The following is a 57,671-nucleotide window of genomic DNA, read 5'->3' as shown; positions in this document are numbered from 1 at the left end:
CGCGGCTGTTACCTTGACCGCGTTGGGTTCTCGGGTCAGTCGGACAGTATCGATCTCCGTGCTACTGATACTCGGGGCAATTCTGAAGCTGTCTGCCGGCCTCACCACCGATCCCACGATCTACCTGGTAGTGGTCATCGCTTGGAACACGATCTACGCGGCCACGTTCATCGTCCTGGTTGCCATCTCGGCCGCGCTCGACGCGGCCGGCCGATGGTCGGCGCCACTACTGGGCACCTACCTCATCGGCTCCGCGTTCGCGCCGCTGTTCGGAACTTCGGTGACGGCCGGCCTCGGGTATCCGACCTTCGGAGTCATCATCTCGGGGATCAGCTTCGTTCTACTGGTCCCGTTCGCCTTGGTTTCCCGACTCTCTGCACATACCGAAGGTGCGTATCGTCACCACAGCGCCGCCATCACTACTACCGTCATCGCGTAAGGATCACGTAGAAGTCATGAATGACAGCATCACTCACTACCGCAACGGAAAGATCTTCACGGCTGCCGACGACGGATGGGCCGAGTCCATAGTCGTCGAGGACCACAAGCTCAGATTCGTGGGCGAAACCGTCTATGCCGATATCCTGGCACCCGACGCCGAGGTGATCGATCTCCAAGGCGCCGTCGTGCTACCCGGTTTCGTCGACGCACATACACATTTGGTCATGATGGGATTCGCGCTGCAGAAGTTGGATCTGCGTGATGCCACCGATCTCGCCGACATTCAGTCCAGCATCAAGCAATTCGCGGAATCGAACCCGGATGCACCACGTCTGCTGGGTCGCAGTTGGTTGTTCTCCGCGCTGGATGGAGGGCACCCGACGCGAGAGATGATCGACGCCGTCGTGCCCGATCGCCCGGTGTACCTCGACGCCAACGACGTACATTCGGTCTGGGTGAACACTGCAGCACTGCGAGAACTCGGCATCGACGCGGACACTCCCGATCCGATCGGCGGTCGTATCGGCCGGGATCCGGACACCGGAGAAGCCACCGGAATGCTGTACGAGACCGCCATGATGCTCTACGTCTGGCCGAAACTGGCGGAGCTCGCATCCGACGAAGACCGGGACGCCGCCCTCGCTCTCGCCTTCCGCCACTATCTCGAGGACGGCGTGACCGGTGCGGTCGACATGGCACTCGGCGCGGACGAATTAGCCTCGCTGGAAAGAGCATTGGACGCAGGAGACGGAACACTGCCGCTGCGTGTCGCGGCTCACTGGCTGATGACCCGCGAGGACAACGAGGCCGACAACGTCGGACAAGTTCACGACGTGATCGAACTCCACGAGCGCGTCCAAGGTCCGTGGCTCCGTATCGCCGGAATCAAGATCATCATCGACGGTGTGATCGACAGCTGCACTGCCGCAATGAAAGAGCCGTACTCGGACGGCACCAACGCCGAGCCCATCTGGGATCTCGAGTCCTTGATCCCCGTCGTGACAGCCGCTGACGCCGCAGGCCTGCAGATCGCGATGCACGCGATCGGCGACGAGGCGTCGGAGATCGGATTGACGGCACTCGAGTACGCGATCGCCGCCAACGGAGACATTCCCCGCAGGCACCGAATGGAACACTTGGAGTCCATCACCCGGGACAACGTCGAAAGGCTTGCCCGCCTGGGAATCATCGCCTCGATGCAACCGGTTCACGCTGACCCTGCAATCCAGGAGAACTGGCAGGCGATGCTCGGCGACTACCGGGTCCATCGCGCGTACCCCTGGCCCGAATTCACCGAGGCCGGAGCGGTTCTGGCGTTGGGTTCGGACGCTCCGACCGCTCCCCACCCGCCGCTGCCGAACATGTTCATCGCCACCACCCGTCGATCCGCAATCGATCCGTCACTGGCACCCAACCTGCCGAAGTACGCACTCCCCCTCGCGGACGCGCTGGCTCACGCAACTCGCGACGCTGCCTACTCGTGCCGGTGGGAAGATGTGACCGGCCAGCTGGTTCGAGGTAAAGCAGCCGATTTTGTCGTACTGAAACAAGATCCGTTCACCGAAGGGGTCGATTCTCTCCTGACCACAGAGATTGCGATGACCGTCGTTGCTGGATCCGTGCGATACGACGCGGCCGGGGCCAAGAGCACCGAAGCACGGAACACCGAGTCCGATAGCTGATCGTTACCGGTTGTTCGATAACGCACGCATGCGGCCCGGCGACAGAACGAAGGAGGGACTTGAACACGTGAACCCATACACTCTGGAGGACGCATGCGCAGGAAAGCTCCGATTTCGGCCGCCGTCGCAGCCGCTGCACTGGTGACGGCCACTGCCCTGACGGTCGCCGGTTGTGGGTCGACCGAAGGAACACCTGAAGCGGCGGCGAGTTCCACGGCAGCCAGTTCAACGGCGTCGGCGACATCGACGGCAAACGAAACCGAGACGACGGTAGCGAGCTCTCCCCCGCCACAATCGAACACCCGCACAAATGCATCCACGACGGCGACTACGACAGCAATCCCCGCTTCGGGTCCCTGTCTCGACGTCGGCTCCTCGCTCGTCACCGACGCCATCGGCACGCTGGGCACCGACATCAACGGGGGCAATTGGATACCGAGATCCGCGAGCGAAGAACAGATCGGGAATTGTCCTGACCTGCTCTGGGTTTCGGTGGACGGCGACGGCGTCGGCGATGCGACTTACCAGTCACACGTCCTGTTCTTCCACGACGGAACATACCTGGGCACGGCTACCAGTGAGCCGTACTCGTACACACACGTCATCGACAGCAACAAGGATTCGGTATCCGTCCAATACCGTTGGCTGCTGGACGACGATGCATTCTGCTGTCCCCAAGGCGGACCGAACATAGTGAACTTCACGTGGAACGGCAGCGCCGTGGTTGCCGACGGCCAGTTCCCGCCCTCCTGAACCTGCCTGGGTCCGAGAAGGCCCTGAATGCAACTGTGCCCCAGCGACGACGGTCGCTGGGGCACAGTCTTGTTCGATCTACTCGCCGGCGCTCCTACTCACCGACACCGAGTTCGCGCAGGCGAGTCTTGTACAGCTCGATGTTGCCGAGCTTGATGTCTTCGTAACCGCGAACCACGTCCGGCAGTGCCGCGATCTCGACGGCGCGATCGTATCCGTCGGTTGCGAGCGTACGAGAGAGGTCAGCGATCATGGCCTCGTACTCGGCGAGCAGTTCACGCTCGACCTTGCGGACGTGCATGTAGCCGAAGGGGTCGAGCTTGGTACCGCGAAGCTTCTTACCCTTGGCCAGAACCTTCAGTGCAACATGCGACTTGGGTCCGAGACCGATCTTCTTCTTGCGGCCCATCACTCGAAGGATCGGCGGGTGGAGCTTGTAGGTCAGGTTCTCCCCGGCCGGCACCTGAGACTTGACGTCCTCGATGAATGCGGGGTCGACCAGCATACGAGCAACTTCGTACTCGTCCTTGTACGCGGTGAACTTGAACAGGCCGCGGGCAACAGCCTCGCTGAAATCGGTCCGCTCGGTTGCGGCACGTTCGGCGGTCCAGACTGCCTGAACCTGATCGATGTAACGCTGGGCGATCTTGACGGACTGGAACTCGATGAGCTGCGCCGCACGCAGTTCCACCAGTCGCAGGGTTTCACCGGTGAAGGTGGTTCCGGCGAACATGTGAGCCGGTGCGACAACGGGTTCGCGGACGGACTTGGCCGGCGTGGTGACGGCCGAGAACGCTGCGGTGTCGGCAATTGCTGCACGACCCCAACGGAATGCCGCGATGTTCGCGTCCACGGCAACGCCGTTGATGCCGATCGCTTCTTCGATGGCCTCGGCCGGCAGACGAAGTCCACCGCTCTGGTAGGCAGCACCGATCAGCAGGAAGTTGGCCGCTGCGGTGTTACCGAACAACTCCTGCGCCGCGGCGAGTGCGTCGAACGAACGCAGGGTGCGCGACACCTTGTCGAGACGGGCGAGGAGTGACGTCTCCTCGGGGTAGCGAACAGCCTTGTCGTAGACCATGTCTCCGGTCGGCGTCTGAGACGTCGAGGCGATGGAGACCGTCTTCTCGGCGTTGCCGTAGTCGAGGTTCTTGTTGTCCGTCGCGGTCAGCAGGTCGAAGGCGACGATGCAATCCGCGCTGCCCGGAGTGAGGCGGTTGGACGGCTCGAGCGCGCTGGAGCTGAAACGCAGGTGCGAGACAACCGGTCCGGCCTTCTGGCTCAGTCCGATCTGGTCAAGGCTCTCCACCTCGAGGCCGGCGCGCAGTGCAGCCGTTGCGAGCACCTGGTTGACGGTCACGATGCCGGTGCCGCCGATGCCCGCGAGGAAAACGTTCTGCGTGCTGGTGAGCGGTCCGAAATCGGGGTCTGCGACGACGGGCGGGACGGGACGTGCGGCCTTGGGAGCCTTCTTGCCCGGTACCAGTTCGACGGTCACGAACGACGGGCAATCGCCGTCCATGCAGGTGTAATCGGTGTTGCAGGACGTCTGGTCGATCTTCGTCTTGCGGCCGTACTCGGTGTCCACGGGCTGGACCGAGAGGCAGTTCGACTTCACACCGCAGTCACCGCAGCCTTCGCACACTGCCTCGTTGATGACGACGCGAGTGTTGCGAGTGGGCAGCGTGCCACGCTTGCGCTGGCGACGAGCGTCGGCCGCACAGTGCTGGTCGTAGATCAACACTGTGACGCCCTTGATCTCGCGAAGCTCCTTCTGGGCCTCGTCGAGGCGATCGCGGTGCCAGAGCTTGGTGCCCTTGGCCAGAGCGCGCTTGTTGTGACGCGAAGGCTCGTCGGCGCAGATGATGATCTGCTTGACGCCCTCGGTGGTCAGCTTGTGGCTGAGCTGAGCAACGGAGAGGGCACCTTCCGCGTCCTGTGCACCGGTCATCGCTACTACTTCGTTGTAGAGCAACTTGTAGGTGATGTTCACGCCTGCGGCGATGCATGCCTGGACAGCCAACTGACCGGAGTGGAAGAAGGTGCCGTCGCCGATGTTCTGGAACAGGTGAGGCACGTCGGTGAACGGTGCCTGCCCGATCCACTGGCTGCCCTCGCCGCCCATCTGCGTCAGGCCGGTGACAGCGCTGTCCTCACGGCCGGACATGGTGACGAGTGTGTGGCAACCGATTCCGCCGCCGCCGATGGAACCCTCGGGGATAGCGGTGGAACGGTTGTGGGGGCACCCGCTGCAGAAGTACGCGGTTCGCTTGGCGGAGAGCACGTTCAGCGACAGCGGGGCCGGGAGGGTGCGCTTGAGTTCGACGTGCGGCTTCAGTACGCGGCGCAACGGGGCGAGCAGCCGGCCTGCGGTCAGTTCACCACTGGCAGGCATGAGCAGACGGCCCTGGCCGTCACGCTTGCCGATGATGCGAGGGGCATCGTCGGTGCCGTACAGGACTTCCCGGATCTGAGCTTCGATGAACGCGGTCTTGTCCTCGACCACGACGATCTGCTCGAGACCTTCGGCGAACTCCTTGATCTTCTCGCCCACGACGGGGTAGCACATTCCGATGCGAAGGAGACGGATCCCGGCGCGGTGCAGCGCGGCATCATCGACGCCGAGGTCTGCCAGAGCTTGTCGGACGGAGTCGAAAGTTGTACCGGTGGCGGCGATACCGATCTTCGCACCGGAGGGGTTGACCTCGATCACATCGAGGTTGTTGGCAGTTCCGTACGCGTGCACAAGATCCCATCGCGGGCCGTACAGATCGGCCTCGGCGATGACACTGTCCGGTGGCGCGGCCATCTGACGCTGCTTGTAGACGAAGGGCTTGCCCTCGAACTGCACTTCCGGAACCACGATGTCGAAGTCCGCGATGCTGCCGTCGATCGTCCAGGCACCGTCTGCGACGTCGGCGACGATCTTCAGCGCTACGACGCAACCGGAGACACGCGAGAGTGCAACGGCGTGCATACCCATCGTGATGATCTCTTCGGCATTGCGTGGGAAGAGAACCGGCACGCCCATCGCGGCAAGCGAGCGCTCGCTGACGGCCGGAACCGTGGAGGACTTCGACGCGGGGTCGTCGCCCACCAGGAGGACGACGCCGCCCTTGGGGTTCACGCCGTACATGTTGGCGTGGCGAATGGTGTCGGTAGCGCGGTCGACGCCGGGGCCCTTGCCGTACCAGACGCCGGTCACGCCGTCGTGGGTCGCGGTTCCGGCGGGGAGATCCGTCTGGCTTCCCCATACCGCCGTGGCGGCGAGCTCCTCGTTGAAGCCAGGGATGAAGGTGATGTCGTGCTCGGCGAGAACCTTGGGCATGCCGTGAAGCATCTTGTCGACGCCGCCGAGGGGGCTGCCCTGGTAACCGGAGACGAAGGTGGCAATACGCTTACCTGCCCGAATGTCGCGAACGTGCTGCTCGACGAAGCCGCGTGCAATTGCCTGAACACCGGTCAGCAACACCGGTCCCGATCCCGACCGGTACCGATCATCGAGGTCATAGGGCTTGGCCTGGGCTACGCCCGACACCAGTTCAGTCATCGTGGACCACCGTTCCGTCTGCAGTGCATTTCAACTACCGTGCATTTTCAACAACCGCGTAACTCGATCTGTTCAGATGATCGTGGTCGAGGTATGTGAAAGCGTCAACAGAGGCTTGTTCAACTATTCAAATTGACAATTTGTGAGCCAAATCACGTGACCTAGGTCATCGAATCAATCAGTTGGAGACCCGTTCGTGGCGATACGGCGAAACGGACATAAAACGTTCCCGACAATGCACACCGAGAACTTTCTTGACATTGACGCAACGTCAACTTGCATGCTGAATGAGCACAACCGATCCGAGAGTAGGAACTCCACGTGAGCGAATGGTCCATCCAAGAACTCGCCAAATCCGCAGGTACCACCAGCAGAACGCTGCGTCACTACGGCGATTTGGGACTCCTGGAACCGAGTCGCATCGGCGCCAACGGCTACCGCTTCTACGACGAAGACGCCCTGGTGCGACTGCAACGCATCCTTCTACTTCGGGAACTCGGACTCGGATTGCCGGCCATCGCCGAAGTCCTCACCGGCGAACGCGATACGGCCGCCGCACTGCGTACGCACCTCGAACTCCTCGAGCAAGAGCGCACGCGGATCTCGAGACAGATCGAATCGGTCAACAGGACCTTGAACAAGACGAAGAATGGTGAATCACTCATGCCGGAAGATGTTTTCGACGGGTTCGACCACACCCGATACAAGGACGAGGTCATCGAGCGTTGGGGCAAGGACGCCTACACCAGCGGCGACAACTGGTGGCGGTCGATGTCGGAGCAGGACCGTAAAGCTCATCTGCAATCTCAAGCCGACATCGCAGCGGCATTCGGAAAAGCACTGACAGCGGGGCTGTCCGCGGAAAGCGACGACGTCCAGACGATTACCCGAAGACAGTTCGAGTGGATAAAGATCGGTTGGCAGGGAAGGACTCCCAGCGCCGACGCCTTCACCGGACTCGGCCAGATGTACGTCGACGATCCCCGCTTCACTGCAAACTACGACAAGTACGGAGAAGGCACCGCTTCGCTGGTCCGTGACGCGATGAAGGTCTACGCCGAGCGCAATCTGCACTGACGCCGATCAGTCCTGCCCACTGCCGAGGAGGTTGTGTCGGTGCGCTGCCGCGACAGCCTCTTCCCGGGAATGCGCACCGAGTTTGCGATACAAGGCTCGGAGGTGACTCTTCAGCGTGTTGTTGGATACGAACAACCGCCGCGCGATCTCACCGATCGGAATGCCGAGACCCAGTTCCACGAGAACGTCCATCTCCCGTTTCGTCAATTGGACCCGAACGATGGCCGCCGGATATATCTGCGCCGCTTCGGATTCGAGAAAGGTCGCGACGGCACTGCTCGAGCCCTCGGCCCGATCTTCGAGTTGCCTGATCAGATCACGCGGTATCGTCGCCAGGGCCGACAGGACACCGGAGGTTTCGAGCAGTCCGCGAGCTTCCTCCCATGTACTCGCGGCAGCGGGGATCCTGCCCAGTTCACACAGAGCAGCGCATTCGATCAGCAGGGATTCGAGCCGAAACCTCGTGAGATACTGCCCGCTCCAATCGATTTCGCGGCACAATTCCAATGCCTGGGACGGCGACCCGGTCAGGAGATGCGTCCGCGCCACGGAGACCGTGACAACTGCAAACGTATGTGGCGCAGCGACTGATTCTTCCAGCGCCTTGGTACCCTCCCCGGACGCCAACAGAAGATCGATACGTGCCGCGGTGAGAAGCGCGTCACCGAGCGATCGTTCACACGGATTCACGTGGCCGTGCGTTGCCACTGCGCGCTGGAGGGAAATCAGCCCCGAGAACGGATCCGATTGCAGCAGTGAAAATCTGGTGTAAGTGTAGGCCGCGAACGCCCACAGGTCGCCCGGCGGTGTGACCTCGGCGAGTGCGTCCATCGCGGCAGCTCCGGCGTGCAGGTCCACGCTGTCGCACGCCACCAGTGCCCGCGCGATCGCTCCCCCCATGTGCGAGGGCGGTCCCAACCATCCCGAAACGTCCGGGTGTGTGCTTTCCAAGTGCAGCCAGTCCGTCGCGTGCGCGACGTCCCCGATCAGCGCGGAGTTGAGCGCGGCATTGCCTGCGGCGTGACGCAGGACGAACTCCGGACCATGTTGCACCGCACCTTGATAGGCGAGTCGCAATTCCACCGCGGCATCACCGAGGTCACCGGTCAATTGATGCGAGACCCCCCAGATCAGCCGCAGGGCGGGCAGTTGAGACCCCAACGCGCCCAACGACTCGTCGCCGAGTCCGTACACGACGTGCGCCAATTTGCGCGTGATCTCGGTAGAGCGTTGGTACTTACCGGATGTTCTCAGCACCACCGATTGGACAGTTCCGACGTTCAACAAGCTGTGCGCATGCGGACTACCACCTATCGCACGCAATTCCGCCGGTTCCGTCGGTAATGAATCGCCGTTGATCAACTGCGGCCGCAGACGTGATTCGAGCAGGTCACGACCCACCAGAATCGAAGGGTTCGAACTGAGTACGTCACCGGGTATGGATTGCAACGCAGTCCGGACCAATCCGGTGTGATCGACCAGAAGATCAGCCCAGTGGCGCTCGAGTATGTCGAGCACCCTGGTCCACTTGCGTCCGTCCAAGGCGTAGTGAACGGCACCGGCTATATCCGAAGTCCCGAGAGCGTGATCGACGAGTACCTGGAAGGGATCTTCGAATCCATCCCCTTGTTCGGCCCGTATCTGTATGAATGCCAGTCGAACTGACGGCGCGAAGTACCAGGACGGTTCTCCCTCGAAACCATTCCGGAAGATCAGACCGAAAGACTCGAGCAAGTCCAGTTTGCCCTCCACGTCAAGATCGTCGGACAAGACACGAGCGATCTCTGGTGTCACCGTGCGGGCAGCGGCGATCGTAGTCGCGAAGTCGAACAACTCGAGCGACTTGCCCGACCGAGGAGCGGTCCGACTGACGTACGCGTGGATCGCCTGGTCCACTCGCTGCTGAACGCGTTCGCGTCCACGGCTCGGTTCACTCAGCCCCGCAACCGCACTCAGAGCAACCTTCATCAGCACGGGAACGCCGGCGACGCGTTCACAGATCGAATGGACGATGCCCGAGGGAAGGTGAATCCCTGCCTCCGCGAACAGAACGGTGGACTCGTCGAGCGTGTATCTGAGGTCGTTCGCGCACAGGTACTCGTCCACGCGGACGTCTTCGAGCAAGTCCGTCGCAGACCGATCCTGCAGCGTGACGATTACTTTCAATCCGGGAAGCCGCACGATCAGATCCACGATTCGGCGTCCCACCTCGTCACCCTCAACCAGGTCGATGCGGTTGAACACCAACACGAATGGTGCGGGCGACGAGTCGAGGAGTGATTCGATCGCGCCCACTGGATCCTCGCGCATTCGTGGCGGGGCCTCGAGTGATTCCAGGGAATCCTGAATTACTGCGAGCGCGGTGTTCCAGTACTCGAGGGGGGTCATCCGATGCGATGGCGCCGGCACCCAGACTACCGGTCTGCTCGGCACCTGCCCGAGAGTCGTGAGCCACAACGCGGCGAGTTCCGTCTTGCCGAACCCAAGCGGCGAATCGATGACAGTCAATCCCGCCGAGCGTTCCATCAATCCGAGGAGGCGGGGACGAATCGCCGTGGCTCCACGCCCGGCAAGCCGCCTTTGCAGCGTGCCCCTTCCTCGAGGATTTCGCTTTGCTCGAGATAGCTGCGATCGATTCGAAGTGGACGTCATGATGGCCGACAAACGAGCAGTCGATCCCCGCCGAACTCGAGATTTCGTTCGAGCATCGAACTCCCAACCTGTCCACCCATAACGAACAACATAGACAGCTTCGCCGCGACACGCGAGCACTGGCCGTCTCACAAATACGCCCGATTTGTCTCATTATGTGGGCTCGGTCACTATTGACGTCTATTTGCGGGAGAGTGACTGCGACCTGCGGGATCTGACATATCATGCCCGCGTGTCGATGAATTCCGCCCGCATCCGCGTGTCGACCCGATCGGTCGATCCTGCGGACGCCGACGACTTCTGGCGCAGTGCCACACGTCCGTTCTTCGTCACCGACCGAATTGACCCTGACACATCTCTCGAAGGCTCGATCACAGCGCTTTCCATCGGAACCTCGTTGATCGGTCAAACTACCTTCAATGCACAGAAGTACACCCGAAACAATCGGCTGATCGCCGAGAGCGGACTCGACGATGAATACATGGTCCAGGTCGTCCTCGACGGGCAGTTGAGCGGCAACGCCGACGGAGTCGATTTCGTCGCACGTCCAGGCGATGTCACATTCTTCGACCTCGGGCGTACCTGGACCGCCGACGCGGAGGCGGAATCGACAGGGCGCACCATCACGCTCCTCGCACCGCGTTCCCTCGTCGAGGCCGAGTCGAAGGGTCGTTCTCTACACGGGACGGTACTGCGCGGAGTTCCTGCCGTCGTGCTCGCTCAGTGCATGCAATCGGTCGTACTCGCGCTACCGCATCTCGATCCCGATGCTGCGGCCGGCTACGAGGACGTCGTCGCTTCCCTCCTTCGTGTCAGTTTGGGTATCGCCGAACCTGATCTGTCGCCGCGGCCCGATCACTCTCTCCGCGATCGTGCGTACGCCTACATCGCCGAGCATCTCTCGGAGACCTGGCTCGGCCCGACGAGCATGTGCGCAGCATTGTCCGTCTCCCGGGCACAGCTCTATCGCGCATTCGCATCCGACGGCGGAATAGCTCTTGTCATTCGGCGGAAGCGTCTCGAACTCGTCTACCGCGAATTGACCAGAACCGAGATGCCGAACGAAACGATCGAAGCGTTGGCCCTGCGATGCGGCTTCACCTCGAAATCCCAGTTGGCGCGAGCGTTCAAGGACTTCTACGGGATGACCCCGAGCCAAGCCCGAACCGACGGCAGACGCACGATCGGGGACCCGTCGATCGCACGCCTACACCGCCGACTCGAATTCTTCAGCCCCTGAATCCGAGATACTCCACAGCCTCGGGAGCGTGCCTGTGTTCTAGTTGATCCATGAGCTGGGTCGACAAGGAACTGAGTCTGGCTGCGCTCACAGGTGCGGTCACAGGTGTCGCCGTGACGATCCCGATAGTCGGCGATGGAGCCTGGTCCTGGGTAGGACTGTTCATACCCGCCTTCATCGGAGCGCTGGCAGGGCTGATTGTCGGCTCGAGCGCTGTTGCAGGTGGGCGCTGCGCCCTGAGAACAAGCCACACATGGCCGGCGCGCACAGTCTGCTGCTGGAAGCATCGGTTCGCTGCGTGCTCTGCCTTGGCGGTGACATTGCTGGTAATCGGAGTGTTCATGTCGGCTGTCGTCGCTACTGGTGACCCGGTGCGAGATGCCGCAGGGTTCCCGATGTCCTTGATCGTACTGGCGGTCATCGCCGCAGTTACGTACGTGTTCTCCTACCTGCTCGCCCCCGCCCAGGCCTCCCGAACGCCGTAAGAACCTCTATTTCATCGCAATTCATCACTCGAACCGCGGAAGCGACGACTGAACTATCCGCACCCGGCAACGAGCTCAGATCACTTCAGCTGGAAATGAACCGGAGAACAAACTGCTCGATGCCTTCCGATATGACCTTGGTCAGCGCGGTGAAGTCGTTCGACCAGCGTTGAATATCCAAGCTGCTCATCACTTTCCTCCGTTCTTCGTCCCGCTGCCCGTGACGCACAACGTAAGCGGGACATTGGGGCGCACTGGAACTATCTGCGAGAACGCGGTTTCCGTTACCAATTGACCGATCGAACAGCGACGCAGGTTCATTCGAACCTGATACTGCAACTTCGCCGAACGGTTGCAACAACGCCGAGCAGAGTTCGAGCGAAAAGCACTATCCACCAGAAGTATTAGCTCGAAAGAACTACGATTAACTCGATTCCTGGACGCACCACACCAGACGCGCCGACTTGCGATAAGGGCGAGCTGACAGGCAACAACCGGGACAAAGCCATCCGACGATCATGCACGAAATACGGCCACGCCGCTCGAGGAATAATTCGAAGTCTTCCAAGGGATCGGCTCTGCTCACTCACTTCGCTGATTTCGCCTGGCGACGATGGCGAAGTTCAACGGTATCCGCGGAGAGTGGCTCGGCAGAGTCCATCCGTTGGCGCATGGAACGAGTTCGGGAAAGGCCGGCCAGTCCATATAGGGAAGTTCCGAAACTGATTCGATATGAAGACCCGCATCCAGCAATGAACCAATGACCTCGCCTAGGTCGTGGCGCCATTCGTGGTTGGCAGTGTGCGCTATCTGCCCATCGGAGGTCCCGGTGTAAGTCGCCGAGTCTTCGTACGATCGCATGCCGCCTCCGGAGAGGTAGTCGTCGGTGATCATCCACGGCTCGAACGCCATTGCGCCGAGGATCGGATGATCGTCCCGGATCTGAAACACCCCACCAGGCTCGAGGAGGTCGTGGATCGACTGAGCCCAAGCGGTGAGTTCCGGCAACCAGACGATTGTTCCGGCACTGGTGACGATCGCGTCGAAACGTCGGTCGATCAGCGTCGAGGCGAATCGCGCATCACCTTCCACCCAGGTGATCTCGCGGTTGTCTGCCTTTGCGATACGAGCAGCGTGGTGCAGAGAGTTGGGTGACAGATCAAGCCCGTGCACGTCGATCGCACCAAGACGCGCCCAGGAGATCGTGTCGATCCCGATGTGGCACTGCAAATGCAGGAGCGAGTGACCTTGCACTCCTGACTGTGGCAGATGCGGGGCCAGAATCGACAAGTCGTTCTGCACAACTGTGGAAATGGTCGCTCTGTTGGCGAGAAACCCGCCGACGTCATACATTTCGGAGCGCACATGCACATCGGCGCGATCGTCCCAATTTGCCTTGTTTCCGGCGATGGCTTCGGCCTCGTGCTTCGCTGCTGCCCCTTGCATGACTACCCCTCCGAGATCGGCCTGAACTGCCTTTCTAACACGTCTGTAGTCGTGTTCGCCGTCGTGTCTTCGAGGACACTTTCGTCTACCGGATCAGACGGTCACTTCTTCGACCGGTTTCTCCTCGTGGCTCGCCGCGCCGAAGACGGCCACGGCGACGGCACCCGCGATTGCCCCGACGAAGCCGACGACGGCAAGCCATTCCAGGCCCGGTCTCGACGCGTCGCCGAGCACCACGACGCCAACGATTCCCGGAACCACCGTCTCGCCGACAACCAGAGCCGCTGTCGCTCCGTTGACGGATCCCAGTTGCAGCGCCACCGTGTGCAGATAGAAACCGCCCAGGCCCGAAACGAGGATCGCCCAGCCGGCCGGATCGCGGAGCATCGTACCGATTTCGAACGGATCGATTCCGTAGACCACGCGTACGGCAATGGCCAGACAGCCGAACAGCACACCCGAGATCAACCCGGCGACAACTGCTGCGCGTGAGCCCAACCATCGGATCAAACCGATGCCGATCAGCAAGATCAACGCCGAGCCCACGAGGACACCCCAGTGGACGACGTCGTTGGAACTCCCCCCGCCCGCGTGACCTGACGACAATCCGAGCAGCAGGAGCGATCCGATCACCGCAGCGATCGCGAACCAGTCGCGACGATGCAACTGGATGCCGAGGACCACGGTCCCCAGCACTGCCGTGATGACGAGATTGGCACTGACCACTGTCTGCGACAAGAACAGTGGAATGAGCCGCGCGGAGATGGCACTACCGGCGAATCCGACCGCATCGAGCACGGTGCCCAGGATGAACGACGCCGTCAGCGCGGCCGCGAACGTCGAACGCAAGGTCGGGCCACCCGACGCCGTCACGTGTCCGGCCTCGCCACGCTGCTCGGCGGCAGCTGCCGACTTGCGCGCGCCGTAGGCTTGCAGCACGGATGCAACGCCGTACCCGACGCATGCCACGATCGCGGCAATCAGTCCGATCAGCATCGAAATTCCACACGAAGTTCCCGGGCAATGGTCATGGAGATAGACCCTGCCCTATTTCCCCAGGCCTGACATCACCCTCAGGTATTCGAACAAGTGCTACCCGAGAAGTACACCGACCGCCCCTGACCGGTACCTGGGGACACCCCGACCCCTAGTGGAATTGCTTGAGAGCCCTGATCTTGTTCATGACGTCGAGCGCCGCCACCTTGTACGCCTCGGACAGTGTCGGATAGTTGAAGACGGCGTCGACAAGGTATTCGACGGTCCCGCCGCACCCCATCACCGCTTGGCCGATATGCACGAGATCCGTTGCACCCGAGCCGAAGATATGAACACCGAGCAGTTTCAGGTCATCCGTCGACACCAAGATCTTGAGCATCCCGTAGGTGTCGCCTGCGATCTGCCCGCGCGCGAGTTCGCGGTATCGGGAAACGCCAACCTCGTACGGCACCGATTCCTTGGTCAAATCGACCTCGGTGGCGCCCACGTACGACACCTCGGGAATCGAGTAGATGCCGATCGGCTGCAGATCCATCAGCTTCGCGCCTGGTTCGTCGAAGGCATGATAGGCCGCGAGTCGACCTTGATCCATCGACGTCGCCGCCAACGCCGGGAATCCGATGACGTCACCGACGGCGTAGATGTGTTCGACCTTGGTGCGGAAATTGTCGTCGACGTAGATACGGCCACGTTCGTCGGCTTCGAGCCCGGCGTTCTCCAGCGCGAGTGGCGCCGTGAGGCCTTGCCGTCCAGCCGAGTACATCACGGTCTCGGCGGGAATCTGCTTGCCGCTTCGCAGCGTCGTAAGCGTTCCGTTCGCTCCGACGTCGACGGCCGTCACTTCTTCACCGAATCGGAAAGTGACCGCCAGATCGCGTAGATGGAATCGAAGCGATTCGATGACCTCGGGGTCGCAGAAGTCCAGCATCGACGTCCTCTTCTCGACGACGGTGACCTTGGTGCCGAGTGCCGCGAACATCGATGCGTACTCGATACCGATCACTCCCGCGCCCACGACGACCATGGTGGTCGGGATGGAGGTCAGATCGAGGATCCCGTCGGAGTCGAGCACCCGGTGACTGTCGAAGGACACCCCCGCCGGGCGAGCAGGCAACGTTCCGGTCGCGATCACGACGAACTTCGCCGTGATCGTCATCTTGTCTCCGCGCGAGGCGTCCTCGACGAGGATGGTGTGCTCGTCGACGAACGAGCCGACCCCTATCAACAATTCGACGCGGTTGCGCAGGAGCTGAGATCGAACGACTTCGATTTCTTTGGTGATGACATGCTGGGTTCGCGCCAGCAGGTCGGCCGGAGTGATGTTCTCCTTGACGCGGTAACTCGCGCCGTACAGTTCGCGTTGGTTCATCCCGGTGAGGTAGAGAACCGCCTCACGCAACGTCTTCGACGGAATGGTGCCGGTGTTGACGCACACTCCCCCGAGCATGTTGCCTTTCTCGACCATCGCTACCCGTTTACCCAGCTTGGCCGCCGCGATGGCAGCCTTCTGCCCACCCGGGCCGGAGCCGATCACAACCAGGTCGTATTCCATCGGATCAGTCATCGCTTAGAAATACCGTCTGCATACGACCGGCAGATGCCGAGCATGTCAATACTCGGTGAACAATCCGCGCGCCGAAACGACACGACGGCAGTACACGAACCCTGTTGCAATTAAAAGAGATACAGCCGAATCCATACGAAACTTGCTACACATAAACATATTCCGACGTTCGCATGCGCACATGCTTCGTCGCCGACGGAATTCACAACGGTCTGTTGAAATTTGTTTCACCACAGAGTGATTGATCGATCAACTGACAGGTGACCAGAGCCGTAAACCGGATGTCCAGTATTCGAATTGTCCGAAATAACGAGCGGAATGTTCCTCGTCACATCCCGCACCGAAGCAGTTGCGCGGAGCCTCGGGCCGCGTTCTACTTGCCTTGACTAATCATCTGTCACTCTCGGTTACAAACATCCGCCCCGTTCACGATCCCCACCTTTCGCCATCTCGAGAGATCAGGTTTCCCAATGGAATTCACGGAACTTGCCGACTATCCCCTACCTCCAGGGACCGTCACCGAGTGGACTCCCGCCGCGGTGAATCCGCCCGAACTGTGGCCTGTCGACCAGCGTCCCGCCAGCTACATACACGAGGCACACTTGAAACATGCCCAGCAGGCGAAACGGCAGGTGCACCATCAGACCGACGTGTGCACTCCGTCGTGGCTGGGTACCTCGTTTCGCATCCACGACCGACTCGACCGAAGGATCTGGGCGGCCGCTCTCGATCACTGGATCGATCGCCACGAAGTGCTCCGAACACACGTCGCCGTGGAGGGCGAAACGATAGTCCGACGCACCGCGGCGTCTGGAGACGTCCGGATTCTGGGCACCGAGGTCGGACACCTTGCGTCCTCGATGTCTGTCTTCACGCATCTGCAGCAACTGCTCGACCGATCGACCGATCCACTTGTCTGGCCTGCGTATCAGTTCGCGACGATCGAAGGCCCCAACCACTTCACCGTGGTTTTTGCCGCTGATCATGCTCTGCTGGACGGATATTCGGTGGCGTTGACCGCGCACGAACTGCAGACGATCTACCGATCGTTGAGCGAGGGAAGCCCTCCCTCGCCGCCGGAGACCGGAAGCTACATCGACTTCGGCACCAAGGAACGAGATCTCGTGGGACACGCGGACCGCTCTCACCCGGCAGTGCAGACGTGGCGCGAGTTCTACGCGCAGGGCGAGGCTCCGTACTTTCCAGCGCTACCCGAACCGGTCACCGGACGCCGAGTCCCTCAGCAGAGCCTGTCCGCCTGGCTTCTGAGCGCCCGGGGAGCCGAACGCCTGGCAGAAGCGAGCAAGCGCAGCAACCAAGGATTCCTGGCCGCGATACTCGCGTGCGCGGCCAAGGTGACCGGCGATCTCACCGGTGCAGACGAATTCCGCGTCGTCGTGCCGCAACACACCCGTTCGGAGCTTCGATGGGCCGCGTCGCTGGGATGGTTCATCGGTGTTGTGCCGGTGAGGATTCCGATTGCCCCCGCCGCAACCCTGAGCGATCTGGCCAAGGTTGCCGGCACGGAGATACGGCGCGTCCGCCCCGCCGCGGCACTGCCGTATTCGAAAGTGTGCGAGCTGATCGACTCCCCGCAGCACCTGCCGTTCGTGCTCTCGTACATGGACGTTCGTCACGTTCCTGGTGCCGAGCAATGGACGAGCTGGCAGACCAGGGGCCTTCGTAGTCGAGATCATTCGGGAACCGACGTCTACATCTGGCTCACGCGGACTCCCGAAGGGCTCAATCTGGCCATACGCCACCCGGGCAACGCGCGCACGAGCCGCCACATCCATCAGTTCGCGGGACTCCTACGCCGCGAAATGGAGGACTTTGCCTTCTCGACCGACACTTTCGCACCTCCGACCAAAACCGCTGCACCGATCGAGGAGAACTCTCATGGAAATGACACCCATCGATCTCTGGGCACCGAAAGCCGGGACGCTCACCGAGTTCAGGCCTACTGAACAATCCCTGGCGGCGGCATCCGGGGCACCGCGGAGCGACCAACCGCTCTCGTTCCTACAGGAAGGACACATTCGTACCGCCGATCACAAGCGCGCACAAGGCGTCGACTGGTCACCGTGGATCGGATTCACGTTCACTCTGCCCGGTGATCTCGATCGGGAGGCACTGCGTCGGGCGGTCCAGGCGTTTGTCCTGCGGCACAACACACTGCACAGTTGGTTCGAGGTGAGATCATCCGAAGATCCCGACGGTAGCGGGGTCATCGACCGTCACGTGGTGGATGCGTCGACGATCGAACTCACGCCGCACAGCATCGGTTCTCTGAACACGACAGATGCGGTTCGCGAGCATGTGAGCCGAAGTTTCGCCGGCGATACCAGCCCATTGCAATGGCCCTCGTTCATCAGTGGCGTCGTCGAGCACGGCGCCGGCTTCACCGTCTACTACGGCGTCGATCACTCGCACACCGACGGCCTGTCGTTGATGCTGGGCGTCGAAGAACTTCGTGCGCTGTACATCGCCGAAAGCGCCGGCATCGACGCTCAACTTCCCTCTCCCGGCAGCTACGTCGAGTACAGCGGCGAGGAACGGACATCCGCGGGGAACCTCGACCTGGCCGCAGCGCCTGTGCAGCAGTGGATTTCGATTCTCGCCGCCAACGCCGGCCAACTCCCGACGTTCCCCCTCGACCTCGGTGTCGCGCGGGGCGAACAGACCCGGTCGACCCGCACACATATCGACGTTCTCGACAGCGACGAGTCAGCCGCGTTCGCAGCGCTGTGCAAGTCCAATGGCGTCGGCTTCTCCACGGGGATCTTCGCAGCCCTCGCCCTCACCGAGATCGAAGTTGCGGATCGAGCGAACTACTTCGCGCTCAACGCAGTCGGCACTCGCTCCGATCCGAGATACCTCTATTCCCAAGGCTGGTTCATCAATCTCGTCCCGGTCTCGTTCACGCTGAGCGGTGTCACGAACTTTACCGATGCACTCCCCCTTGCCCACGCTGCTCGCGCTGCGGTGAAGGGACTCGCGGACGTGTCCATTCACTCGGTGATCGCCCAGGTGTCGAAGTTGACCGGATCCGACATCGGTGGAACCTCGGTCCCGCCGATGGTGTCGTACATCGACATGCGCCTGATTCCAGGTGCCGAGCACCATGACGAACTCGAAGCGCGGGCACTGGGTGGGCCAGGAACGACGGGTGATCTGTCGATGTGGATCAACCGGAAGGAAGACCGTACGTACGTGATGGTCAGTTTTCCGGACACCGAGCAGGCGCACACATCGGTGAATCGGTACCTACGACACCTTCGCAACGTCCTGAGAACGGTCGCTGATACCGGCGACTACCGTGTCGTGCGTCAGGCGGATGCACGTCAGGAAGTGGAGACCGCCTGATGCACATCACGTTTCTCGACAGGTTCGAGGCACGGCCGGGCCGCATTCTGCAGTGGACGCCGAGTGAAATCTCCACCGGAACGACGTATCCGGTTCCCCCGACCTCCAATCAGCAGCTGCATCTTGCCGGCAGCCGCGGCGATACGACTTGGCTCGCTGCTACTTTCGACGTTCCCGGCCCCATCGACACGGACGCACTCAAGGCCAGCTTCGAGGAATGGACGTCCCGTCACGACGCCCTGTCGTGCTCGTTCTCCCAGGCCGAAGAATCGGGTGAATCCTCGGCACTGTTCGTCGACGTCGCCGACGTCGGCGATCTGCGCCTGCGTGAGGAAACAGTGGCTGACGCGAGAACACCGGAGCAGGTGCGAGAACTCTTGGGCGAGCGCTTGGATCGATGGTGCAATCCTTTCGCGTTTCCCGCGTACTTTCTCGGTGCCATCACCCGCGAGGACCAGTCGACAGTGGTCTGCGGGTTCGACCATGCCATCTGCGACGGCTGGTCCATGAGCATCGCAATTACCGAGATCAGCACTCTGTATCGCGAATACACGCGGGCGGACCGTGATCCGATCGCGTCTGATCTCCTTCCGGAGCCCGGGAGTTTCCTCAACTACTGCTTCCGGGAATCGGCAACCGCGGATCCAGAGCCCGGCGACCACCGGATTGCGGGTTGGCGGTCCTTCCTCCGAGCATGCGGGGGTGACACTCCCCATTTTCCCGTAGATCTGGGACTGCCCGCCGGGGCGATGTCGCCCCAGGGCACAGACACCCGAATGCTCCTCGACGCCGACGAAGCAGAGCTGTTCGACCAGAACTGCGCCGATCATCGACACTCCTCGTTCGGTGCAATTCTTGCGTCGATCGGTTTGGCCACAACACAATTGACCGGCAAGAGGGACACGCACCTACTGTTCCCTGTTCACACGCGTCGGGAACCGCGACACAACCACACCTTCGGATGGCTGGTAGCCAATGCGCCCGTCACCGTGACGAGCATGGACAATCTTCACAGCACTGCCCGGGCAGTCAATCTCGCTTTCCACGAGTCACTTTCACTGTCGTCCGTGTCGTCGAGGCAGGTTTTGCGGAGCTTGGGGCCCGAGGTTTCGCCCACTCGCAGAGACATCTTCTCGGTGTCCTACGCCGACTACCGAACCATGCCCGGTGGATCTCGCCCCCGTAAATCAAAGTCCAGCGAATCACAGCCTGCGCCGATCAATCCGCAGCAACTCAGTCGCGTCTCGAACGCCGACGACGTTCAGTTCTGGTTCTCACGAACTCACGACGGATTGGCAGTGCGGACCAGGTTTCCTGCGCCCGCTACCCGGACAGTGCACACCTTCCTCTCGCATGTCTCCGAGATCCTGTCGACGCCGTAGACGAACGGCCGCCTATCCGTAGATCTATTTGACACTTCTTTGTTGTGCACAACTTAACTGTGCGCTACAGTTGTTCTCGTGACCAACCCACTCGCCCTCGAACGCCAGGTCTGCTTCGCCCTCTATTCGGCGTCGCGGGCCACGACGGCCGCGTACCGGGCGATGCTCGACGACCTGGGAATCACGTATCCCCAGTACCTCGTCCTGTTGACACTCTGGGAACGAGACGGCCGCGGGGTGCGTGAGATCTGTGAGGCACTCGATCTCGATACCGGAACTCTGTCGCCGCTGCTCAAGAGGCTCGAGGGTCTGGGATTCATCGAGCGCCGACGCCTCACCACCGACGAGCGTCGCGTCGAGATTCACCTGACCGAGGCGGGTTCCACCTTGCGTAGCAAGGCCGAGGACATCCCGGCCAAGCTCGCAGGCGCCACTGGTCTGAGTAACGACGAACTCACCGAACTCCGAGACGTTCTCACTCGTCTCGGTGAGTCACTTCAAGCATCCAACGCCCACTCCGACGGAAAGAAGAAGTCATGAACATCGTCTACACCGCAGAAGCACTTGCCACCGGCGAAGGCCGCAACGGTCACGCTCGCACCTCGGACGGACGCCTCGATCTCGGCCTCGCCATTCCCAAGGAAATGGGTGGCAGCGGCGAAGGCACCAACCCCGAGCAGCTCTTTGCCGCCGGATACGCAGCATGCTTCCACTCCGCTCTGCAGATGGTCGCCCGTGCCGAGAAGGCCAACGTGGCTGATTCCGCAGTCGGCGCGCGGGTCGGCATCGGCCCCAACGGTGCAGGAGGCTTCGGACTCGCTGTGACGCTGGAGGTTTCACTCCCCCATCTACCCCATGATCAGGCCGTCGAGCTGACGGAGAAGGCACACCAGGTGTGCCCGTACTCCAATGCAACTCGCGGCAACATCGAGGTCACCCTCGAAGTAAGTAAGGACGACGAATGAGCACTACCACTGTCAGCCGGGAAATCCGTCTCGCTTCACGCCCGAACGGTTGGCCCACGTCGGAGAACTTCGCCACCGCCGAAGTAGAACTCCCCGAACTCGAAGACGGCCAGATCCTGGTCCGCAACATCGCCATCTCCGTCGACCCGTACATGCGCGGCCGAATGAACGACGTGAAGTCCTACCTTCCGCCGTTCCAGGTCGGTGCGCCGCTCGACGGTGGTGCCGTCGGCGAGGTCGTCGAATCCAAGTCGGCTGATCGCGCCGTGGGCGACGTCGTCGTCCACGGCCTCGGATGGCGTGAATACGCCATCCTCGACGGATCCGCAGTGACTCCGGCCGACACGTCCATCGCGCCGGCGACGGCCTACCTGGGTGCCCTCGGCATGACTGGCCTCACCGCGTATGCCGGCCTCACCGCGGTTGCGGAGTTCAAGGAAGGCGATACCGTATTCGTCTCCGGCGCAGCAGGTGCCGTCGGATCGCTCGTCGGTCAGATCGCCAAGTTGCTCGGAGCGAAGCGAGTAATCGGTAGCGCCGGTTCACCGGCGAAGGTTGCCCGACTTCTCGAACTCGGATTCGATGCGGCATTCGACTACCACGACGGCCCGATCACCGAACTACTCGCCGCTGCCGCCCCTGACGGCATCGACGTGTACTTCGACAACGTCGGTGGCGAGCATCTCGAAGCCGCAATCGATGCCATGAACCAGGGTGGCCGGATTGCCCTGTGCGGAGCCATCGCTCAGTACAACACCACCGAGAAGCCCACCGCTCCCCACAACCTGGCACTGGTGATCGGCAAGCAGCTCACACTGCGCGGATTCCTCGTGGGCGGCTACCGTCACCTCGGTGGCGAATTCCGCACCCACATGGCAGGGTGGCTCGCCGACAACAAGATTCAGTGGGACGAGACCATCGTCGAAGGCCTGGAGAATGCACCGCAAGCGTTCATCGACCTGATGCGCGGCGCGAACACCGGCAAGATGGTTGTCACGCTGTAACCCGAACAACATCTAGCTCGAACGGATATGAAAGTGGCCGCGAACTTCTCGAAGTTCGCGGCCACCTTCATATCTGAATCAAATCCCGAACGAGACTCCGGTCAACTTCTCCGACAGTGTCCACAAACCCGAGGCTGTCTTCGTATCGTGTGACTTCTTGTTCGACCCCACGACCTTCGGATACCCTCGCTGCTCGAACGGACCGTCCGGTCCGATGTAACTGCCGCCGAAGGCATCCGGCGCGGTTGCCGCCCACAGTTCGGGAAGGGCGCCCATCTCCGCGGACTGCGCGAAGATCGAATTGCCGATTCCCATCAGCTTGTCCTGGATCGACTCGGTGTGCCCCTGCAGGTTCGTCGACGCGTATCCCGGATGCGAAGCGAGCGCTTTGAGCGAAGATCCCGACGCCGCGAACCTGCGTTGAAGTTCGTACGTGAACAACAGATTGGCAAGCTTGGACTGCCCGTAGGCCAACCATCGGTTGTACTTCCGACGCTCGAAATTGAGATCGTCCAGATCGACAGTTCCGAGCTGATGCAGGGCACTGGACATCGTCACGACACGATCGGTGAGCTTGTCCTTCAGCAATCCGGTCAATGCGAAGTGTCCGAGATGGTTTGTGCCGATCTGCATTTCGAATCCGTCGACCGTCCGGCGGAACGGAACCGCCATCACGCCGGCGTTGTTCACCAGGACGTCGACCTTCTCCGTTGCGTCGGCGAAGGCTCGTACCGACGACAGATCCGAGAGGTCCAATTTGCGGACAACCGCGTTGGGCCCGATCTCGGCGGCTACGGCGTCGGCCTTCGTGGTGTCACGACAGGCGAGGACGACGTCGGCCCCGGCTTTGCCCAGCGCTCGTGCGACTACCTCACCCAGTCCGCTGTTCGCCCCCGTGACGACAAATGTGCGGCCGGTCTGATCGACTACGTCTTCTGCGGTCCATTTGGTCATGCTTTCCAGCGTACGTGCCTTACTCGCTGGTAGGGAGGGGTCGCTTTCCGTCATCGCCTGCGCTTGGCGCGGATGGGCTTGGCGCCCGGCAGCGGCGGTGCAGCCACTCTGGGCGACGGGGGCGCGGTCATTCCGGGAGTCGGCGACGATTCGGCTTCCTTCTGCTCCGCAGCGATGCGTCCGTACACAAAATGCTGTTGTCCCAGCGTCCAGCAGTTGTTACTCACGAAATACAGCAGGATCGCCACAGGCGCGAACGCACCGAAAGCGATCACCCCCACCGGAAACACCCACAATGCGAGCTTGTTCATGATCGCTGTTTGAGGGTTGACGGTTCCGGTGTCCACTTGGCGCGCGATGGATGCCCGCGATGTGAAATGTGTAGCGACGGCGGCAAATATCATCAGCGGTACAGCTACCAGAATGATGGAGATACGGCTGACGTCGCCGAATGCTTCCAGTTGTGCTGCCGGGCTCGAAATCATGGCGGACAACGGTGCGCCGAACAGTTTGGCGTCGAGAAAAGACTGCACATCCGAGGCACTGAAGAAGTAGTTGGCCGTGTTCGCGTTGTCCGCCACCGACATCGGTTCGGTCGGGCTCAGAAACGGGACGTGCGATGCCGCTCCGGTCCGATTGAACGATCGCAGGACGTGATAGAGACCAATGAACACCGGTGCCTGAACCAGCATCGGCAGACAGCCGAGCAACGGACTGTAATTATGTTCTTTCTGCAGCTTGGCCATCTCTACAGTGAGTTTCTGCCGGTCACCCGAATACTTCTTCTGCAACGCCTTGATCTGAGGTTGCAGCTTCTGCATCACCAGTTGAGTGCGGACCTGCTTGACGAAGGGTTTGAACAGCAGGGCTTTGAGCGTGAAGACGAGAAATACGACCGACAACGCCCACACGACGCCGTTGTCGGGTGATCCGGAGACCAGTGAGAAGACCTTGTGCCAGAACCAGAGGATTCCGGACACGGGGTAGTAGACAAAATCGAGCATGACGAATGAACCTCACCGAAAGGCACGCTCAGAGAGATGAGAGCGCGGGAATGGTCGTGGACGCAAGACGTCTGACCGACCTACGACGAGTTCACACCCGCCGACTGCCGATCTACAGACCGATTCCCGGAGCTCGAGGTTGCGGACGACCGGGCGCGTCCGGGCTGCTCTGCCTGCGGAAAGCACCACGCAGGCAGCGTTCGTCATCAGACGGGCCAGTGGCCGAAACCGCGCACAGTTGCAGAAGTTCGTACTTCGAGGAAGTTGCGAGCGCAGCGACCACGAAGACGGCAATCGCAGTTCCCAGCACCGCGGCGCTACCCGAGGAACCAAGCGGAGGCACTGCGAGAAGAGCGATGAACGGCAGCAGAAGCAGCAACAGTGACCGTGTCACCGTTCCTGTGCTCCGCTGTTGCATGACTGCGAGAGTACAGAACGTCTGCCGAATCCAGCCAGACGCTTGCCTCACGTACTTGTTCGCGCAGCCATTTGTGCGCAGGATCGTGGTCCATCCGACCGTGCCACTGTTGAGCGTTCGGCGCTCCCGCTGCGAATCGCCTGACCGGAGCCGGGGGACGCCGGCCGCCGTGCCCTCCTTGATTCGGATCACGAAAGTCCGTCGAAGTTCTCGCGATCGATCAACAGGCCTTGCACCCACAATGCCGCTCGAAACAGGTATGCACCCCGTCCAACTGACCGGTGCGAACACGTCGAGGCGCAACCAGGCTGAGTGTCGCAAGCCGAAGCCCGATCACACCCATCTGGACACCTGCTTCGGGACGCATCGACGCAAAGGCAACACGCGAAATGTCGCACCACCGATTCACCGACCCCCGCACGAAGAAGCATGCACTCGGAAGGGCGCTTGTCGTCGGCGTTCTTTCCCTGACAACCCTTGCCGTGAGTATCGACACCGCGAACGCTCAGGCCCCCGTGCTTCGGGACTGGAACATCGCCGCAGTTTCCGTCGACACGAATCCGGCGAAGGTGTCAGCTTTCGCTTCCTCGGATACAGGCCGCGTATTGGCAGCCGCAGAGTCCAAGATCGGCGCTCCGTACGTCTGGGGCGCGACCGGGCCGGACTCGTTCGACTGCTCCGGTCTCGTTCAATGGGCCTATGCACAAGCGGGCGTTTCGATTCCGCGAACCAGCTACGACCAGGCGGTTGGCGGCACTCCAGTTTCCCGGGACGATCTACAGCCGGGTGACGTGGTCCTGTACTACGGCGGGGAGCATGTGGGGATCTACGCCGGAGGCGGTGAGATCGTTCACGCCCCGACGTCCGGGGAGTCGGTCGAACGCGCACCCGTGGACTCGATGCCGTACTACCTCGCCCGACGTTACTGACATGAATCCCGCAAGCTCGATGAAACAGCGTGTATCGCGGCGATATTCGAATCGCTCGTCGCGAGCCGAACGATTGACACTCCCCCATTGCGCGGAATGTGATGTCATCCTCTCACCCGCGAGCGCGGTCTGCGCCAGGTGTCGTGGGGCGCGGTTGGACGTGACGCGGTGTTGCGGAGACGGCACTGTCGTGTCCTGGCGAACGGTTCACGGCGACCCCTCGACCGTTCTCGCCATCGTGGAATTGGACGAGGGGCCGTGGCTGTACACTTTCCTCACCGAATCCCCTCGCGCGGATGCGCCTGGACCGCTACGAGTGTCGTTTCAGGGGCGTGAAGAAGGTAAGCGCTACCCGGTGTTCTGCTTGTGCGGCGACGACCGTGGTGAACTGCTATCGGACGTCAACTCCGGCCTGCTGAGCCATTGACCTCACGCGAGTCACGCTCCTGCGCGGTCGAGACGTACCACGCTGCGATCTGCGCTCTGGAACTGAATCCCAGTTTTGTCAGTACGTGTTCCACGTGTCCCTGAGCGGTGCGCAGCGAGATTACCAAGTGCTCCGCAATCGCGCGATTGGTCAACCCTTGGGCAACCAGTTCCGCAACTTGCTGCTCACGAGGAGTGAGGTGAGGCCCTTCAGCCGACGACGCAGTCGTGACACTGGAGCGCTTGTCGAGCGCATATGCGACAGCTTCACCCTCGGACATCGCAAACCCGCTGCGAAACGACTTGTCGAAAGCATCGTCACCCATGGCTTTGCGAGCAGTCTCTGCAGCAGTGTCGTGATGAGCTGACAAACCCGGCAGGCCCGCCAGCCGTCCCCCGACCTTCTGCCAATACATGGCTGCCGCGCCGAGCAGAACCGCTGCATGCTTCCAATCACGTTGCGCTGCAGCAATCCACGCCAACGGCTCGATACACCACGCCGAGTTCATCGGGGCATCGAGAATTCTCAAACTTCGAGTCAAATAGTCACTTGCGGCCTCCAATTCACCTCGGAGCCAGCTCACGAGCCCGAGAGTTCCCAGCGCAAATGCCTGGAACATCATCTCGTCGGCGGGCACGGTGATCGCGAGAATCTCTTCGTTGCACTCCACAGAGCGATCAAGAGCGCCGGACAGGAAGTACGCGACTCCCAAGGTGTCCAGGCCGATCACAACATGCAGCAGATTCTTGTCGAGTCGAAACAGCGTCAACGCGGATTCCAGCTTGGCTGTAGCGGTATCGAAGTTACCTCTGAAGGTATCGACGTATCCGTCTCCCCACGTCGCCAAGCCGCGCGAGCGCACATCCGCCAAGTCGTTTGCCAGGCGCCAACTCTCGTCGACCAACTCTTCTGCCCGTTCGAGTTCCCCCTGCATCGCGTGATTCACGGCGTCGATGGCCAAGACATCCACTCGGAACGGATCCAGCTCTCGATCCTCTGCATTCAAGGCTCGATCCGTCCAGTAACGCGCCTGCACAAGTAATCCACCTGCAAGCCAGAATCTGTACAACGCACCGACCATTCGCGTTGCAGATCGCGCCTCTCCGGCAGTGGAAATCGAGTACTCCAACGCATCGTTGACGTTGCGCTGTTCACGACCGAGCCTTGCGATCCAGGCAGCTTGCCGGCCACTGATCCACTCGGCTTCCGCATGAACGACCAGTGCCTCGAACCAATCACGATGGCTTCGACGCAGAGCGGAATACTCACCGGCGGACTCCAACTTTTCATGTCCGTACTCCCGGAGTAGGTCGAGGAGGTGGTACCGAACATCCCCGTCGGTTTCCTCACGAATCAGGATGGACTTCTCGACCAACGCGGTGACGAGATCGAGCACTTCGGTCGAATTCATGTCCTGCCCACACACGCCCTCAGCGGCGTCGAGGTCGAACCCACCCGAGAACACCGACAACCTCCCCCACAACTGCTGTTCGGTTGGCGAGCAGAGGTCGTAACTCCAATCGATCGACAATCGCAGCGTCTGTTGACGACTCGGAACGTCGCGTCCACCCGTTGTAAGAAGTCGGTATCGATCCGAGAGCCTGTTCATGATCTGCTCAGCAGACATACCACGCAGGCGAGCTGCCGCCAGTTCGATCGGAAGTGGGAGTCCATCCAAGTCGTGACAGATATGCGCAACGGCGCGCTTGTTCTCCTCGGTGAGGGTGAAACCAGGTACGACGGAAGCCGCACGCTCGGTGAACAACGACACCGATTCGTACTGGGCAATTCCCTCGAATTCGGGCGGCTGTTGCTGCGGTGTGGTGAGTGAGGGAACGCGCATCGTCACCTCACCGCCCAGGCCCAGCGATTCGCGGCTCGTCGCCAGGATCTTGACGCCGGCACATCGCCGTAGGATCGCGCCTACGAACACAGCGACGGCATCGACCAGATGTTCACAGTTGTCGAGCACCAACAGCAGACTCCGATCGGCGCAGTAGTCGATCAATGCCTGCAGCGGGTCCGCCGACGAGACCGACCGGACACCAAGAGTCACGGCGACATGATCTTCGAGGAGATCCGAATCTGTCTGCTCCCCCAGTTCCACCAACCAGGCACCATCTCGAAACACCCGTTGCAACGCGCCCGCAAGTCGGATCGCGAGCCGTGTCTTGCCCACGCCACCGATCCCGGTGAGTGTCAACAAACGGGACGTCTCGAACAATCTCCTGGCGTCGGCCAACTCACGCCGACGACCGACGAAACTCGTCAGCTCCAAGGGCAGGTTGCCGACAACTCGCTGGTCGGCTTCTGAGCGCACAGCGGATGCCATCGACCGACTCGCTTTCTGCCATACCACTACACAACAACGCTACCCCCACGATCGGCCTCCCGAGCAGCACTCACGCGAGCATGTGATCGGAGCCCACTTGTTCTCCCCCGAGTGCGAGATGCACGACGGCCACACCGGTGTCACGCAGACGAAACAACGTATTCCTACTCTGGCAGACAGACGAAGGGAGAGCGACATGCCGCCGCGCCGTAGATCGGTACTGCTGACGCAACTGGTAATCGATGCTCCCGGAAGTCCACAACAAACGATCCTCGACGAACTGCGGCGAGTGATTCTGTCGGGTTCGGCGCCTCCGGGTACCCCGATTCCTCTCGGCGACGTGGCTGATGTGTTCGGTGTCAGTCGAATACCTGTGCGGGAATCACTGAAAACACTGGTCGGAGAGTCCTTGGTCGACCATCGACATCAATTCGGCTACACCGTTGCTCAGCTGACGCCGGCAGAACTGCGAGAGATGTACATCGTCCGCGAAACTCTCGAATCAGCTGCATTGGCCGTCGCCGTCGAGCAGGCAACCGAAGAGGATCACGAACACGCCGTCGAGGTGAACTCCCGTTTGGAGATCGCATTGCGCTACGACGACTCTCAGTCCTATCACTGCGAGAGCCGAAACTTTCATCTCGCACTGACCCGACCGTCTCAGATGCTTCGACTGCTGCACATGTTCGAAGCTGCCTGGAACATCACCGAACCAGTACAGCCGATGGTCCATGTTGCCGGCGTCGATCGCCGGGTTCTGCACTCGGATCACACCGCGATGCTGGACGCATTCCTGCGTCGGGACGCATCCGCACTTCTGAGCGCTTCCGAAATCCATCATCGCCGACTCGATACCGTGATCGCGACTCTACCGACAGACACCGGTCTATTGGCCGAAAAAGATATACCGATCACGCAATAGTCGTGCAACACAGCATCGATACCTTTCTCTCAACACAGTTTTCATCACTGACGCTGAGAGCTCGTGGCACCGTCCGCTGATTTCCTGCACTGATGCACAGGAGCTGTCATGACCGACATTCTTCCGTCCCGAACGACCACTACCCCCACTCCCCCAAAGGAAACCGGATCGGGTGACCTTGTCGAAGCCGCGGGTCACCCTGTCGGAAGCGGCCTGATCAAGCCGGGCTACGACCCTCGTTTGACCAACGAGGACTTGGCGCCGCTTCGCAAGCAGACCTGGTCGTCGTACAACATCTTCGCCTTCTGGATGTCCGACGTACACAGCGTCGGCGGATATGTCACTGCCGGTAGTCTTTTCGCACTGGGATTGGCCAGTTGGCAAGTACTCGTCGCCCTGCTGGTCGGTATCACGATCGTCTACTTCTTCTGCAATCTCGTCGCCAAGCCCAGCCAAGTTACCGGCGTGCCGTATCCGGTGATCTGCCGCAGCGTGTTCGGCGTCCTCGGCGCGAACATCCCGGCAATCATTCGTGGCCTGATTGCCGTGGCTTGGTATGGAATTCAAACCTTCCTCGCTTCAGCAGCCCTCGATGTCGTACTGATCAAACTCTTTCCGTCACTCGCGCCCTATGCCGTCGTCGAAGACTACGGATTCGCCGGACTCTCCGCACTGGGCTGGGGAAGTTTCATGCTCCTGTGGGTACTTCAGGCCTGTGTCTTCTGGCGAGGCATGGAATCGATCCGCCGCTTCATCGACTTCTGCGGGCCGGCTGTGTATGTCGTGATGTTCATGCTGTGCGGCTACCTGATCTACAAGGCAGGCTGGAGCGCCATCGATCTCACGCTCGGCGACGTCAAGTACTCGGGTTTCGACGCCGTGCCGGTCATGCTCGGTGCGATCGCTCTGGTTGTCTCGTACTTCTCCGGACCGATGCTCAACTTCGGCGACTTCTCCCGCTACGGAAAGTCGTTCGCTGCCGTCAAGAAGGGCAACTTCCTCGGTTTGCCGTTGAACTTCCTCGTATTCTCGGTGTTGGTCGTCGTCACTGCATCGTTGACGCTGCCGGTGTACGGCGAACTGATCACCGATCCCGTTGCGACCGTTGCACGAATCGACAGCACCTTCGCCATCGTTCTCGGCGCACTCACCTTCACCATCGCCACGATCGGCATCAACATCGTGGCCAACTTCATTTCCCCGGCCTTCGACTTCTCTAACGTGAGTCCTCAGAAGATCAGCTGGCGCGCCGGCGGAATGATCGCAGCGATCGGCTCGATCCTCATCACGCCGTGGAACTTGTACAACAATCCGGACGTCATTCACTACACACTCGAAACCCTCGGAGCCTTCATCGGTCCGCTGTTCGGAATTCTGATTGCCGACTACTACCTCGTGCGCAAGCAGAAGGTGATCGTCGACGAACTGTTCAGCATGTCGCCGACCGGAACCTACTGGTACAGCAAGGGATACAACCCTGCTGCAGTGACCGCCACCGTGGTGGGAGCCGTCGTCGCGATGGTCCCGGTCCTGGGCAAGGACCTCACCGGGATGTACACCGCAGCGCAGTACAGCTGGTTCATCGGTTGTGGGCTCGGATTCACCGTCTATTACCTACTCGCCGCGCGCTCTTCCTCAGCTGTCCGGAATGCTTCCTCTCCCGACACTGTGACGGTCGACTGATCGTCATGAGAATCAAGGTGATCAACCCCAACACCACGTGGGCGATGACCGCCAAGATCGAGGAATGTGCCCGGACCGTCGCAGGCTCGGGCACATTCGTCGAGGCTGTCAGCCCTGCCATGGGTCCCGCGTCGATCGAAAGCCACTACGACGAAGCTCTCAGCGTCCCCGGAATCCTGACCGAGATCGCCGCCGGAGAAAAGAACGAAGTCGACGGCTACGTCATCGCTTGCTTCGGTGACCCAGGTCTTGATGCAGCCCGAGAGTTGGCCAAGGGCCCCGTCGTAGCTGTTGCCGAAGCGGCCATGAACTACGCAAGTTTCCTGGGTCGCGGATTCAGCATCGTGACCACTCTCGGTCGAACCCGCGGCCGCGCAGCCGATCTGGTGGACCGGTACGGCATGCAGGCTCGGTGCCGGGGTATCCACTCCTGCGAGATTCCGGTTCTGGAACTCGATCGTGATCCCGACGCGCGAAAGGTGATCTTGGAAGCCTGTTTCGACGCATTGGAGCAAGACGACTCGGACGTCCTCGTGCTGGGTTGCGCCGGCATGGCGGACCTGTGCCAGGACTTGTCCGACGAACTGGGTGTCCCGGTAGTCGACGGCGTTGCCGCTGGGGTCACGATGGTTCAGTCGTTGGTCACCCTCGGACTGTCGACCAGTTCGCGCGGCGAGTTCGCACGCCCACTTCCCAAGAACTACACCGGTACACTGACACCGTTCTCGCTGTGAGCGTGCCTGAGCGAGAGTCGAACACCTGTCACCAGCAGCGCCAGGATCGCGAACAATACTCCAGCCCAGACTAATTGGCGGGTTTCGAAATGCGCGAGAAACAGTCCACCGACCGCAGTGCCGAGCGTGATCCCCAGGTTGGAGAACGAGATGAAAAGGCTGTTGCCGAATTCAGGCGCGTCGACTGCATCTCGCCCCATCCAGCTCTGCGAAACCACCAGTCCACCGGAATGCACTACACCCCAAACCAACACGGCTACAACCATCGCGCCGAAGTACGGGCCCGCCAGATAGAGCATCACGTAGACGACGATGTACAGCAAGGGAAAAGCCACAACCGTGCGCACCACCCCCTTGGCGAGCAGAGCCCCGAAGACGAAGTTGCCGAAGATCATCACGACACCGAAAGCCAATAGCATCGCGCTGATCCACGATCCGCTCATGCCGGTCACTTCGCCGAGGTATTCGGCAAAGTATCCGTACACCGAGAACATGGCTGCGAAGACGAAGGTGACGGAAAGAATGGTCAACCACACGCGCGGCCGGCGAAGTATCCCGACCTGTGCACCGTACGACAGGCGTTGTGTCACAGGAGCCGAGGGCAGAAGTACGACAATCCCGAGAAACGCGAGAACGTTGACCACGGCGCCGAACACGAATGCTGTCGACACCGAAAAGTTCTCGGCCAAATAGGACGTCAAGGGCACGCCGAACGCGAATCCGACTGTGACGCCTGCAAATACCTTGGTCACCGCGGCGGTCGCCTGTTCCGGCGATACCAGACGAACCGCACTTGCAAGCGCGACAGCGAAGAAGACCGGATGAACCACGGCGGGGATGATCCGAAATGCAAACATCACCTCGAAACTCGATGTGGTCGCATACACCACATTGGAGACCGCAAAGACTGCAATCGCTACCAACAGAACGGTTCTCCTGTTGATTCCCGAGGTGATCAGCGTTGTGAACGGACCGGTCACCGCCACGACGAGTGCAAACACACCGACCAACCATCCGGCAGTCGACGCGGTGATACCGAACTTTTCGCTGATCTGAGGCAGAACCCCGATAATGCCCATCTCCGTAGTGATGATTCCGAATACACCCAACGCCAGAACCGGTATCAACAATTTCGACTTCACGACACACTCCTCACTACTTCGCCACACAAGACAGTTACATATCTATATATGTAGATATATTTGGTTGAACAACCCGACCGACGAGGGCAATTCGGCCGCTACAGCTTTTCGCGAACGAATTCCCTGAACTCGCCGATCACGGATTCGTTTCGTCGGTAATACGTCCACTTCCCGATGCGCTCGGACTCGAGCAGACCCACGTCTTTCATGCCCTGCAGATACCCCGAGATCACCGACTGGGCAAGTCCCGATCGCCCCTGGATGTCACCGACACAGACTCCGATGTGAAACCCGAGATCCTGCTGCGTATACGAGTCCTCGTCGAAATACTTCGCCGGGTGCGCGAGCCACTCCATGATCTGCAGGCGAGTCGGGTTGGACAGCGCCTTGAAGATCGCCAAAGCATCCATGGACCACACCCCTCTGCACGACAACCGGAACGCATCTACTTTTATGGATATGTTTGGCGAAGTCAAGCCCGATTCAGACCGAAAGCCGTCTGCATCACATCGAAGCATTCGAAGTGAGCTGCGACACTTACGTTTCGACGACCTGCGGAAATCTCAGCGTCGACTTTCTATCTGTGACGACTTGTTTATAGTTATCGCCAACAACGAATTGCCGGAAGTTTCCGGTTCACCTCAGAACGTCCGTGGGTGAACACAATTCGCTCAACACCAGCCGTACCCGGCTTGTCATTCGGGAGTCGAACCATGAACACACCGCATCAGTTCAGGGTCGTCACCTCATGGTGATGTCGAAGCTCGCCAAATGGCAGCTGGTCGCCCTCGTCGTGGTTGCACTCCTGGGCTTGATCTATGTCGGAGCGAAATACGTACGGCTGGACAATCTTCTGGGATTCGGCCAATACACGGTCAAAACCGAACTGGCGACGTCCGGTGGCATCTTCACCAACGCCGAAGTGACCTATCGCGGTGTACCCGTCGGACGCGTCGGTGACATGTCGCTCACGTCCGACGGAATCGAAGTCGACCTGTTGATCGACAGCAGTGCTCCGCAGATTCCCGCATCCGCGCGGGCCGTGGTGGCCAATCGCTCAGCCATCGGCGAGCAGTACGTCGACCTTCAGCCCGATACCGACCAGGGCCCGTTCCTCGAAGACGGCTCGGTGATCGCCGTGGGCGACACAACCACGCCGATCCCGATCGAGAATGTCTTGACCAGCGCCAACGGTCTGGTGCACTCCGTTCCGGTCGACGCACTCCACACCGTCGCGAAAGAACTCGGCGCGGCATTCAACGGCAAGGGCGAAGATCTGCAGGTACTTGCCGACTCGCTGTCGGGGATCTCCCAGTCGGGCCTCGACACCCTTCCCCAGACCCTCGGACTGATCCGCGACAGCCAGACGGTGCTCACGACCCAGTCCGATCAATCGTCGGCGATCAAGCAGTTCAGCACCGACCTCGACGCACTGACGGCGCAATTGCGCACCAGCGACCCCGACATCCGACGCGTGATCGACAACGGCATACCGGCCAGCGAACAAGTCGGCTCTCTCGTCACCGAAGCCGGCCCCGCGCTCACGACCAACCTCTCCAACCTCTCCGCCGTTGCAGCGGCAGCCGCACCGACACTGCCCTCGCTGCAGCCATTCCTGCTCTTCCTGCCTGCGCTCGCCGGGGCGGCGCCCACCGTTGCACCGGGAGACGGCACAGTACATCTGGGCTTGGTACTCGAGACCAACAACCCGCTCTCGTGCACCGTCGGTTACGAAGGGACCATGGCGATCCTCGACGAGATGAAGCGCAAGGACCCGAACTTCGACGACACGACGCAGAACTTCCCGTTGAACACTGCCGCCAACTGCCAGGCACCTCAGGGCAGCGAAACGGGGGTTCGTAGCGCCAACCGCATCGCGTTCGCCGACCCGAACACCTCGCAACCGTGGGACGGCAAGCCCAAGGTGGACCCGGACAAGCTCAACCTGAACCCGATTGCCACTCAACTCGCACCGATGCTCGGCGCCACCCCGAAGTAGCCGTAAACAACTGGCACCGTCGACCCTCCGCGACGATGATGATGTGATGTCGGAAGGAACGCCTGAAGGCGAGTCACAGAGCATGTCACGAGGTTTCGACGAACTTGTCGCCGAAGCGGAATCCGCCTCCGTCGACGGGTGGGATTTCTCGTGGCTCGACGGACGCGCCACGGAGCAGCGTCCGTCGTGGGGGTACCAGAGGCTGATGGGTGAACGTCTCGGCCGCGCCGGCGCCGCATTGGACATCCAGACCGGCGGCGGCGAAGTCCTCGCCGCTGCACCGTCACTCCCGCCGGTGATGGCAGCAACCGAATCCTGGCCACCGAACATCGCCAAGGCCACCGCCCTTCTGCGTCCTCGAGGTGTGGTGGTGGTCGCCGATCCGGACGAGCCGCCGCTACCGTTCGCCGATTCGGCTTTCGACCTGGTGACCAGCCGACACCCAGCGACGGTGTGGTGGACCGAAATCGCGCGGGTACTCGAACCGGGAGGAACGTACTTCGCTCAACATGTGGGTCACGCCAGCGTGTTCGAACTGGTCGAGTACTTTCTCGGTCCTCAGCCGCAGGCTCGTCGCGGACGGCACCACGAGGACGAAACTGCCGACGCGATTGAGGCCGGGCTCACCGTCGTCGACCTGCGTTTCGAGCGTCTGCGCATGGAATTCTTCGACATCGGCGCCGTTGTCTACTTCTTACGCAAGGTGATCTGGATGGTTCCGGGATTCACCGTCGCGCAGTATCGGGACCGGCTCCGCGAACTCGATCAGCAGATCCGTCGCGACGGATCTTTTGTCGCGCACTCGAGTCGATTCCTGATCGAGGCACGCAAGAGCTGAGCGCACCGCGACGGGCCGCACATCCCGAACGTGATCGATGCTGCTAGTCGGACTCGTCGGCGTCGCTCCGCGAGCCGATCGCAGCGGCAAGATAGTCGCCGAGTTCACGCTGAAGGTTCGCGTCGAGTGCCCGGGCCAGTGCCGAATGTACCGACGCCACACCGAGTTCACGCATCGTCTGGAGCATCTCGGCTGTTCCGGCAACCTCGTCGCCCTCCGGGAGCCAACCGACCCCGTGCTGATCGACGATGCGATCCTTTGCCGCCTGAATCAGGTCTTTGGCGATCCCGTCCACAGCGTTGTGAAGCTTTTCGTGCACATCGACCAGTTGATCGAGAGTGAAACCGTAGTCGAGGAGACTCGAAAATCCGCTGAGCAAAGCAGGATCGGTGAAAACGCAGTTCTCTCCTTCGATCTGTACCAGTCCGAGATCTACGAGACGATCCAGTTGACCATCTGCATCTCCCCCGAGAAACTCGCGTACGACGGCCATCTCGATACTCACGGTGTCGCTGCGGGACCATGGTTCGGTGACCGCGTGCTGCAGACCCAGCACCTCTGTCAGGTCTTTCCCGCTTTCCCACCCGGTGATGAAGTCGTCGATATGCGCAGTGGTGAAACCTCGTTGAAGAAGCGTGTCGATCAGCTTGAGGCGTTCGAGGTGCGCGTCGCCGTAGATGCCTACCCGCCCACGCTTCTCCGGCGGAGGAAGCAATCCACGTTCCTGATATGCCCGTACATTCCGCGAGGTGGTGCCCGCAGCGCGCGCTAGATCGTCGATGCGGTACTCGGTCACCGCCTCGTCTCCTCTGCCGCGTCGGTCGTCACGATTCCAACTTAGTGGCAACACCAGGCCGATCAGAACCCGGGATCAGGTCTGCGCGGTGTCTTTCTCGCGCACCGTGCTCGTGTAGTCCCGAAGATCCACCGATTTCAATTGGTTCACGTACTGGGTCGCGAAACCGGGAAACATAGTGGCATTGAATCCTTCGTCGGTGAGATACCAACTCGAACATCCCGAGTTCCACGTGGTCTTCGACAGCCGACGCTGCAACTCGACGTTGTACGCATCTTCGACATCTTGACGAACATCGAGTGCCTTGAGGTCGCGCTCGAGAACGATCTTGATCGCTTGGGCGAGATAGTCGAGTTGCGCTTCCATGTACACAAGGGCGGAGCTGTGCCCCGGACCCGAGTTGGGTCCGAAGGTGAAATACAGGTTGGGATAACCGGATACCGCAATGCTCTTGTACGCACGCGCCCCGGATTTCCACTCCTGAGCGAGCACACGTCCGTCCCGGCCGATGATCGGGACCGGTGTTCCGGTCTTGCAAACGTCGAAGCCGGTGGCGAAGACGATGCAGTCGAATTGATGCTCGATCCCTTCGACCGTGCGAATGCCATGTGGCGCCAATCTCGCGATCGGCCAGGTCACGAGTGTGCAATTGTCTTGCTGGAGAGCCGGGTAATACTCGCTGGTCATCAGCAACCGCTTGCACCCTGCCCGAAAGTCGGGAGTGAGTTGTCGCCGCAACCACGGGTCCTTCACCTGCATGCGCAGATGAAGACGCCCGACTGTTTCCACCACCCTCGTCAACGGGGATTCCCACACCACCCCGAGAGCTACCGATTCGTGTCCCCAGTACCAAGCCCGACGCGCCAGAGTCTGGACGACCGGATGACGACGGTACAGATCCTTCGTGCGAGATCGGGTGCGTAGGTTTGCTCGCGGCAATGCCCATCCCGGTGTTCGTTGGAAAACCTTCACTGATCGTGCAGTTTTCACGAGTTCAGGGACGATCTGGACGCCACTGGCCCCGGTTCCGATCACTGCGACCCGCTTGTCGGTGAAGTCGTAGTCATGGTCCCAGCGAGCACTGTGAATCTTGTGTCCTTCGTAGCTCTCCAAACCCGGAACAGCAGGAAAGCTGACGTTCGCCAGCGGACCGGACGCCATGACGACGGTCCGGGCAATGACCGCTTCACGGCCCTCGAGCGCGATCGCCCAGACACCTGTCTGCTCGTCCCACTCGACGCCCGTGACGTTGCACCGAAACCGAATCTTCGGCTCGAGGCCGAACTCTTTCACCATCGTTCGGATGTAGCCGAGGATCTCCGCGCTGGCCGAGTAGGTGTGCGACCAGTCCGGGTTCGGGGCGAAACTGTACGAGTACAGACGGGACGGAATGTCGCACGCAGCTCCCGGATACGTGTTGTCGCGCCACGTCCCGCCGACCTCCGTGCCGCGTTCGAGAACGACGAAGTCCTCGATACCGTTCTGCTTCAACCGAATCGCCGCTCCGATTCCTGCGAAACCTCCACCGATGATCGCCACTGACAGTGGCTCGGCAGTACTCATGCGAGTGGCTCGTACGTAAGTTCCTTGGCCCAGGTCGGCTCGGAATTGAGCCTGCTGCCGGAAAGTCGGCCAGTGACCTTGACCATCCGATCGGCAAGCAGATGGTAGGGATGGTTGCGATTGATGACCATGTTGCCGTGCCACTTCACCACCCGATACATCGGGACGCGGAGCGCGGCCGGACTCCGTTCGCCTACGTTCCTGAATCGCTTCATCGCGGTGTAGAGCCGTTCCTCGTTCACTCCCATGTCGACGATGTTGTCGCGCATCTTGTTCAGCAGCGGGATGTAGCGAAGTGTCCCGATGATCAACGCCGGATTCAACCAGGCGCCGACGGTTTCGACAACGAGCTTGCGCGTCGTCGAGTGCCCGAGCATCTCGATCACCGCAAAATCGACCGCCAGATGCCTGGACTCGTCTGCATTGATCTTCTTGAACACAGCCTGACAGACCGGATCCTCGATCTCGTCCATGATGAACTTGACCAGGGCTCCGTCGAGCGCCACCTCGAGCATCGGTATGACGGTCCCGAGAATCGAGAGCGACAAACCGTCGGAATGCTTGTCCAGCCAGTCGATGACGAGCTTGACGTTGATGTTGGGCTCGGGCATCTCGTCGCCGTCCAGCATTCCCCACCGACGCATCAGCGCGAGTTCGGCGTTGGCGTGCTTCTGTTCCTCGGCGTGGAAATGCCGATAGATGTCTCGGAGAGTTTCAGTCGGCGCCTTGAGAGCCATCGCAGCGAAGCCACGGGCACCGACGTTCTCGATCCACATCAGGTCCGACATGAACGGTTTCAGCTTCGCATGAAGCTCTGGACTGATCGTCTCGGCGCCCGGAGCATCCCAGTCGATGTCCACCAGAGCCCATTGGCGGTCCTTGATCTTGTGCAGCATGCCGTCGAAATCGAAGGACATGTCACGCTCCTTTCGTGCTCGGCGAGTTCGTCTCCGGCGCCGCCGAAGTTCCAGATGATCCCGACTTCTGTTTCGGTGCAAAGCGATTGAGAACTCCACAGCCCCACGTGTATGCAACGGGTAGATACCGTTTGAGTCGCCAGATCACCTTCGCATCGAACTGCGGCACCACGTAGAGTCGACCCTTGTCGTAGGCGTCGAGAGTGGTGACGGCGATGCGCTCCGGCGAAAAGCCGGTTCGCCGCATCAACGCTTGCGCCAATTGTGTTGCTTCCGCGGTGATTCGGCCGTCGAGAGCAACATTTGTCTTGACGAAGGTCGGACACAGCACCGTCACCCGCACTCCCGTACCGGCAAGTTCAGCGGACAAGGTCTCCGAGAGCGACATCACGGCGGCTTTACCGACGTTGTAGGGCGCCATCAGCGGCGCAGCCGCAAACCCAGCAGCCGAGGCCACGTTGATGAATCCCCCGGCGCCGCTCGCACGCAGTTGTGGAGCAAATATCTCACAGCCGTGCACGACACCCCACAGATTGATCCCGAGTGCCCACTCCCAATCGTCGAAACCGATCTCGCCCACCGGTTTTCCACCGATACCCACCCCGGCATTGTTGATCACCAACGAAAGCGGACCCGCAAGTTCGAGTTCCGCGAACAACGCCAGGTCCTGAACCTGCTCACGAATTGACACATCGCATTTGACGGCGTGCGCGGTACCACCGATCTCATCGATGAGTGCCACTGTGTCCTTGGCCCGTTCCAGCGAGATATCCGCGCAGATCACCTCACCGCCTCTGCGCGCCAACTCCAACGAAAAGGCACGGCCGATTCCGCTGCCGGCGCCGGTCACCACTGCGCGGGCATTGTGGGACAACTTCGATCCGCGGTTCTTGGTCGGTTTCTTGGTCGGCACCGGTCGGCTCACCTCGAAGACGCTTCGACTGCTGTGTGTTTCTCCATCTCCAAAGAGTCATCCACAACCGTGCCAGTTGTCAATGGCCTAGAATTCGATGGCGGAATACGCGGCAGTCGAACCAGTACCCGGACTGCTCGAATGAAGTCTTTTGTCGACCGACCGTGATCTAAACGGGGTGCGCGGTCTTCCAGTGCTCGGCGATGTCGATGCGCCGCGCGATCCAGACCTTCTCGTGTGACTGCACGTGGTCCAGAAATCGCTCGAGAGCGGCCGCACGGGCAGGGCGGCCGACTATGCGGCAGTGCAACCCGATCGAGAGCATCTTGGGCGATCCGGCCGTCCCCTCCGCATACAGCACGTCGAAGGCATCGCGTAGGTGCGCAAAGAACTGATCACCGCTGGGAAATCCTGCGGGAGAGGCGAAACGCATGTCGTTGGTGTCAAGGGTGTACGGAACGACCAGGTGCTTCACCGATTCTGCGCCACGCGGAACGTCGACCCAGTACGGCAGATCGTCGGCGTATGAATCGGAGTCGTAGACGAAGCCGCCGTGCTCGACGACCAATTCGCGGGTGTTCGGTGAATCGCGCCCGGTGTACCAACCGAGAGGCGCCGAACCCGTCAGATCTCGCAGAATCTGCACCGCCTCGGCCATGTCAGCGCGTTCGCGCTCGATGTCCACGGATTGGTAAGACTTCCAACGTAATCCGTGGCACGCGATCTCGTGGCCCAACTCCTGAAAAGCACTGACTGCTTCGGGGTTACGCTGCATCGCCCGCGCCACCGCAAAGACCGTGAGAGGCAGGTTTCGCCGCTCGAAGGTTCGCAGTACACGCCACAACCCGGCCCGTGAGCCGTACTCGTACAGCGATTCCATGCTCATGTGTCGATTCGGAAATGCCTCTGCCGGAGTCATTTCCGACAGAAATGTTTCCGAAGCCGCGTCCCCGTCCAGGACGTTGTTCTCGGCTCCCTCTTCGTAGTTGAGCACGAACTGAACCGCTATCCGCGCGTCGCCGGGCCAGTGCGGATGCGGCGGATGAGGGCCGTACCCCACCATGTCCCGGGGATAGTCGTCGCGCGGATAGTCGCTCATGCCAACAACTTTACCGTCAGCGCCCGGAGATCACAGCGCGAGCAGCGTCGGTGAGTACGCCGAAGACTCTCAGCCGCGCCAGGCCACCGTCCGGGAAGATGTCCAGACGAACATCGGTGACCTGGACTTCGGAATCGATCGGAAAGCGATGGCGCGTATCCGGACGCAGCGTCGTGCGCGGCAACAGTTCGATCCACTCCCCCTCCGACGTCCGCCCGGTCAGAGCGCCCTCACCTGGACTGTTTCCGAGGAAGTACGAGGTGTCGATCTCGACGAAACTCAGCACGCCTTCACCCGCGAGTTGTACTTGCACCCAGTCGTTTCCGTTGTCGCGGCGCCTGGCGGTCTCCCACCCGTCACCCATCGAAGCAGCGCGTCCGGGAAACAGGATGTTCTGCGGTGAGCTGTAGAACATGTTGGAGCAATCGGTCACGCGGCCACCGTTTTCGAGTGCTGCGAGGTCCAACGGCCCGGCATCGAGGAAACGCGGGTCCGGCCGCGCTTCGCCGTGAACACGGAATCTCGCCACGCCGCCGTCCGGGTAAATGGTCAGCTTGACGTGCGTCCACCGCTCCTCCGACGCCACCGAGAACGGATTCTCCGAGTCACCGTGCACGGTCGAGCGCTCGACGATGGTTGTCCACTCGCCGGATCCGGCCAGGTCGGCGGGATCCGGATACCCGTCGACCGAGATTGCTTCCACCGAGATCTCGGGCGGGTAATTGCCCTTGAACCACGCGGTGTCGACCACGACGCCTCGCACCACTCCGGGAACACCGAGTCGAACGATCGCCTCGTCATGGCCTGCCACCCGGCGGCGACGCGTCTCCCAACCGTCGTACACCTGCCCCTTGTGACCGAACGTCGCCGGCTGGTACCCGGCCTTGCCTGGGCGGATCAGGGCCTCACGCTCGGCAAACGCCTCGTCGTTCGCCCAGATGACGGCTCCGCCGAGGGTGCGCAGTGCGAGATCGGGCAGCAAGGTGAATTCGGTGGTGCTCATCGGTCAGTGTTCTCCTGTGATCGGTGTGGTGCGTCCTACGAGGTGACGGAGTGCGTTGGTGTCGGCGCTCGGGGCGAGCCGGAGAACTTCGGATTCCGGATAAGCCCCCGCGTCGAGCCCGCGCAGTACCACCGCTGCGAGCGCCTGGGCGGTTGCAGGTTCGTCCATCACGTCGCCACCTTGGCGCCCCAAGTACGACTGGATGCGCGGGGCAGCGGCGCCGAGCGCGTTGCGATAGAAGCCGAACGTGGCGAGCCAGCGGGTGACCAGATGCCCAGGGTGCATGTCCCACCCCTGGTAGTAACCGCGTTCCAGGGACCGCGTGACGAGGCGATGGTGCCGAGTGATCGCGTCGCGGATCGCCGTGGCGCTCCCGACAGGCGCGACCTGAGTCGACCCGTCGCACACCCAGACGCCGGTCTGCGCGGCAGCAGCCAACATGACAGCCTTTGCGTGGTCTGCCACCGGATGTTCGAGCGACTGATGACGCGATGCAATTCCGCAAGCTGCACTGTAATCGTAAGTGCCGTAATGCAAACCGGTCAGACGACCGGCACCGCGATGGATGGCCTGAGCAACTGCCACCGTTCCGTCGGCCGCGATGACCGCCTGCGGGCTCTCGATCTGCAACTCGAACCGAAGCGAACCGAGCTCGAGTCCGTGCGCCTTCTCCAGCTCTTCGCAGAGCAACACCGTCGCCGTGACCTGCTCCACCGCGCGCAGTTTGGGAACGGTGAAGACAAATCCGTCCGGCACTCTGCCGGCCGCGTCGAGCACAAGCTCGAGCGTCCTGATCGAGCGCCGACGCTCACCGGCCGGCAACCCCTTGAACCTGATTCCACTCCAGTTCGGCCCGGCAGGATCAGCGCTGAGCGCGGCAAGCGTCTGTCCGGCCGACGTCGCTGCATCGTCTTCTTCTTCGTCGCTGCGGCGTCCGTACCCGTCCTCGAAATCGATCCGAAAGTCTTGGACCGGCTTGCGGCCGAGTTGAACTCGCACATCAGCGAGCGCATTCTCCGTGTCGAGATCGGCGAACACATGAGCATGGGAATCGAGAAGCGCGATCGCCTGCTCACCCCAGAGTCGAGGGGTGTCGACGGTTGCATCCGCGGCACTGACGTAAATCGTGTGCACGGGTTGGATCTCGTCACGGTTTCCCGGGTACTGCGCCGCGAGCCGCTCGTCCACCGGATCCAGAAGTCCGTCCAGACGATCGTGGACGGCGGCGGAGAGTCGGGATTCTGTCATCGGACGATCTTCTCAGAACGTCCGCGAGCCCGCAGGTTCTCACGCCGCCGATCCAATCCGAGTCAGCGGCCCCCGACGAACGGAACGTTGACGAAGCTCGGCCGGTCTGCAGCCAACTCGATGTGCTGCGGTTTGAGTTGGCTGTCGGCGAGCATCGGGCCGAGCGCCAGGTATCGCGGCACGCTGGCAGCGTAGACGTCGACGCGGAGCCGGTGCCCCGGTTGCAGCACTGCGTCCGTCGGGAGCATGTTGATGTCGACGGTGGTGACCTCACCGGGAACCACCGGCTGACGCGTGTCGATCGTCAGATAGTGGTGCGGTTCACTGTAGTCACCGTTGGCCGAGCGAGTGCTCTTCGAATCGTCGACTGCCCGCAGCGACGCAGTCAGAGCGCCGTTCGTGATCGGTGTCGATGTTCCGTCCGGTGCTACGTCGTTGACCGTCGCTGCCCAGAATCCGTCCGTCGCGTCCAGGACGGTCTCGAGGTGGACGTTGATCGGGCCCGAGAGTGAGGTCGGCTCCGTCACTGCCTCACCGGTGAACGTCAGGCCCTCCGCTTCCTGGAATCGGGAATCCTTGGAACACGTCGCACCGAGCACCACGGAGATCCCGGCAGTTCCCTGAGTTCCGTCACCGGAGCAGAAGCCTCGCAGTCCTGGTGCGACTGTCAATCGCGCTGCGGCACTGGGCGGGTCATTCGTCAGCGAACCGTCGTGCGCTGCGTGGGCGGCAGTACCGCTGGGCGCAGAGTTCAGATACATACGTTCGTAGCTCGCACCGGCTCGCGGGAACTGATCGTCCGTGATCCATCCGCCGCCTTGCTGGAACATCGTCACCGGACCGTAACGATCGATTCCGTTGTCGATGCCCTTGAGCCACTTGTCGAACCACGCACGTTCGAGCACGTCGAGGCGCGGCGGCGCACCGTCCTTGCCGAATCCTCCACCGGGAGTGACGTGATAGCCGTTCCCCATGATCAACTGCTTCTGCCCGGGCGGCAGATCGATTCCGTTGTAGATCCGCGGCTCACTGTTGGCGAAGATGTCGTGCCAACCGCCGTAGACCATCGTCGGAACGGCGATGTTGCCGACGTCAGCGGCTCGGTCCTGATAGAACTGCCCGTCTTGCGCGACTTGCAGAGTCGACGGTGACACGTCCTCGATTCTCTGAGCCGTCATCGCTTGCACCAGTTCGGGAATCAGCGTACCGGGATCCTCGAGGCGGCTCGCCAACCACAGGGGATCGAAGTTTCCTTGCAGGATGTCCTGAACGTTCGGGATGAGTTTGAGCCCGTTGACCGCGGTCAACCACAACGGCATGAACCCGACTCCGAGGCCGCCACCGGTTCCGACGATGTCGCGCAGCAGATCGTTGCCAGGTTCGACCGGGAAGATCGCCTTCAGTGCAGATGGATTGTTGCTCGCCGCCTGCACCGAGTTGATCGCGGAGTACGAGATGCCCGCCATCCCTACTTTCCCGTCGGACCACCCCTGCTTGCTCATCCAGTCGATGACCTCGACCGAATCCTGTTGCTCGCGCTTACCGAGCACGTCCCAATTACCTTGGGAGAAGCCGGTTCCACGTGCGTCGACCACTACCTGCGTGTATCCGTTCTGGACCAGATCACGGTTGACGCCGAGAACCCTGGCGCCTCCGCCGGCGATGACGCCCGTCAACTCCGACACGCCGTCGAACGGCGCCGCGAGGTCGAGCGAGTTCGCAACGTCCATCAGCGTCTCACCGACCTGCGGGATCGACAGAGCTGAATCCACCAGTGTGTCCAGCAGTTTCGTGTACGGCGTGATGTTGAGGACCGAAGGCGTCTTCGATTCCACGGCCCGCCCGGATGCATCCGCCGGTCGGTACACATTCGCTTGCAGAACTGTGCCGTCACTCATCGTGATGGGCACGTCCCACTCGATCGAGACCCCCGGATACTGCGGCGTCGCCTCCGTTGCCGCGAGCCAGGCCTGCCCGTCCGACCCTCCCGTCGGATCCGCAGAAGCGACGGCGCTCGGCACCGCCAATCCCACGACGCACAGCCCCACCGCAATCGTTGTCGACCTTCGACGTAGAAGTCGTGTCCTCACGAAAACTCCAATTTTCTGTTGTGATGACCCAGCCCTGCCCCCACGACAGTGACCGGTGTCACGAACTTACCGGATAGTAACTTCCGTCCCATATGTCGTCAATAGGTCTGAATGCCGACCGGACGGCTAGCTTTGAAGATGTGTCACGATCACCGCTTCCCGTCCGCGACGGCCTGAACCCGAGTCGCATCCGTCAGCCAGACGACGGCATGTGGGCGACGACGCTCGACTATCTGCTCGAACGGTTTCCCCAGGACGCCGTCCGCCTACGGGAGAAAGTCGCAGCCGGGGAGGTCGTCGACGAGAAGGGTGTCGGAATCACCGAGACGAGCGCTTTTGCTCCCCGGCGGTTCGTCTACCTGTACCGCGACCCTCCCGTCGAAACGCGGGTGCCGTTCGAGATCGACATCCTTTATCGGGACGAAAACATCCTGGTCGTGGACAAGCCGCACTTTCTCGCGAGCACGCCCCGCGGGCGATACATCGCCGAATCGGCCTTGGTGCGGTTGCGTCGAGATCTCGATTTGCCGGAGTTGAGTCCAGCGCATCGCCTCGACCGCGTCACGGCGGGACTGCTGCTGTTCACCGTGCATCAGTCGGCCCGGCGCGGCTATCAGACCATGTTCGCCGAGCGCCGCGTCGCCAAGGAATACGAGGCCATCGCGCGTTACGACGCGCAGGTGAGCACTCCCGTGGTCGTGCGCAGTCGCATCGTGAAAGAACGCGGCGTGCTCAAGGCCGCGGAGATCGAGGGCGAACCCAACAGCGAGTCGCGGATCGAACTGATCGAAACGCGAGACGGCTTCGCGCGTTACCGGTTGATTCCCCATACCGGCAAGACCCATCAACTTCGCCTGCACATGACCTCGCTCGGGCTACCGATCCACGGCGACAACTTCTATCCCGACTTCTACGACGTTGCCGCAGAGGATTATTCGAACCCGCTGCGCCTGCTGTCGAAGGTTCTCGAGTTCGAGGATCCCACGACCGGCCGGCTGCAACGGTTCGAAAGTCGGCGGACCCTGTCCTGGCCGGACGAATCAGGCAGTGGCGACTCGCCGTAGGGACCCCGGACCCTTCCACTGCGCCTCCGATACCGGGAGGATGGAAGCGCAGACCGCACCGCAAGAGGAGACCAGATGAGCAAGACCGCCGTCGTACCCGAAGCCGTACGGGAGATCGAGCGCAAGTACGAGGCGCCGGCCGAGCAGGAAGTTCCCGCCTTGGGCGGACTTCCCGGTGTTGTCGGCGAACCGGTCCACGACTCGATACAGCTCTCTGCCACCTACTTCGACACCGCGGACTACCGGTTGCTGGCCGAGAAGATCACGCTGCGCAAGCGTGAGGGTGGCGACGACGGGGGGTGGCACATGAAACTTCCCGCAGGCCAGGACGCTCGAACCGAAATCCAACTTCCCCCGGACGAGAGCACCGATGTGCCCTCGCCGCTGTCGAGTCTGATCCGGGCGATCATTCGCGGTCACGATCTGGTGCCGGTCGCCCTGATCATCACCGATCGGGAGCGCACCAGGCTCAACGGCGAAAACGGTGTGCTGCTTGCCGAAGTGGTCTCCGACACCGTCATCGCCTGCAAGGCAGACGGTTCCGGAGAGTCGACGTGGCAGGAAGTCGAGGTCGAACAAGGCGCAGGCGGGCAAGAGCTGGCCGATGCAATCGAGTCGGTTCTACTGGACGCCGGGCTGGAGCGCTCTGCGAGTCCGTCCAAACTCAAACGAGCACTGGGCACGTCGGTCACACCGTACGCCGGTCACGAGGTCACCTCGGGCAAGGCGTCGAATCCGCGGATTCTGTTGCGTAATTACCTCATCGAACAATTGCGCGCACTGGTCGCCGCGGATCTCGGCACGCGTCGGGCCGACGACGAAGCCGTTCACGACTTCCGGGTTGCGGCACGTCGCATCCGCAGCGCTCTGCAGTCGTACGCCGGCCACTCCCCCAAGACCGACGATCTCATCACGGATCTGCGGTGGATCGGTGGAAAGTTCGGTGACGCCCGCGACGTCGAGGTCCAGTGGGAGCGTCTTGTGGAACGCCTCGGCGAAATCGACGAGATGCCCGAGCGAGAAGCTGTGCGAGCTCGAATCGACGAGTTCTTCTCTGCACGTGGTGAAACCGCCCAGGAAACAGCCCTCGAGGCGCTCGATTCCGAGCGATACACCACGCTGCTCGATCGCCTCGACGAGTACGTCGGCGACCTCGAATTCGACACCGCCACCCACCGCGTCGGAAAGAAGGCATCGGCACGAGAGTTGGCCCATACCCTGCGGCACCTGGCACACAAGGTCGGTAAGCGGGTCGATCACGTCTTCGATGCCGATAGCCGCACCGAGCGTGACGAGCGAATGCACCGCGCCCGCAAGGGAGCCAAGCGGATGAAGTACGCGATCGAGGTCATGGAACCCGTGTCGAAGAGCCGAGCGAAGCGTGCACTGAAGCATTTCAGCCACTTCCAGGATGTTCTCGGCGAGCACCAGGATTCCGTTGTCGCCCAACATCATCTACTTGCAATGGCAGCCGAGCAGGAGCATACCTCGCTCACCAGTTTCGGATTGGGCATGGCCTACCGACGAGAACTGGAAATAGCCGACGGGCAATCGACCCTGCTACGCAAGACGTGGAAGGAAGCCGTGAAGTCAGCATCGTCACTCTGGTGACGTCGCTGTAACCAGTCGACCGATCTCGATCATTTCAGAGGGAGTAGACATGAACACACTTGCAGGACACCAGGATATCGTCGCCGGTATCGACGGATCCGAGGCCTCGACGGCGGCGGCCCGGTGGGCGGCCTCCGTCGCGAACGCGGTGAACTCACGGCTGATTCTGGCGCACGCCCTGCCGCAAGAGGGCCCGATCTACAGTCCCGCTGCGGTGATGTTGCAGTCACAGTTCCTCAGCCAGATCCGCGAAGACGGCGAAGCGATCGTCGATGCCGCCGCCGCGGTGATTTCGGCCGAATTCCCCGAACTGACCATCGAATCCGAGATCGCGCCAGGGCCGGCGTCGACGCATATCCTCGAATCCTCGGGTACCGCACGCCTGATCGTGATGGGGTCGACCGGATCGGGTGCACTGCGCTCACGGCTGCTCGGATCGACCGCACTGAAGGTGGCCAATCATGCAACCTGTCCGGTCACCGTGTGGCGTGGTTCGGCGGAGAATCCCGGTCCGGATCAGCGTCCCGTCATCGTCGGAGTCGACGGAAGCGCGTTGAGCAAGAAGGCCGTCGAGTACGCGTTTCGTTATGCCGATCAGTTCGACGCGCCGCTCATCGCGGTCCACACCTGGCAGGGCTCGTCCACCTTCCGCGAAGGCGGAGCGGGAATCCTGATCGACTGGGAGGCTGTCGAGCAGGAGGAATCGGCGCTACTGGCGGAAAATCTAGCCGGTATGGCCGACCAGTACCCGGACGTGCCGGTCACCCGCATCAGTGAACCCGGTGCCGCTGCTCCCGTCATGCTCAAATATGCCGACGACGCACAGTTGATAGTTGTCGGAAGTCACGGACGCAGTGCGATGGCCGGCGCCGTGATGGGCTCCACCAGCCAGAATCTGCTGCACCATGCGCCAGGGCCGGTCATGATCTGTCGCGCCTGAATTGCTGTGCGCCTTTATTAACCCCCCGCGGTTAATAAAGGCGCACAGCAGGGGTCAGGCGAGACCCGTGCCCACCAACTGACCTACTCCGTACGTCACGGCCATCGCCAGCGCGCCACCGATCACCACGCGTAGCACCGCTCTGGTCTTGCGAGCTCCGCCGAGCGTCGCGCTGATCGTCCCGGTCAGCGCAAGTGCGATCAGCACCGCGAAAAATGCGATAGGGACGCGGATGCCTGTCGGCGGCACCAGAATTGCGACCAACGGGATCGCCGCGCCGATCGTGAACGAGATTGCCGACGAAATCGCTGCATGCCACGGATTGGTGAGATCGTCTGGATCGATACCCAATTCGACTTCTACGTGCGCCGCGAAGGCGTCGTGCTCGGTTAATTCTTCGGCGACGCGGCGGGCCGTCTCCGGACTCAATCCCTTGTTCTCGTAGATCTCGGTCAGTTCCTGAAGTTCAGCCTCCGGGGTCTCGAGGAGTTCCTTCTTCTCCTTCTGCAGGAGTGCGCGTTCGGTATCCCGCTGAGCGCTGACCGAGACGTACTCGCCCAACGCCATGGACACAGCGCCGGCAACCAGTCCAGCAAAACCGGCTGTGAAGATTGCTGAGCGCTCGGTTGTGGCTGCCGCAACACCGACCACGAGGCCTGCGGTCGAGACGATTCCGTCGTTTGCACCCAGAACACCTGCACGCAGCCAGTTCAGGCGATTGTTCAAACTCGGTGCGTGAGGTTCCGATTCCCCACCGGGCGCCCCGTCGGTCAACTGCACACTGTCTCCGGACATGGCAACAGATTAGGACGATCAGTCCGGTTGCGATAGCAATCTGAGCCTGTCCTTCGCGCACTGATATATTCCGATTGGCACCCCAACCAAGCATTTGTTAGGTTTGGAATCGGCAGACATCTGGAGGCATTGTGAGCGCAGTACGCACCGCTTTTGTCAGCGGCGGAACCGGTGGAATCGGGTCGGCGATCGCCCTGACCCTCGCCGAACGCGGACACGACGTCGCCTTCACCTACCGAAACAACAAGGGCGCTGCCGAGCAACTGAGCGAGCGGATTCGAGCGCATGGCGTGCGCGCCCACTCGTACTCTCTCGACTTGACCGACGAGTTGTCGATCAGCGCCGCCGTCAACGATGCGGTCGATGATCTGGGCACATTGACGACGCTGGTCCACGCTGCGGGACCGCACGTCCCGATGACGCACCTCTCACGTGTGACGCCGGCGTTCTTCACCGAACAACTCAACCAGGAGGCCGCGGCGTTCTTCACCCTCGTCCACACCGCCCTGCCTGCGCTGCGTGCATCCTCGGGTTCGGTGGTGGCGGTGACAACCGCGGCAACGGATCGCTTTCCCGTGCGCGACGGACTCTCCGCTGGCACCAAAGGGGCTGTCGAACAACTTGTTCGCGGATTCGCCGCAGAGGAAGGACGCTACGGCGTCCGGTTCAACGCTGTAGGACCAGGCATGTTGACGGACGGAATGGCGGAGCGCCTGATCAGCTCCGCCGAACTCGACCAAGGCGCGCTCGACGTGACGATGAGCCGAATCCCGTTGAAGCGCTTCGGATCAGCTGCCGACATCGCCGAAGCAGTATGTTTCCTCGCAAGCGACGCGGCCGGATTCATCAGCGGCCAGAAGCTCAACGTCGACGGTGGCTACACCGTCTGAGCGCTATCCGCCCAACTTGCGAAAGACCAGTCGCACGGCAAGTTCCAGGTGCGCCATCACCTCGTCCGTCGTCATCCGGCCCGCAACCCACGAGACGAGACTCGACATCCAGACGTCGTCGATCACCTTCACCGCGTCCAACTGCTGCTGCGAGACTTCCTCGACACCGATCGCCTTCGCGAACATCTCGGTCACGACCCCACCGAGCGCGTTGAGTTCCGGAGTCGCCGACGCGTCCGCGAACATGTACGCCCGAACCAACGCTTCGTAACGGAGGTGATCGGTCTCGAGGACCTCCGTATTCTTGCGCAGCACAAACAGAATCCGGTCCGACGGAGTCTCGCCCGGGATTACAAAGTCTTGGAATCTGTCACGCAAACCCTCGAACATCCACAACAATGCGACGACAAGCATGTGGTTCTTGGACGGGAAATACCGGTAAACAGTGCCGATCGCGACGCCGGCGCGATCGGCCACCGATCGCATCTGCACCGCGTCGTAGCCGCCTTCGGAGGCGGATTCCATTGCGGCGTCGACAATCCGGCGAAAACGCGCTCGCTGCGACGGCGTCGTACGACGTCCGGTCACCGAGCTACGTTCGACCACCGACTGGTCTGCCTTGTCGCCACCTGCCATGTCCACAACCCTTATTAGACGTCGTTTTGCCGACTCCCAATGTAGCCGCCCAACGCAATTGTCGGGTGCATGACTGCCCGCTTCCGAACTGCCTGCCAGTGGAACTGGCCCAGATCAGGAAGCGCGCCGCGGCCGATCGGATCGGCCGCGTCTACGTGGATCTTCCGACCAGTCGCGAGAGGGTGCGCGTCGGCCCGGAGCTGGAGTCCGGCGTCTGTCGGGTTGTGGTGCCCGTCGTTCCGGTCGGCGTTGACCGCCAGGGGCAGGCTGGGCGCGGCGAGCGGGCGGCCTACGTCGATCGGTCTGTGGCTTCTTGGCAATGCCGAACCGAGGCTTGCCGAAGACCAGCGGTATCCAACCGCGACCGCTGCTCTCGACCGAGGCGACAGCCTCGGGCTCACGGAAGGCTGCGTGCGCGATGAGCCCGAACATCAGCAGGGTGGTGATCATCGACGTTCCGCCCGCCGAGATGAGCGGTAGTTGCAGACCGGTCACCGGAATCAGGCCGACGACGTAGGCGATGTTGATGAACGCCTGCACGACGATCAACGTCGTTGCCGTCGCTGTCATGACTTTGAGGAACGGATCAGTGGACCGTTTCGCGATCCGCAGTCCGACGATCAGAACCGCGGCGAAGAGAGCAACGACGATCAGCGCACCGACCAGACCCAACTCTTCACCGATCACGGCAAAAATGAAGTCGTTGTGCGCCTGCGGGAGGTAACTCCATTTGGCGTCGGACTGCCCCAGACCGCGACCGAAGATGCCGCCGTTCGCCAATGCGTACTTGGCCTGAGTGCTCTGGAAGTTCAAACCCTGCGGGTCGAGATCAGGATTGAGGAAAGCCTTGATGCGATCCGAGCGGTAACCAGCAGTAAGCCCGAGCACGAGAAATGCGACTGCGGAACCGAGCGTGAGGCTGATGAATGTCTTCATCCGGAACAGCCCGAACCACAGCACCGACATGAAGATGATGCCGATGGTGATGGTGGTTCCGAGGTCCTTCTCCAACACCACCAGAACCAGAACCAGCAGCGTCGTACCGCCGATCACCGGCAGCGCACGGTTGACATCCATCCGCGCGTTCATGAACGACGCAACCGTCGCCGCGGACCAGATCGCCAGAGCAAGTTTGGCCAGCTCCGACGGCTGGAAGGAAATACCCGCGATCACGAACCAGCTGCGAGCACCCATTTGTTCCGAGCCGATACCTGGAATCAGCACCAGGACAAGCAGAACAAGACACAGGATCAGCAGCCATGGTGAGGCTCTACGCATCGTTTCGGTCGGCAACCGCACGACCGCCACGAACATCACCAAGCCGATCGCTGCGAACATGCACTGCGGCCAGAAGCGGGCGTAGGACGTCCCGGACAGAACATAGGATTCGACGCCCGAAGACGACAGCACCATCAGCAGTCCGAACGCGACGATCAGCACGACCAGACCGACGATCATATGGAAATCGAACAGTGGCCGATTGGTCCACATCGCCGTTCGAGCGCGGAAGGGTGTCGATGTGCGGTCACGTTTTTCCGACGCTCCACGGGGTGAGTTAACTGGCTCTCCACTCCCGCGACCGTTGGGCTTGTCTTCACTGCGACCGGTCACCACACAAGTATCGTCCCACGACTCCTAACCCATGGGTAACACAAGTCCCATGAGTCACACGGGCTCGGCCTCCCGAGGTCCATGTAGACCCACGAAATACCAGGTCACGTCCTTCGCCGGCGTCGGTCTGCCACCGCTCCCGCCAACGAGAGCGTCAACATGACCACGCAGACGGCAAGCGCGATCCCGAACGCACGTCCGTATCCGTCGGGCGAGCATCCGAGTACACCGAGATACAACCCCGATACCGCGGCCAGCGAGATGGTCGCTGACAGGCGCTGAGACAGTTGAAGGAAACCCGCCGCAACACCGTTCGCGCCCGGCGGTGCATATTCGAGAGTCAGTACCCGATTGGGCGCGTCGACCAAACCGCTGGCAACTCCCGACAACACCGCCAGGACCACCAGCACCGGGATCAGATGTTCCCGCGGAATCAGATTGACCGCTGCGATGTAGCCGAGGATGACAAGGATCTCGCCGACGATGGCAAAAACCACTGCACTTCGGCCGAACCTGGCAACCAGCCGCCATCCGAAAGCCGACGTCAATGCCATCGCGAGTGAGCTACCGGTCATGATCAACGCCGCACTCAGCGGGGCGAAGCCCAAACCCTCGATCAGATAGAGGCTGAGCACCGCGTTGACGGCGAGGATGGATCCGAACCAGAAGAGTGCAACCGTCGTACCCAACCGGAAGCCCCGCGAGGCGATCAACGACGGAAGCAGTACCGGCGTCCCGCCGCGCTCGGCGTACCGACGTTCCCAGAACCAGAAGGCAACGGCAGCGCCGAACGCACCGATCAGGAAAGCCGCAGCCACAGTGACACTGGTTCGGGTCACGATGGGCCACAACAGGAGCCCGGTCGTAGTCGCCAGCAGACACAGCCCAACCGGATCGATCGACGCGCCCGATCGGGTAGTTCGATCACGGCGCAGAAAGCGAAACGCCAAAATCAGAGTGATCACGGCAAACGGCACGTTGAGAACGAGAAGCAACCGCCATCCGAAGTCGGCGTCAGAATACTTCAGCAGAACGCCACCGAGGATCGGTCCGGAAACGCCGGCCAGACCACCCGCGGTGCTGTACGCGCCCAACGCCTTCGCCCGAGCCTTTCCGGACACCCGGTCGGTGATGATGCCGAGCACCTGCGAACTGATGGTGCCTGCGCCGATCCCCTGCCCAAGACGAGCCAACACGATCATCGACGGATCCGACGCACACGCTCCGAGGATTCCCATCACCGCGAAAATGCTCAGGCCCGCCAAGAACAAGCGTCGACGCCCGACGACGTCACCGAGTCGGCCCGCCGGCACAAGGGCCAAGCCGAAAGTCAGCGAATAGCTCGCAAGGATCCACTGCACCTCGGAGGTCGACGCGCCCAACGACGCCCGGATCGACGGAACCCCGATTCCGAGCACCGCCGAATCGAGAAGAGTGGTGAAGCCCGCGGCTACGCAGACGATGATCTCCCAGCGGACGGCCGAATCGAGCTTGGTGGATTCGGCCGCCGCTGTGACCGTGTGGGACAGGACCCGTTACCCCGCAGCTTCAGACGTGGCCCGACGCGTGAGCGGCGGTCGCAACCCCAAGTGCTCTCGCAGCGTCGACGTGGAGTACTCGGTGCGGTACGCCCCACGCTCCTGCAGTTCCGGGATCAACCAGTCGACGATCTCGTCGAGCCCGGTCGGCACCAGGTACGGCGAGATGTTGAAGCCGTCCGAAGCTCCGTTGCGCACCCAATGGACCAACTGATCTGCGACCTGCCCCGGAGTGCCCGCAAAACCCGAACGCTGCGAGGTCTCGATAGCGACCTGACGTAGGGACAGATTCTTTGCCTCGGCAAGAGCACGCCATTCACGTGCGATCGCAATGGGGTCGTTGCCGTCCCGCGCGGAACCGCGCGTCTCCGAAACCGGGCGGGCAACCGGATCTTCCTCGGGGAGTGGACCGTCGGGGTCTCGATCGGAAAGGTCCTTACCCCACACCAGTCCGACGAGAGAGAGGGCAGTCTGACCGGTGAACTGGCCTTCGAGGACCCACCGTGCCTTCTCCTCGACTTCGGACTCGTTCTCCGCCAACACGATCTGCGTGCTGGGCAAGATCTTGACGTCGTCCTCCGGTCGCCCGGCTTTACGCAACCGAGCCCGAATGTCGTCGGCGAAGTCGAGCGCGCCGTCGAAATGAGTCCCGTGTCGCGAGAAGATGACGTCGGCATGGGTCGCCGCGAAATCGCGTCCACTCGGGGAATCACCCGCTTGGAAGATGACCGGATGCCCCTGGCGGCTTCGGGGAAGCGTCGGCGTCACGGAGATGTCGAACTGTGAAGTCTGCCTGCGCACGTCGCCGACGGCACCCGGAGTAGACCAGTTCTCGGACGTGCGAGAATCCGAGATCGCGTCGTCGGCCCACGAATCCCACAGTGCCCGCGCGGTTTCGATGAACTGCCCGGCACGCTCGTAGCGCAGGGAGTGGTCGAGGAAACCACCGCGACGGAAGTTCTCTCCCGTCCACGCGTTGTCGGTGGTCACCGCATTCCAGCCGGCCCGTCCGTCGGAAAGTAGGTCGAGGCCGGAGAGTCGACGCGCAAGGTCGGCCGGTTCGTTGTACGTGGTGTTCTGTGTCGCGACCAACCCGATCTTGTCGGTGATACCGGCGAGGGCGGCCAACTGCGCAATGGCGTCGGGGCGGCCGGCGATATCCAGATCGAGAATCTTGCCGTTCTGCTCGCGAAGCCGCAGGCCTTCACCGAGGAAGAAGGCGTCGAACAGACCTCGCTCGGCGGTGAGTACCAACCGCCTAAACGTCTCGAAGTCGATCTGGGATCCGCTCGCGGAATCGGACCAGATGGTGGTGTGGTTGACCCCCTGGAAGAAGACACCGAAGTGAACGTGAGCGTCGGGTCGAGGTACGGCGGAGCGTGATGCAGTCATGGCCGAAATATCCTTAGCGCGAAGTCAAGTCAGGAGGAGTGGGCGAATCGATTTGAGGGCCGCTGCAGACCGAGGTTGCCCCTCAGGGTCGATCCCGGAACCGGGCGTCGCGTCAACCCGGCCTTGGACAGCGTCGGAAGCACGAATTTGGCCAGCACCGGAAGGTCCTCGTCGATCACGAGAGCATGGAAATGAACACCGTCGAGGTGTCCGGCCAATTCCTTCAGAACCACGGCCGCTTCCCCCGGATCTGCAGCCAGGAGCAGTCGGCCGGTGACGACGGCATTCCCGTACGAGTTCAGCTCGGTCCTCCGCTGCGCCGCAGACAGATTCGGCGTATCGAATGCCACATCGAGCTCGGCGACCACCAATGACGCGCCCTCATCGCGCGCCTTGGCAGCCGACTGTGCAATGGTCTCCACCGAATCACCGGAAACGAGAACAACATCCGGCTGGCGTGGATCGATTTCGCCGTAGCGGCCGAACACCACCAACTGGCCTTGAGGCGGCCGCGGAACGATTGCGGGCCCCTTCACCGAGAACGTGTCGCCCTCGAAATTGACGTAATGCAGACGATCACGCTCGAGGAAACGCCCACTGAGATAGTCACGAACGACGGCGTCGTCCTCCCACGAGTCCCAGAGATCGGTCACAACGGTGACCGAATCCCGCTGCTCTTGCTGACGCGCCGACTCCGTTGTTACCGGAGCCCTCCCCCACGCCCTCGCCGCGGCATCGTCTTCGACCGGAACAGCAAGCCAGCCGCCACGCCCACGCGAGGAGTAGTCCAACGTCGCCAATTGCGAGGACGTATGAAACGGTTCGGCGTACGTGGTCCCGACGACGGGGACCAGCCCGATCGTGCTGGTTGTCGCCGCCACGTACGACGCCCTCGAGACGGCATCGATGCGGCCGACGACGTCACCACTCGGGGGGAGGATGGAATCGTCGAACGTCGCGAACGTGAAGCCGGCATTCTCGGCAGCCGCGACGCGATCGCGCACGGCTTTGCCCGTGAGCAGCTGGTCCGGGCGGTGTGAGCTTCGGCGCCAGGCAGCGGGGTGAGTGCCCTCGCCGTCCAGTTCGATACCCACGGCAAATACAGTCATGTGTCCTCCATCGGTCCTGGCGGTAGCACCCACACTGCGGTTAGGTAGCGGGTTGCTGCGGCATCATCGAGCCAGGTCTCTCAGCCACTCTGGATGGTGGATGCAATCTATGCGGGCCACGCTGGGCAAGTCAAATCGCGCTTGTCGAATCATATTGACCTACAACATATTTCAATACAATCATCCTGATCGAAAGGGTTGCGCAACGCTAGCCGACGTAGACACGAAAGAGCCCCGCCCGACTCGCGTCGGACGGAGCTCTCGGTGTGCGCTGGAACGCTACTTCGCGCCCATCCATGCCTGATCGAACAGCATGATGCCGGTTGCAGTCGGAACCACACCGTGCACGTTCTTCTGCCAAGCCCAGAACGACGTGAGCCCGCCGATCGGCGCCGACGGAACCGTCTCGTTCCACAGCGTCTGAATTTTGCCGATGATCGCAAGAGTCGACGAATTGTCCTTGGCCTGTTG

The 57,671-nt window shown here is 61.5% G+C and carries 48 protein-coding genes, 1 pseudogene and 1 riboswitch (1 of these 50 running past the window's edge); of the genes and pseudogenes, 23 read left to right on the top strand and 26 right to left on the bottom strand.

Annotated elements, in window-relative coordinates:
• The 3 genes from QM609_RS15440 to QM609_RS15430 all read left to right on the top strand — a co-directional run.
• A protein-coding gene (locus QM609_RS15440; RefSeq protein ID WP_047271024.1) for an MFS transporter crosses the window boundary here: on the top strand, nt 1-439 show its 3' end. It extends 812 nt beyond the left edge of the window; only the last 439 of its 1,251 coding nucleotides appear in the window; the start codon falls outside the window, past its left edge; its stop codon occupies nt 437-439.
• 16 nt (nt 440-455) lie between these two features.
• Nucleotides 456-2,123 carry an amidohydrolase gene (locus tag QM609_RS15435; protein WP_076948420.1) on the top strand — a complete coding sequence of 556 codons (1,668 nt, stop codon included), beginning with the start codon at nt 456-458 and terminating at the stop codon, nt 2,121-2,123.
• Between the two features lie 93 nt (nt 2,124-2,216).
• Nucleotides 2,217-2,876, top strand: a complete 660-nt coding sequence (locus tag QM609_RS15430) for an LppP/LprE family lipoprotein (RefSeq protein ID WP_003940243.1) — start codon at nt 2,217-2,219, stop codon at nt 2,874-2,876.
• Between the two features lie 94 nt (nt 2,877-2,970).
• On the opposite strand, the gene QM609_RS15425 is transcribed toward QM609_RS15430, so the two are convergent.
• Nucleotides 2,971-6,426, bottom strand: a complete 3,456-nt coding sequence (locus tag QM609_RS15425) for an indolepyruvate ferredoxin oxidoreductase family protein (protein WP_042921773.1) — start codon at nt 6,424-6,426, stop codon at nt 2,971-2,973.
• Between the two features lie 321 nt (nt 6,427-6,747).
• On the opposite strand from QM609_RS15425, the gene QM609_RS15420 reads away from it, so the two are divergent.
• Complete coding sequence (locus QM609_RS15420; protein ID WP_003940632.1) at nt 6,748-7,503, top strand: MerR family transcriptional regulator; 756 nt, start codon at nt 6,748-6,750, stop codon at nt 7,501-7,503.
• Nucleotides 7,504-7,509: 6 nt separating this feature from the next.
• Here QM609_RS15420 and QM609_RS15415 read toward each other — a convergent pair whose 3' ends face one another.
• Complete coding sequence (locus QM609_RS15415) at nt 7,510-10,029, bottom strand: helix-turn-helix transcriptional regulator (protein ID WP_050654759.1); 2,520 nt, start codon at nt 10,027-10,029, stop codon at nt 7,510-7,512.
• A 364-nt stretch (nt 10,030-10,393) separates the two neighbouring features.
• On the opposite strand from QM609_RS15415, the gene QM609_RS15410 reads away from it, so the two are divergent.
• Both QM609_RS15410 and QM609_RS15405 read left to right on the top strand, forming a co-directional pair.
• Nucleotides 10,394-11,395 carry a helix-turn-helix domain-containing protein gene (locus QM609_RS15410; RefSeq protein ID WP_223304431.1) on the top strand — a complete coding sequence of 334 codons (1,002 nt, stop codon included), beginning with the start codon at nt 10,394-10,396 and terminating at the stop codon, nt 11,393-11,395.
• Nucleotides 11,396-11,445: 50 nt separating this feature from the next.
• Nucleotides 11,446-11,880 carry a hypothetical protein gene (locus QM609_RS15405; protein ID WP_050654761.1) on the top strand — a complete coding sequence of 145 codons (435 nt, stop codon included), beginning with the start codon at nt 11,446-11,448 and terminating at the stop codon, nt 11,878-11,880.
• A gap of 582 nt (nt 11,881-12,462) precedes the next feature.
• On the opposite strand, the gene QM609_RS15400 is transcribed toward QM609_RS15405, so the two are convergent.
• From QM609_RS15400 to sthA, 3 genes are all read right to left on the bottom strand, one after another.
• Nucleotides 12,463-13,326, bottom strand: coding sequence for a class I SAM-dependent methyltransferase (locus QM609_RS15400; protein WP_007733954.1), 864 nt, complete (start codon nt 13,324-13,326; stop codon nt 12,463-12,465).
• Between the two features lie 93 nt (nt 13,327-13,419).
• Nucleotides 13,420-14,322 (bottom strand): hypothetical protein, encoded by a 903-nt coding sequence (locus tag QM609_RS15395; RefSeq protein ID WP_003940348.1) that lies wholly within the window; start codon nt 14,320-14,322, stop codon nt 13,420-13,422.
• A 151-nt stretch (nt 14,323-14,473) separates the two neighbouring features.
• Nucleotides 14,474-15,886, bottom strand: a complete 1,413-nt coding sequence (gene sthA, locus QM609_RS15390) for a Si-specific NAD(P)(+) transhydrogenase (protein WP_050654762.1) — start codon at nt 15,884-15,886, stop codon at nt 14,474-14,476.
• Between the two features lie 470 nt (nt 15,887-16,356).
• Here sthA and QM609_RS15385 point away from each other — a divergent pair, with 470 nt between their 5' ends.
• From QM609_RS15385 to QM609_RS15360, 6 genes are all read left to right on the top strand, one after another.
• Nucleotides 16,357-17,853 (top strand): condensation domain-containing protein, encoded by a 1,497-nt coding sequence (locus tag QM609_RS15385; RefSeq protein ID WP_050654763.1) that lies wholly within the window; start codon nt 16,357-16,359, stop codon nt 17,851-17,853.
• The gene (locus QM609_RS15380; protein ID WP_050654764.1) at nt 17,786-19,252 is read left to right on the top strand and encodes a condensation domain-containing protein; all 1,467 of its coding nucleotides are present in this window, start codon (nt 17,786-17,788) and stop codon (nt 19,250-19,252) included. Before QM609_RS15385 ends, QM609_RS15380 begins: the two co-directional genes overlap by 68 nt.
• The gene (locus tag QM609_RS15375; protein WP_283337303.1) at nt 19,252-20,634 is read left to right on the top strand and encodes a condensation domain-containing protein; all 1,383 of its coding nucleotides are present in this window, start codon (nt 19,252-19,254) and stop codon (nt 20,632-20,634) included. Before QM609_RS15380 ends, QM609_RS15375 begins: the two co-directional genes overlap by 1 nt.
• A gap of 78 nt (nt 20,635-20,712) precedes the next feature.
• Nucleotides 20,713-21,174 carry a MarR family winged helix-turn-helix transcriptional regulator gene (locus QM609_RS15370; RefSeq protein ID WP_003940568.1) on the top strand — a complete coding sequence of 154 codons (462 nt, stop codon included), beginning with the start codon at nt 20,713-20,715 and terminating at the stop codon, nt 21,172-21,174.
• Nucleotides 21,171-21,599 (top strand): organic hydroperoxide resistance protein, encoded by a 429-nt coding sequence (locus QM609_RS15365; protein WP_003939720.1) that lies wholly within the window; start codon nt 21,171-21,173, stop codon nt 21,597-21,599. Before QM609_RS15370 ends, QM609_RS15365 begins: the two co-directional genes overlap by 4 nt.
• Nucleotides 21,596-22,603 carry an NADP-dependent oxidoreductase gene (locus QM609_RS15360; protein WP_019745038.1) on the top strand — a complete coding sequence of 336 codons (1,008 nt, stop codon included), beginning with the start codon at nt 21,596-21,598 and terminating at the stop codon, nt 22,601-22,603. Before QM609_RS15365 ends, QM609_RS15360 begins: the two co-directional genes overlap by 4 nt.
• A 78-nt stretch (nt 22,604-22,681) precedes the next feature.
• Here the strand turns inward: QM609_RS15360 and QM609_RS15355 are convergent, their stop codons facing one another.
• From QM609_RS15355 to QM609_RS15345, 3 genes are all read right to left on the bottom strand, one after another.
• Nucleotides 22,682-23,557: an oxidoreductase gene (locus tag QM609_RS15355; RefSeq protein WP_030535283.1), complete on the bottom strand. Its 876-nt coding sequence runs from the start codon at nt 23,555-23,557 to the stop codon at nt 22,682-22,684.
• Nucleotides 23,558-23,607: 50 nt separating this feature from the next.
• The gene (yidC, locus tag QM609_RS15350) at nt 23,608-24,561 is read right to left on the bottom strand and encodes a membrane protein insertase YidC (protein WP_003939695.1); all 954 of its coding nucleotides are present in this window, start codon (nt 24,559-24,561) and stop codon (nt 23,608-23,610) included.
• 112 nt (nt 24,562-24,673) lie between these two features.
• Nucleotides 24,674-24,979: a DUF6412 domain-containing protein gene (locus tag QM609_RS15345; RefSeq protein ID WP_029256089.1), complete on the bottom strand. Its 306-nt coding sequence runs from the start codon at nt 24,977-24,979 to the stop codon at nt 24,674-24,676.
• Between the two features lie 281 nt (nt 24,980-25,260).
• Here QM609_RS15345 and QM609_RS15340 point away from each other — a divergent pair, with 281 nt between their 5' ends.
• Together QM609_RS15340 and QM609_RS15335 are read left to right on the top strand one after the other, a co-directional pair.
• Nucleotides 25,261-25,908: a C40 family peptidase gene (locus QM609_RS15340; protein WP_007733941.1), complete on the top strand. Its 648-nt coding sequence runs from the start codon at nt 25,261-25,263 to the stop codon at nt 25,906-25,908.
• Nucleotides 25,909-26,098: 190 nt separating this feature from the next.
• Nucleotides 26,099-26,335, top strand: coding sequence for a PhlB family protein (locus QM609_RS15335; protein ID WP_007733940.1), 237 nt, complete (start codon nt 26,099-26,101; stop codon nt 26,333-26,335).
• On the opposite strand, the gene QM609_RS15330 is transcribed toward QM609_RS15335, so the two are convergent.
• The gene (locus tag QM609_RS15330; protein ID WP_007733939.1) at nt 26,310-28,667 is read right to left on the bottom strand and encodes an ATP-binding protein; all 2,358 of its coding nucleotides are present in this window, start codon (nt 28,665-28,667) and stop codon (nt 26,310-26,312) included. The genes QM609_RS15335 and QM609_RS15330 overlap by 26 nt on opposite strands.
• Nucleotides 28,668-28,863: 196 nt before the next feature.
• On the opposite strand from QM609_RS15330, the gene QM609_RS15325 reads away from it, so the two are divergent.
• From QM609_RS15325 to QM609_RS15315, 3 genes are all read left to right on the top strand, one after another.
• Nucleotides 28,864-29,589, top strand: a complete 726-nt coding sequence (locus QM609_RS15325; RefSeq protein WP_042451513.1) for a GntR family transcriptional regulator — start codon at nt 28,864-28,866, stop codon at nt 29,587-29,589.
• A 108-nt stretch (nt 29,590-29,697) separates the two neighbouring features.
• Entirely contained in the window at nt 29,698-31,272 is a 1,575-nt protein-coding gene (locus QM609_RS15320) for an NCS1 family nucleobase:cation symporter-1 (protein ID WP_050654766.1), read from the top strand.
• A gap of 5 nt (nt 31,273-31,277) precedes the next feature.
• Nucleotides 31,278-32,006: an aspartate/glutamate racemase family protein gene (locus QM609_RS15315; RefSeq protein ID WP_007733934.1), complete on the top strand. Its 729-nt coding sequence runs from the start codon at nt 31,278-31,280 to the stop codon at nt 32,004-32,006.
• Here the strand turns inward: QM609_RS15315 and QM609_RS15310 are convergent.
• Together QM609_RS15310 and QM609_RS15305 are read right to left on the bottom strand one after the other, a co-directional pair.
• Nucleotides 31,973-33,148: an MFS transporter gene (locus QM609_RS15310; RefSeq protein WP_003939751.1), complete on the bottom strand. Its 1,176-nt coding sequence runs from the start codon at nt 33,146-33,148 to the stop codon at nt 31,973-31,975. The two genes, QM609_RS15315 and QM609_RS15310, sit on opposite strands and share 34 nt — an antisense overlap.
• A 98-nt stretch (nt 33,149-33,246) precedes the next feature.
• Complete coding sequence (locus QM609_RS15305; RefSeq protein ID WP_007733929.1) at nt 33,247-33,558, bottom strand: ArsR/SmtB family transcription factor; 312 nt, start codon at nt 33,556-33,558, stop codon at nt 33,247-33,249.
• A gap of 338 nt (nt 33,559-33,896) precedes the next feature.
• Here QM609_RS15305 and QM609_RS15300 point away from each other — a divergent pair, with 338 nt between their 5' ends.
• Together QM609_RS15300 and QM609_RS15295 are read left to right on the top strand one after the other, a co-directional pair.
• Nucleotides 33,897-35,147: an MCE family protein gene (locus QM609_RS15300; protein ID WP_202425829.1), complete on the top strand. Its 1,251-nt coding sequence runs from the start codon at nt 33,897-33,899 to the stop codon at nt 35,145-35,147.
• An 82-nt stretch (nt 35,148-35,229) separates the two neighbouring features.
• A complete protein-coding gene (locus tag QM609_RS15295; RefSeq protein ID WP_030535277.1) occupies nt 35,230-35,985 on the top strand; it encodes a class I SAM-dependent methyltransferase in 756 nt (251 codons plus the stop codon).
• Nucleotides 35,986-36,028: 43 nt separating this feature from the next.
• On the opposite strand, the gene QM609_RS15290 is transcribed toward QM609_RS15295, so the two are convergent.
• The 8 genes from QM609_RS15290 to QM609_RS15255 all read right to left on the bottom strand — a co-directional run bounded on the left by QM609_RS15290 (nt 36,029) and on the right by QM609_RS15255 (nt 45,614).
• Complete coding sequence (locus tag QM609_RS15290; RefSeq protein ID WP_030535276.1) at nt 36,029-36,781, bottom strand: MerR family transcriptional regulator; 753 nt, start codon at nt 36,779-36,781, stop codon at nt 36,029-36,031.
• A 75-nt stretch (nt 36,782-36,856) separates the two neighbouring features.
• Complete coding sequence (locus QM609_RS15285; protein ID WP_007733920.1) at nt 36,857-38,344, bottom strand: flavin-containing monooxygenase; 1,488 nt, start codon at nt 38,342-38,344, stop codon at nt 36,857-36,859.
• Nucleotides 38,341-39,261 carry a hypothetical protein gene (locus QM609_RS15280; RefSeq protein WP_030535274.1) on the bottom strand — a complete coding sequence of 307 codons (921 nt, stop codon included), beginning with the start codon at nt 39,259-39,261 and terminating at the stop codon, nt 38,341-38,343. The genes QM609_RS15285 and QM609_RS15280 overlap by 4 nt, the downstream gene beginning before the upstream one ends.
• Nucleotide 39,262: 1 nt before the next feature.
• The gene (locus QM609_RS15275) at nt 39,263-40,174 is read right to left on the bottom strand and encodes an SDR family NAD(P)-dependent oxidoreductase (protein WP_050654767.1); all 912 of its coding nucleotides are present in this window, start codon (nt 40,172-40,174) and stop codon (nt 39,263-39,265) included.
• A gap of 169 nt (nt 40,175-40,343) precedes the next feature.
• Nucleotides 40,344-41,273 carry an allantoinase PuuE gene (puuE, locus tag QM609_RS15270; RefSeq protein WP_003940421.1) on the bottom strand — a complete coding sequence of 310 codons (930 nt, stop codon included), beginning with the start codon at nt 41,271-41,273 and terminating at the stop codon, nt 40,344-40,346.
• 16 nt (nt 41,274-41,289) lie between these two features.
• Nucleotides 41,290-42,276 (bottom strand): allantoicase, encoded by a 987-nt coding sequence (alc, locus tag QM609_RS15265; protein ID WP_030535271.1) that lies wholly within the window; start codon nt 42,274-42,276, stop codon nt 41,290-41,292.
• Nucleotides 42,277-42,279: 3 nt separating this feature from the next.
• Nucleotides 42,280-43,524 carry a DUF6986 family protein gene (locus QM609_RS15260; RefSeq protein ID WP_050654768.1) on the bottom strand — a complete coding sequence of 415 codons (1,245 nt, stop codon included), beginning with the start codon at nt 43,522-43,524 and terminating at the stop codon, nt 42,280-42,282.
• A gap of 62 nt (nt 43,525-43,586) precedes the next feature.
• Complete coding sequence (locus tag QM609_RS15255; RefSeq protein ID WP_050654769.1) at nt 43,587-45,614, bottom strand: CocE/NonD family hydrolase; 2,028 nt, start codon at nt 45,612-45,614, stop codon at nt 43,587-43,589.
• 92 nt (nt 45,615-45,706) lie between these two features.
• On the opposite strand from QM609_RS15255, the gene QM609_RS15250 reads away from it, so the two are divergent.
• The 3 genes from QM609_RS15250 (at nt 45,707) to QM609_RS15240 (ending at nt 49,229) form a co-directional block, all read left to right on the top strand.
• The gene (locus QM609_RS15250) at nt 45,707-46,678 is read left to right on the top strand and encodes a pseudouridine synthase (RefSeq protein WP_050654770.1); all 972 of its coding nucleotides are present in this window, start codon (nt 45,707-45,709) and stop codon (nt 46,676-46,678) included.
• A gap of 75 nt (nt 46,679-46,753) precedes the next feature.
• Entirely contained in the window at nt 46,754-48,289 is a 1,536-nt protein-coding gene (locus QM609_RS15245; RefSeq protein WP_050654771.1) for a CYTH and CHAD domain-containing protein, read from the top strand.
• Nucleotides 48,290-48,338: 49 nt separating this feature from the next.
• On the top strand, nt 48,339-49,229 hold the full coding sequence (locus tag QM609_RS15240) for a universal stress protein (RefSeq protein WP_050654772.1): 891 nt from the start codon (nt 48,339-48,341) through the stop codon (nt 49,227-49,229).
• A gap of 54 nt (nt 49,230-49,283) precedes the next feature.
• Here QM609_RS15240 and QM609_RS15235 read toward each other — a convergent pair whose 3' ends face one another.
• Entirely contained in the window at nt 49,284-50,024 is a 741-nt protein-coding gene (locus QM609_RS15235) for a VIT1/CCC1 transporter family protein (RefSeq protein WP_007733901.1), read from the bottom strand.
• A 131-nt stretch (nt 50,025-50,155) separates the two neighbouring features.
• Between QM609_RS15235 and QM609_RS15230 the strand changes: the two genes are divergently transcribed.
• Entirely contained in the window at nt 50,156-50,914 is a 759-nt protein-coding gene (locus tag QM609_RS15230; RefSeq protein WP_050654773.1) for an SDR family NAD(P)-dependent oxidoreductase, read from the top strand.
• Between the two features lie 3 nt (nt 50,915-50,917).
• Here QM609_RS15230 and QM609_RS15225 read toward each other — a convergent pair whose 3' ends face one another.
• The 6 genes and pseudogenes from QM609_RS15225 to QM609_RS15200 all read right to left on the bottom strand — a co-directional run.
• Complete coding sequence (locus QM609_RS15225; protein WP_007733896.1) at nt 50,918-51,550, bottom strand: TetR family transcriptional regulator; 633 nt, start codon at nt 51,548-51,550, stop codon at nt 50,918-50,920.
• A 114-nt stretch (nt 51,551-51,664) separates the two neighbouring features.
• Nucleotides 51,665-53,041, bottom strand: a complete 1,377-nt coding sequence (gene ftsW / locus QM609_RS15220) for a putative lipid II flippase FtsW (RefSeq protein ID WP_050654774.1) — start codon at nt 53,039-53,041, stop codon at nt 51,665-51,667.
• 224 nt (nt 53,042-53,265) lie between these two features.
• On the bottom strand, nt 53,266-54,627 hold the full coding sequence (locus QM609_RS15215) for an MFS transporter (RefSeq protein WP_167398237.1): 1,362 nt from the start codon (nt 54,625-54,627) through the stop codon (nt 53,266-53,268).
• Nucleotides 54,628-54,696: 69 nt separating this feature from the next.
• Nucleotides 54,697-56,091 (bottom strand): NtaA/DmoA family FMN-dependent monooxygenase, encoded by a 1,395-nt coding sequence (locus QM609_RS15210; RefSeq protein WP_003939710.1) that lies wholly within the window; start codon nt 56,089-56,091, stop codon nt 54,697-54,699.
• Between the two features lie 29 nt (nt 56,092-56,120).
• Entirely contained in the window at nt 56,121-57,200 is a 1,080-nt protein-coding gene (locus QM609_RS15205; RefSeq protein WP_050654776.1) for an LLM class flavin-dependent oxidoreductase, read from the bottom strand.
• Nucleotides 57,201-57,204: 4 nt separating this feature from the next.
• Nucleotides 57,205-57,300, bottom strand: a riboswitch (SAM riboswitch).
• Between the two features lie 179 nt (nt 57,301-57,479).
• Nucleotides 57,480-57,671, bottom strand: a pseudogene (locus tag QM609_RS15200) (ABC transporter substrate-binding protein); the annotation flags it as partial.

The sequence above is a fragment of the Rhodococcus sp. IEGM 1302 genome, assembly GCF_030056935.1.
Lineage (GTDB): Bacteria > Actinomycetota > Actinomycetes > Mycobacteriales > Mycobacteriaceae > Rhodococcus_F > Rhodococcus_F qingshengii.
The sequence above is the reverse complement of the archived record's forward strand: the minus strand, read 5'-3'. Positions and strand labels throughout refer to the sequence as shown.

Bases quoted from the DNA above. Each gene is read 5' to 3' on its own strand.
- alc (WP_030535271.1), bottom strand. From the start codon at position 42,276: ATGAGCACCACCGAATTCACCTTGCTGCCCGATCTCGCACTGCGCACC.
- QM609_RS15240 (WP_050654772.1), top strand. From the start codon at position 48,339: ATGAACACACTTGCAGGACACCAGGATATCGTCGCCGGTATCGACGGA.
- QM609_RS15320 (WP_050654766.1), top strand. From the start codon at position 29,698: ATGACCGACATTCTTCCGTCCCGAACGACCACTACCCCCACTCCCCCA.
- QM609_RS15205 (WP_050654776.1), bottom strand. From the start codon at position 57,200: ATGACTGTATTTGCCGTGGGTATCGAACTGGACGGCGAGGGCACTCAC.
- sthA (WP_050654762.1), bottom strand. From the start codon at position 15,886: ATGACTGATCCGATGGAATACGACCTGGTTGTGATCGGCTCCGGCCCG.
- QM609_RS15315 (WP_007733934.1), top strand. From the start codon at position 31,278: ATGAGAATCAAGGTGATCAACCCCAACACCACGTGGGCGATGACCGCC.
- puuE (WP_003940421.1), bottom strand. From the start codon at position 41,273: ATGAGCGACTATCCGCGCGACGACTATCCCCGGGACATGGTGGGGTAC.
- QM609_RS15225 (WP_007733896.1), bottom strand. From the start codon at position 51,550: ATGGCAGGTGGCGACAAGGCAGACCAGTCGGTGGTCGAACGTAGCTCG.
- QM609_RS15355 (WP_030535283.1), bottom strand. From the start codon at position 23,557: ATGACCAAATGGACCGCAGAAGACGTAGTCGATCAGACCGGCCGCACA.
- QM609_RS15235 (WP_007733901.1), bottom strand. From the start codon at position 50,024: ATGTCCGGAGACAGTGTGCAGTTGACCGACGGGGCGCCCGGTGGGGAA.
- QM609_RS15300 (WP_202425829.1), top strand. From the start codon at position 33,897: ATGGTGATGTCGAAGCTCGCCAAATGGCAGCTGGTCGCCCTCGTCGTG.
- QM609_RS15305 (WP_007733929.1), bottom strand. From the start codon at position 33,558: ATGGATGCTTTGGCGATCTTCAAGGCGCTGTCCAACCCGACTCGCCTG.
- QM609_RS15325 (WP_042451513.1), top strand. From the start codon at position 28,864: ATGCCGCCGCGCCGTAGATCGGTACTGCTGACGCAACTGGTAATCGAT.
- QM609_RS15415 (WP_050654759.1), bottom strand. From the start codon at position 10,029: ATGGAACGCTCGGCGGGATTGACTGTCATCGATTCGCCGCTTGGGTTC.
- QM609_RS15395 (WP_003940348.1), bottom strand. From the start codon at position 14,322: ATGCTGATCGGACTGATTGCCGCGATCGTGGCATGCGTCGGGTACGGC.
- QM609_RS15385 (WP_050654763.1), top strand. From the start codon at position 16,357: ATGGAATTCACGGAACTTGCCGACTATCCCCTACCTCCAGGGACCGTC.
- QM609_RS15210 (WP_003939710.1), bottom strand. From the start codon at position 56,091: ATGACTGCATCACGCTCCGCCGTACCTCGACCCGACGCTCACGTTCAC.
- QM609_RS15295 (WP_030535277.1), top strand. From the start codon at position 35,230: ATGTCACGAGGTTTCGACGAACTTGTCGCCGAAGCGGAATCCGCCTCC.
- QM609_RS15405 (WP_050654761.1), top strand. From the start codon at position 11,446: ATGAGCTGGGTCGACAAGGAACTGAGTCTGGCTGCGCTCACAGGTGCG.
- QM609_RS15330 (WP_007733939.1), bottom strand. From the start codon at position 28,667: ATGGCATCCGCTGTGCGCTCAGAAGCCGACCAGCGAGTTGTCGGCAAC.
- QM609_RS15280 (WP_030535274.1), bottom strand. From the start codon at position 39,261: ATGTCCTTCGATTTCGACGGCATGCTGCACAAGATCAAGGACCGCCAA.
- QM609_RS15375 (WP_283337303.1), top strand. From the start codon at position 19,252: ATGCACATCACGTTTCTCGACAGGTTCGAGGCACGGCCGGGCCGCATT.
- QM609_RS15260 (WP_050654768.1), bottom strand. From the start codon at position 43,524: ATGACAGAATCCCGACTCTCCGCCGCCGTCCACGATCGTCTGGACGGA.
- ftsW (WP_050654774.1), bottom strand. From the start codon at position 53,041: ATGTGGACCAATCGGCCACTGTTCGATTTCCATATGATCGTCGGTCTG.
- QM609_RS15285 (WP_007733920.1), bottom strand. From the start codon at position 38,344: ATGAGTACTGCCGAGCCACTGTCAGTGGCGATCATCGGTGGAGGTTTC.
- QM609_RS15435 (WP_076948420.1), top strand. From the start codon at position 456: ATGAATGACAGCATCACTCACTACCGCAACGGAAAGATCTTCACGGCT.
- yidC (WP_003939695.1), bottom strand. From the start codon at position 24,561: ATGCTCGATTTTGTCTACTACCCCGTGTCCGGAATCCTCTGGTTCTGG.
- QM609_RS15245 (WP_050654771.1), top strand. From the start codon at position 46,754: ATGAGCAAGACCGCCGTCGTACCCGAAGCCGTACGGGAGATCGAGCGC.
- QM609_RS15380 (WP_050654764.1), top strand. From the start codon at position 17,786: ATGGAAATGACACCCATCGATCTCTGGGCACCGAAAGCCGGGACGCTC.
- QM609_RS15410 (WP_223304431.1), top strand. From the start codon at position 10,394: ATGAATTCCGCCCGCATCCGCGTGTCGACCCGATCGGTCGATCCTGCG.
- QM609_RS15250 (WP_050654770.1), top strand. From the start codon at position 45,707: ATGTCGTCAATAGGTCTGAATGCCGACCGGACGGCTAGCTTTGAAGAT.
- QM609_RS15425 (WP_042921773.1), bottom strand. From the start codon at position 6,426: ATGACTGAACTGGTGTCGGGCGTAGCCCAGGCCAAGCCCTATGACCTC.
- QM609_RS15345 (WP_029256089.1), bottom strand. From the start codon at position 24,979: ATGCAACAGCGGAGCACAGGAACGGTGACACGGTCACTGTTGCTGCTT.
- QM609_RS15430 (WP_003940243.1), top strand. From the start codon at position 2,217: ATGCGCAGGAAAGCTCCGATTTCGGCCGCCGTCGCAGCCGCTGCACTG.
- QM609_RS15365 (WP_003939720.1), top strand. From the start codon at position 21,171: ATGAACATCGTCTACACCGCAGAAGCACTTGCCACCGGCGAAGGCCGC.
- QM609_RS15360 (WP_019745038.1), top strand. From the start codon at position 21,596: ATGAGCACTACCACTGTCAGCCGGGAAATCCGTCTCGCTTCACGCCCG.
- QM609_RS15400 (WP_007733954.1), bottom strand. From the start codon at position 13,326: ATGCAAGGGGCAGCAGCGAAGCACGAGGCCGAAGCCATCGCCGGAAAC.